General features: G+C 40.6%; 39 protein-coding genes. 15 read left to right on the forward strand and 24 right to left on the reverse strand.

All coding sequences use genetic code 11. The annotated features are described in order from the left end of the window. The 5 genes from VGE44_RS06400 to acs form a co-directional block, all read right to left on the reverse strand. Window positions 1-1,298, reverse strand: a 1,298-nt coding sequence (locus tag VGE44_RS06400; RefSeq protein ID WP_331077096.1) for a hypothetical protein, incomplete at its 3' end; no start/stop codon positions are given. Window positions 1,299-1,492: 194 nt separating this feature from the next. Next, window positions 1,493-2,602, reverse strand: coding sequence for a lipid-A-disaccharide synthase (gene lpxB / locus VGE44_RS06405; protein WP_331077098.1), 1,110 nt, complete (start codon window positions 2,600-2,602; stop codon window positions 1,493-1,495). A gap of 154 nt (window positions 2,603-2,756) precedes the next feature. Then, window positions 2,757-3,530, reverse strand: a complete 774-nt coding sequence (surE, locus tag VGE44_RS06410) for a 5'/3'-nucleotidase SurE (RefSeq protein WP_331077100.1) — start codon at window positions 3,528-3,530, stop codon at window positions 2,757-2,759. A 139-nt stretch (window positions 3,531-3,669) separates the two neighbouring features. Then, on the reverse strand, window positions 3,670-3,855 hold the full coding sequence (locus VGE44_RS06415) for a CsbD family protein (protein ID WP_331077102.1): 186 nt from the start codon (window positions 3,853-3,855) through the stop codon (window positions 3,670-3,672). Window positions 3,856-4,003: 148 nt separating this feature from the next. Continuing rightward, window positions 4,004-5,917: an acetate--CoA ligase gene (gene acs / locus VGE44_RS06420; RefSeq protein WP_331077104.1), complete on the reverse strand. Its 1,914-nt coding sequence runs from the start codon at window positions 5,915-5,917 to the stop codon at window positions 4,004-4,006. A 225-nt stretch (window positions 5,918-6,142) separates the two neighbouring features. Between acs and rpmB the strand changes: the two genes are divergently transcribed. The 8 genes from rpmB to VGE44_RS06460 all read left to right on the forward strand — a co-directional run bounded on the left by rpmB (window position 6,143) and on the right by VGE44_RS06460 (window position 14,891). Then, a complete protein-coding gene (gene rpmB, locus VGE44_RS06425) occupies window positions 6,143-6,376 on the forward strand; it encodes a 50S ribosomal protein L28 (RefSeq protein WP_079703650.1) in 234 nt (77 codons plus the stop codon). Window positions 6,377-6,471: 95 nt separating this feature from the next. After that, window positions 6,472-6,654 carry a 50S ribosomal protein L33 gene (gene rpmG / locus VGE44_RS06430; protein WP_079703649.1) on the forward strand — a complete coding sequence of 61 codons (183 nt, stop codon included), beginning with the start codon at window positions 6,472-6,474 and terminating at the stop codon, window positions 6,652-6,654. An 84-nt stretch (window positions 6,655-6,738) separates the two neighbouring features. After that, window positions 6,739-6,906, forward strand: coding sequence for a DUF4295 domain-containing protein (locus VGE44_RS06435; protein ID WP_331077112.1), 168 nt, complete (start codon window positions 6,739-6,741; stop codon window positions 6,904-6,906). Between the two features lie 103 nt (window positions 6,907-7,009). Next, on the forward strand, window positions 7,010-7,972 hold the full coding sequence (gene ftsY, locus VGE44_RS06440; RefSeq protein WP_331077114.1) for a signal recognition particle-docking protein FtsY: 963 nt from the start codon (window positions 7,010-7,012) through the stop codon (window positions 7,970-7,972). Window positions 7,973-7,987: 15 nt separating this feature from the next. Further along, complete coding sequence (gene rimO, locus VGE44_RS06445) at window positions 7,988-9,322, forward strand: 30S ribosomal protein S12 methylthiotransferase RimO (protein ID WP_331077116.1); 1,335 nt, start codon at window positions 7,988-7,990, stop codon at window positions 9,320-9,322. A gap of 44 nt (window positions 9,323-9,366) precedes the next feature. After that, window positions 9,367-10,959 (forward strand): bacillithiol biosynthesis cysteine-adding enzyme BshC, encoded by a 1,593-nt coding sequence (bshC, locus tag VGE44_RS06450; protein WP_331077118.1) that lies wholly within the window; start codon window positions 9,367-9,369, stop codon window positions 10,957-10,959. 9 nt (window positions 10,960-10,968) lie between these two features. After that, on the forward strand, window positions 10,969-12,054 hold the full coding sequence (locus VGE44_RS06455; RefSeq protein ID WP_331077121.1) for an Ldh family oxidoreductase: 1,086 nt from the start codon (window positions 10,969-10,971) through the stop codon (window positions 12,052-12,054). A gap of 101 nt (window positions 12,055-12,155) precedes the next feature. Beyond that, the gene (locus VGE44_RS06460) at window positions 12,156-14,891 is read left to right on the forward strand and encodes a carboxypeptidase regulatory-like domain-containing protein (RefSeq protein ID WP_331077123.1); all 2,736 of its coding nucleotides are present in this window, start codon (window positions 12,156-12,158) and stop codon (window positions 14,889-14,891) included. 213 nt (window positions 14,892-15,104) lie between these two features. Here VGE44_RS06460 and lepB read toward each other — a convergent pair whose 3' ends face one another. The 5 genes from lepB to VGE44_RS06485 are packed head-to-tail and all read right to left on the reverse strand — an operon-like array spanning window position 15,105 to window position 19,317. Next, window positions 15,105-16,211 (reverse strand): signal peptidase I, encoded by a 1,107-nt coding sequence (gene lepB / locus VGE44_RS06465; protein WP_331077125.1) that lies wholly within the window; start codon window positions 16,209-16,211, stop codon window positions 15,105-15,107. A gap of 17 nt (window positions 16,212-16,228) precedes the next feature. Next, window positions 16,229-16,972, reverse strand: a complete 744-nt coding sequence (gene dapB, locus VGE44_RS06470) for a 4-hydroxy-tetrahydrodipicolinate reductase (protein ID WP_331077127.1) — start codon at window positions 16,970-16,972, stop codon at window positions 16,229-16,231. A 23-nt stretch (window positions 16,973-16,995) separates the two neighbouring features. Then, entirely contained in the window at window positions 16,996-17,616 is a 621-nt protein-coding gene (locus tag VGE44_RS06475) for a DUF5683 domain-containing protein (RefSeq protein WP_331077129.1), read from the reverse strand. Further along, on the reverse strand, window positions 17,616-18,512 hold the full coding sequence (locus VGE44_RS06480) for a ParB/RepB/Spo0J family partition protein (RefSeq protein WP_331077131.1): 897 nt from the start codon (window positions 18,510-18,512) through the stop codon (window positions 17,616-17,618). The genes VGE44_RS06475 and VGE44_RS06480 overlap by 1 nt, the downstream gene beginning before the upstream one ends. A gap of 1 nt (window position 18,513) precedes the next feature. Beyond that, window positions 18,514-19,317, reverse strand: coding sequence for a ParA family protein (locus VGE44_RS06485; protein WP_324485899.1), 804 nt, complete (start codon window positions 19,315-19,317; stop codon window positions 18,514-18,516). Window positions 19,318-19,491: 174 nt separating this feature from the next. Between VGE44_RS06485 and VGE44_RS06490 the strand changes: the two genes are divergently transcribed. Then, entirely contained in the window at window positions 19,492-20,013 is a 522-nt protein-coding gene (locus tag VGE44_RS06490) for an NAD(P)H-dependent oxidoreductase (protein ID WP_331077136.1), read from the forward strand. A gap of 50 nt (window positions 20,014-20,063) precedes the next feature. Here VGE44_RS06490 and VGE44_RS06495 read toward each other — a convergent pair whose 3' ends face one another. From VGE44_RS06495 to leuS, 3 genes are all read right to left on the reverse strand, one after another. After that, window positions 20,064-20,993: a cobalamin-binding protein gene (locus tag VGE44_RS06495; RefSeq protein WP_331077138.1), complete on the reverse strand. Its 930-nt coding sequence runs from the start codon at window positions 20,991-20,993 to the stop codon at window positions 20,064-20,066. Between the two features lie 93 nt (window positions 20,994-21,086). Further along, the gene (locus VGE44_RS06500; RefSeq protein ID WP_331077140.1) at window positions 21,087-23,567 is read right to left on the reverse strand and encodes a TonB-dependent receptor domain-containing protein; all 2,481 of its coding nucleotides are present in this window, start codon (window positions 23,565-23,567) and stop codon (window positions 21,087-21,089) included. A 205-nt stretch (window positions 23,568-23,772) separates the two neighbouring features. Next, entirely contained in the window at window positions 23,773-26,565 is a 2,793-nt protein-coding gene (gene leuS, locus VGE44_RS06505) for a leucine--tRNA ligase (protein ID WP_331077143.1), read from the reverse strand. A 199-nt stretch (window positions 26,566-26,764) separates the two neighbouring features. On the opposite strand from leuS, the gene VGE44_RS06510 reads away from it, so the two are divergent. From VGE44_RS06510 to VGE44_RS06535, 6 genes are read left to right on the forward strand one after another with little or no spacing between them, the layout of a single operon-like run. Beyond that, on the forward strand, window positions 26,765-27,643 hold the full coding sequence (locus VGE44_RS06510) for a cell division protein FtsX (RefSeq protein ID WP_324485905.1): 879 nt from the start codon (window positions 26,765-26,767) through the stop codon (window positions 27,641-27,643). Further along, on the forward strand, window positions 27,643-27,864 hold the full coding sequence (locus VGE44_RS06515; RefSeq protein WP_331077146.1) for a DUF3098 domain-containing protein: 222 nt from the start codon (window positions 27,643-27,645) through the stop codon (window positions 27,862-27,864). Before VGE44_RS06510 ends, VGE44_RS06515 begins: the two co-directional genes overlap by 1 nt. Beyond that, window positions 27,864-28,658, forward strand: a complete 795-nt coding sequence (locus VGE44_RS06520) for an undecaprenyl-diphosphate phosphatase (RefSeq protein WP_331077148.1) — start codon at window positions 27,864-27,866, stop codon at window positions 28,656-28,658. Before VGE44_RS06515 ends, VGE44_RS06520 begins: the two co-directional genes overlap by 1 nt. Then, on the forward strand, window positions 28,658-29,383 hold the full coding sequence (gene truB, locus VGE44_RS06525; RefSeq protein WP_331077150.1) for a tRNA pseudouridine(55) synthase TruB: 726 nt from the start codon (window positions 28,658-28,660) through the stop codon (window positions 29,381-29,383). Before VGE44_RS06520 ends, truB begins: the two co-directional genes overlap by 1 nt. Before the next feature lie 34 nt (window positions 29,384-29,417). Next, on the forward strand, window positions 29,418-30,368 hold the full coding sequence (locus tag VGE44_RS06530) for a bifunctional riboflavin kinase/FAD synthetase (protein WP_331077152.1): 951 nt from the start codon (window positions 29,418-29,420) through the stop codon (window positions 30,366-30,368). A 26-nt stretch (window positions 30,369-30,394) separates the two neighbouring features. Continuing rightward, complete coding sequence (locus VGE44_RS06535; RefSeq protein WP_331077154.1) at window positions 30,395-31,441, forward strand: DUF2157 domain-containing protein; 1,047 nt, start codon at window positions 30,395-30,397, stop codon at window positions 31,439-31,441. Between the two features lie 49 nt (window positions 31,442-31,490). Here the strand turns inward: VGE44_RS06535 and VGE44_RS06540 are convergent, their stop codons facing one another. The 11 genes from VGE44_RS06540 to VGE44_RS06590 form a co-directional block, all read right to left on the reverse strand. Next, on the reverse strand, window positions 31,491-32,030 hold the full coding sequence (locus VGE44_RS06540; protein WP_331077156.1) for a YceI family protein: 540 nt from the start codon (window positions 32,028-32,030) through the stop codon (window positions 31,491-31,493). A 466-nt stretch (window positions 32,031-32,496) separates the two neighbouring features. Continuing rightward, entirely contained in the window at window positions 32,497-32,916 is a 420-nt protein-coding gene (locus VGE44_RS06545; protein WP_331077158.1) for an OsmC family protein, read from the reverse strand. A 153-nt stretch (window positions 32,917-33,069) separates the two neighbouring features. Next, entirely contained in the window at window positions 33,070-34,323 is a 1,254-nt protein-coding gene (locus VGE44_RS06550; protein ID WP_331077160.1) for a sulfate adenylyltransferase subunit 1, read from the reverse strand. A gap of 1 nt (window position 34,324) precedes the next feature. Then, window positions 34,325-35,230 carry a sulfate adenylyltransferase subunit CysD gene (cysD, locus tag VGE44_RS06555; RefSeq protein WP_331077162.1) on the reverse strand — a complete coding sequence of 302 codons (906 nt, stop codon included), beginning with the start codon at window positions 35,228-35,230 and terminating at the stop codon, window positions 34,325-34,327. A gap of 50 nt (window positions 35,231-35,280) precedes the next feature. Next, window positions 35,281-35,979 carry a phosphoadenylyl-sulfate reductase gene (locus tag VGE44_RS06560; RefSeq protein ID WP_331077164.1) on the reverse strand — a complete coding sequence of 233 codons (699 nt, stop codon included), beginning with the start codon at window positions 35,977-35,979 and terminating at the stop codon, window positions 35,281-35,283. Between the two features lie 6 nt (window positions 35,980-35,985). Continuing rightward, window positions 35,986-37,155, reverse strand: a complete 1,170-nt coding sequence (locus tag VGE44_RS06565) for a trans-sulfuration enzyme family protein (RefSeq protein WP_331077166.1) — start codon at window positions 37,153-37,155, stop codon at window positions 35,986-35,988. Between the two features lie 31 nt (window positions 37,156-37,186). Then, the gene (locus tag VGE44_RS06570; protein WP_331077168.1) at window positions 37,187-38,686 is read right to left on the reverse strand and encodes a TSUP family transporter; all 1,500 of its coding nucleotides are present in this window, start codon (window positions 38,684-38,686) and stop codon (window positions 37,187-37,189) included. Further along, window positions 38,664-39,449 carry a uroporphyrinogen-III C-methyltransferase gene (gene cobA, locus VGE44_RS06575; RefSeq protein WP_331077170.1) on the reverse strand — a complete coding sequence of 262 codons (786 nt, stop codon included), beginning with the start codon at window positions 39,447-39,449 and terminating at the stop codon, window positions 38,664-38,666. The genes VGE44_RS06570 and cobA overlap by 23 nt, the downstream gene beginning before the upstream one ends. Beyond that, window positions 39,446-41,548, reverse strand: coding sequence for a nitrite/sulfite reductase (locus tag VGE44_RS06580; protein ID WP_331077172.1), 2,103 nt, complete (start codon window positions 41,546-41,548; stop codon window positions 39,446-39,448). The genes cobA and VGE44_RS06580 overlap by 4 nt, the downstream gene beginning before the upstream one ends. A gap of 210 nt (window positions 41,549-41,758) precedes the next feature. Beyond that, a complete protein-coding gene (locus VGE44_RS06585; RefSeq protein WP_331077174.1) occupies window positions 41,759-42,202 on the reverse strand; it encodes an Rrf2 family transcriptional regulator in 444 nt (147 codons plus the stop codon). A gap of 212 nt (window positions 42,203-42,414) precedes the next feature. Continuing rightward, window positions 42,415-42,831 (reverse strand): MFS transporter (locus VGE44_RS06590; RefSeq protein WP_331077176.1); only part of this gene is annotated, 417 nt, incomplete at its 5' end.

The raw sequence follows: 42,831 nt of genomic DNA on the forward strand, positions 1-42,831 counted from the left end.
GTGGTTTCATTATCCATCCAATAGCTGTAGGTTAGATCGGGTGCCGGTGTATATGCTTTAGTCAGATCAATTGTTTCAGGATAATCTGCCTGTAATACGCGGTTTAATGTAACCTTCGGCACCTGTACAATGGTGACAAGGGTGGGTAATATTCTGACGCAGCCCGAAGAGCTCATACCTTTGACATAATACACCCCACTCACAGCAACTCTGCTGGGATTGGGCAATGGTATAGTCGCCTGACTGTTCCTCCAGTAGGAATAAGTCAGGTCGGAGCTGTTTCCCACCTTCAATGAGATATCTGTAAGGTCAACACTAATACATCTCGGGACCGGATCACGAATACTCATGTCCATTCCAGTTATTATTGTGTATAAGATCTGAGTACATCCCAGTCCCGGGTATGGAACAAGTTCAATACCTATTTTTGTACCCACTGCAGGAACGGGTGAGATCACCAGGCTATCGCTCTGACCCAGATCTTCCTTCGTTTCTGCATTAAACCAGCGATAGCCAAAAAAACCCGGAAGTGCTTTAAGTGTAATTGAATTGGTCTCAGGACAGGTAATATTACCCGTAACCGGAATGGAACAATTCTCATTAAAATCGATATAGGCATATCCAAAATGGCCTCCTCTTGAGCAGTCGTAGGAGGTGAATTCCAGGCGGATGGTACGACCAAGATAACTTGACAAATTAACAAGCACGGGTGCCCAATCCTTATATAATACTCTCGAATCCCGGTCTGAAGGCTGAAATCCAGGTAATCCACCTGAGGATACAAATTCAAAAGATCCGCAATCCGTTGAACTATCCGACATAGGGTCAAAAACCCGGGCCGTAAATTTAGGTTGCTCATCAGGCTCATGCCCGGGATTCTGAAATACCACCGCGTAACTGAATATGATCGAATAAGATTCTACATTCGCCGGAACATTGATCGTATAGCTGATCCGGTCTACTCCCCTGCCGGTAAGGTCATTTCCTAATTGGACCACATAATCACTGCCATTGGGAGCGTCCAGGGAAAACTCTCCATAACTATCCCTGCCTGAACCACTTCTAATTAGTGAGTGCTGCCCCCGAACCGGACCTGAAAAATTTAAAGATACTCTCGGGGGTCTGACCGCGTTAGGGAAACGATCACCTGTACCCGAAATTTCACCGATATAACAATCCCAGTTTTGAAAACTGCCATTCTCGAAACCAATGTTTTGGGGACATTCTGTAACTAACTGGGCATTACCGCGATAAGCAGCAAAGCCAAGTAAGAAAACTAAAAGCAGCCTCCGAAACATATTAAATCATTAAAAAATAATGACGAACAGATTACCGGTGTAGCACCGGGAATTAAACATTCAATTTAAGAAGATTATTTTATCCTTTACGATCTAATTATCAATATAATACATACTGAAAAAGGAGTGCTTTGGTTGTGTTCGGAAAATATTTTTTTTATTGGAACAGAAACGGAATAAAGATTAAGGATTGATCAGTTATTCAGATAGGCAAACATGAGTGCCGCTGCCCTGCCGGATGCCCCCGGCTCACCCATACGAATGGCAAGTTCATCGTAATTGATCAGCATTTCGGTGCGATAGAGTGGATCATTCAGCATCAGATCGAGTTCATTCCCGATCATCCTGCTGGTACAATCTTCCTGGATCAGTTCTTTAACAATAGTCTGATCCATAACCAGGTTGACCAGGGAGATATGCTTAATCTTAACCAGCATACGAGCAATCGCGATTGATACAGGATTACCTTTGTAAACGACCACCTGCGGGGTTTTCAGGAGAGCTGTTTCCAGAGTTGCTGTACCCGAAGTTACAATGGCTGCCTTTGAATTAAGCAACAGATTATAGGTCGCATTAAAAATGACAGCTATTTTTCTGCCTTCGAGATAGCCAGAATAGTCTTCTTCAGTGAAAGAAGGTGCTCCAGCGATTACAAACTGATATTCAGGAAAACGATCTGCCGTTCTGACCATTTCTGGCAAGACCCTTTCAAGTTCCTGCTTCCTGCTTCCCGGGAGGAGTGCAATAACTGGCCTGACATCCAGATTATGGGTAATCTTAAATAATTCGTCAGGAGGATTGGAAGCTATTGCATCCAATATCGGATTACCTACATAATCGACATCCATTCCCCATTTTTTATAGAATTCTACCTCAAAAGGCAGAATACAGAACATACGGTCGACGACCTTCTTAATCTTTAATACCCGTTTTTGGTTCCATGCCCAGACTTTCGGTGAGATATAGTAAAAGACTTTAAATCCTTTGTCCTTGGCAAAATCGGCAATCTTCAAATTGAAACCGGGAAAATCGACCAGAATGACAACCTCAGGCTGAAATTTAAGGATATCCTGTTTTGCCGTCTTAATGTTTTTGAGGATAGAATTCAGGTTTGCAATCACTTCGACAAATCCCATAAAAGCCATTTCTGAATAATGCTTGGCTAATCCGGGAGATACAGCCATCATCAGGTCGCCGCCAAAATACCTGAATTCCGCATTTGGATCTTTCAGTTTAAGCGCTTTCATCAGGTTTGATCCATGCAGATCACCCGAGGCTTCACCGGCAATTATGTAGTACTTCATGAATGGGTATCGTTCTAAATAAATAAACTTACCTGTATCAAACTTAGATAAATGTAGCTAGTTGATTTTGCTTTGGGCTATGGTCAAAGGGCTGTGTGCCGATTAAACTTATAAGCACAATCCCCGCTCTATCTCATTTCACGCAGCACATAGCTCACATCTCCAAATCCCATGTATTCAGAATCGGAATAGCATGATGTGCGGTCATGTCGAACTGTACCGGAACAACTGATACGAAACCATTATCAAGGGCCCAAACATCAGTATCTTCACCATGATCATTATTCTGGAACACTCCTGTCAGCCAGTAATAACTACGTCTGTTCGGGTCGGTACGCTCATCAAACTCTTCTGCCCATTTGGCATTTGCCTGCCTGCATATTTTAATTCCTTTAATGGCCGCCCCTCTTGGAAAATTAACATTCAGTAAAGTCCCTAAACCAAGGCCATTCTTCAAAACCTGATTGGTTATCTTCTCGATATATTTTTTGCAATGGCTGAAGTCAGCATCATGACCAAAATCGTCGAGTGAGAAACCGATGGAAGGTATACTTTCAATTGCACCTTCAACTGCTGCAGACATTGTCCCGGAATAAAGCACATTAATTGAGTTGTTCAATCCATGGTTTATACCGGATACACATAAATCAGGTTTTTTGCCTTTAAACACCTTATTTACTGCCAGTTTCACACAATCAACCGGAGTTCCTGAGCATTTATACATCTCAACACCTTCGTACAATTCTACCTTATCCAAACGCAAAGGCTTGGCTATGGTGATTGCATGGCCTGTACCAGACTGTGGTCCGTCAGGAGCAACAACAACAACATTTCCAATGCCCTGCATTACTTCAATCAGAGCCTTTATACCTGGAGCAGTAATTCCATCGTCGTTTACGACAAGAATGGTAGGTTTATTTTTTTTCATCGCAGCGAAATTACGAAATTTTCCTTTGCAGGGATGATTGTCTGCTTACTTACAATACCAAAAAAATGCCTGGTGATAACATCAAGCAAAGGTGGGGGAATTAAAAAAGCCCCTGTTCTAACAGGGGCTTGTCTCTATGTTATAAGCTTTTCAGCCAGTCAATAAGGTCTTCACGTGTCTTGCCTGTTTTTTGCTGGAGCCTTCCGTAAAGCTCTTCATCTTTACCTTCTTCGTATTTGAGATCATCATCAGTCATATCAGCATAAGCCTGTTTGACTTTGCCCTTCATCTCGGTCCATTTTCCTTTTAATTCTAACTTATCCATAGTTTTGTGTTTATGTTAAACTATTAAACGCAGTTAGACCGAAAATATTCCATGTGACTGGTGTCGCATATTTTCTGTGGCTGGTGTTATCACCAGCCACAGAAAATCCTAAACCTGATTTGTGCGAACACCAACCAGAAGAGGAAACTTACAAATTAGCAGCTCCGTTCCTGATTTCTTCTACAACGGAAGGATCAAGAAGTGTTGAAGTATCTCCAAGGTTTGAAGTTTCACCTTCAGCAATTTTTCTAAGGATTCTTCGCATGATCTTACCGGATCTTGTTTTCGGCAGACCTGATACAAACTGAACCTTATCAGGTTTAGCGATCGCTCCAATGATACGGGCAACAGTTTGAAGGATATCCCTTCTTGTCAGATCGTGATCGTGTGTAGAAGTTCCAAGGATAACATAGGCATAAATTCCCTGCCCTTTGATATCATGAGGATAACCCACAACAGCGCTTTCTACAACGTCTGCGTGCATATTAATTGCATTTTCAACCTCTGCGGTACCGATACGGTGACCGGATACATTGATTACATCATCAACCCTTCCGGTAATGCGGTAGTATCCGTCCTCATCTCTTAAACAGCCGTCACCAGTAAAATACATATTCTTGTAAGTAGAGAAATAAGTCAGACGGCAACGCTCATGATCTCCATAGGTTGTACGGATAATTCCCGGCCATGGGAACTTGATACATAAATTCCCGCTCACATCATTACCTGTTAATTCAACACCCTGCTCATCAACAAGGCAAGGCTGAACCCCCGGTAAAGGCAGTGTAGCATATCCAGGTTTTGTTGGAGTGATACCTGCAATTGCTGAGATCATAATTCCGCTATTTTCGGTCTGCCACCAGGTATCAACAATTGGACATTTTCCTTTTCCGATCTTATCATTATACCAGTGCCATGCTTCCTCATTTATAGGCTCGCCCACTGAACCAAGCTTGGTAAGCGAGCTCAGATCTTTCCCTTTTAAAGGTTCATCGCCAAAACTCATCAGAGAACGGATCGCTGTTGGAGCAGTGTAAAGGATATTTACCTTGTACTTATCTACTATTTCCCAGAAACGACCTGCATCAGGCCAGGTTGGTACACCTTCGAACATCAGGGTTGTTGCCCCCTGAGATAATGGTCCGTAAACAATATACGAGTGACCGGTAATCCAGCCAATATCTGCAGTACAGAAATGAACTTCACCAGGCTGGTACTGGAATACAGTTCTGAAGGTATATCCGGTATAAACCATATAACCTCCGCAGGTATGAACAACCCCTTTAGGCTTACCTGTAGAACCTGAAGTATACAATATAAATAAAGGATCTTCAGCATCCATCGGCTCAGCCGGACATGCAGGATTACCCTGAGTTTCTACTTTTTTAATCTCATCTTCCCACCATACATCGCGTCCTTTGATCATAGATACCGGAGTACGGGTACGGGTTAAAACGATTATTCTCTGAACCGATGTACACTGTACAATGGCATCATCAATTATATTTTTAAGCGGAATATCTTTATTCCCTCTAAAACCACCATCAGCAGTTATTACCAAATTACACTGGGCATCATTGATACGATCAGCAATCGACTGAGCAGAAAAGCCTCCGAAAACCACTGAGTGAATTGCACCAATACGTGCACAAGCCAGTACTGCAATTGCAAGTTCTGGAACCATAGGCATATAAATACAAATACGGTCGCCCTTTTTTGCACCATTATTCTTCAGTGCATTTGCAAACTGAACGACTTTAAAATGCAGTTCTTTATAGGTAAATGATCTGTAATGCTCTTCAGGATCATTCGGCTCCCAAAGCATTGCAATTTTATCTGCACTATTCTCAAGATGACGATCAAGGCAATTCTCCGTTATGTTTAACTTAGCACCACTAAACCATTTCACATTGGGCTCAGTGAAGTTCCAATCCAGAACTCTATCCCATTTTTTCTGCCAGTAAAAGGTATCGGCCACCTCAGCCCAGAAATTCTCTGGTTCTGCTACACTGTAGTCATAAACGCGTTTGTAATCGTCAAAGGAATTAATACGAAGATTCATTTTTTTATTGTTGTTCGGTAAATTAAATATAAGAGTACAATTATATCATATTCAGACCTGTTAGCCTAATATAGATGCAAAAAAATTACATTAATGCCGGATGCCCGGATGCTTTTAAAAGGAAAGTCTAAATTTATTGATAAAGTATTGCGTATCTGATTTTTTCTCCCGATATTTGCAAACTCTTTAAAGATTTGAATTTAAATAATAGATACACTTATAGTCATGTCGAGAATTTGTGATTTAACAGGAAAAATGGCGATGAACGGTTTCAACGTTTCTAACTCAAACGTAAAAACCAAACGTAAATTTTATCCTAACCTGCATGTAAAAAAGTTTTACATCCCAGAAGAAGACAGATGGATCACGTTGAAAGTTTCTACTTCAGCGATCAAAACCATCAGTAAAAATGGCATCACTGCTGTAATTAACAAATTCCTTAAAAAAGGATACATATAGAGAGTTATAAGTATTAAGTTATAGGTTATAAGTAATTAATTATACTGAAAACTTACAACTTAAAACCTACAACTTAAAACTAAAAAGATAATACAATGGCTAAGAAAGGCAACAGAGTTCAGGTTATTTTAGAATGTACCGAGCATAAGGAAAGTGGCATGGCTGGAATGTCTCGTTACGTAACCACCAAGAATAAAAAGAACACTACAGAGCGTTTGGAATTAAAGAAATTCAATCCTGTTCTGAGAAAAGTAACTGTTCACAAAGAAATTAAGTAATAAGTTATAAGTGGTATTTATAAGTATTGAAAACTTAAAATCTACAACTTAAAACCTACACTACAACTCAAATAACATACAGAAATGGCAAAGAAAGTAGTTGCAACCCTGAAGACAGGTGCTGGTAAAGAATATTCAAAAGTTATCACAATGAATAAGTCGCCAAAAACCGGTGCTTACTCATTCAAAGAAATTATCGTTCATAACGATCACGTGAAAGACGCTATTGCAGGAACTAATACCTCTAAGTAATTTTCACAATGTATTAACAGAAGCCGCCCGCGTATAATCGTCGGGTGGCTTTTTTCATTATATAATTGTTATCCGCCCCGGCAGATTTCTTAAATTTGGCACCATGGGATTATTTGATTTTTTCAAGAAAAAAGAAAACAACATACAGGAACAGGTAGAACTGGACAAAAGCCTCGAGAAGACCAAGGAAGGCCTTTTTACGAAGATTACCAAAGCTGTTGTCGGGAAATCGACCGTTGACGATGATGTGCTCGATGAACTTGAAGAAATTCTGGTTAACTCGGATGTGGGTGTTCAAACTACCTTAAAGATCATTGATCGGATCCAGGCTCGCGTAGCCCGTGATAAATACATCAATACTTCGGAGCTGAATGAACTTTTACGTTCTGAAATCCAAAGCCTTTTATCAGAGAACAACAGCAACGATTTTAGAAATTTTGAATACGGTGATCATAAACCATATGTCATCATGGTTGTTGGGGTAAATGGTGTTGGCAAGACCACAACTATTGGTAAACTGGCTCATAAATTGAAAATTGCCGGAAACAAGGTGGTTTTGGGTGCAGCAGATACTTTCAGGGCAGCCGCTGTAGATCAGCTAAAACTCTGGGCAGAACGGGTAAATGTACGAATCGTTGCCCAGCCAATGGGCTCTGACCCCGCATCTGTTGCCTTTGATACCCTGCAATCAGCTGTTGCCAATGGCGATGATGTGGCAATTATTGACACAGCCGGCCGCCTGCATAACAAAGTTGCTCTGATGAATGAGTTAACCAAGATCAAACAGGTGATGCAGAAAATCGTACCTGGAGCTCCACATGAGATCCTTCTTGTACTGGATGCCTCCACCGGACAAAATGCAATTGAGCAATGTAAGCAGTTTACGCAGGCAACTGAAGTAAACGCATTAGCGTTAACCAAATTAGACGGCACAGCAAAAGGCGGGGTCGTGATCGGGATATCTGATCAGTTTAAAATTCCGGTGAAATACATCGGTGTGGGTGAAGGAATAGATCATCTGCAATTATTTAATAAGAAAGAGTTTGTCGACTCCCTTTTTAAATAATCAGAGAAGCAAAGAATGAAGACTAAAATTAGCACAAAACCTACCCCGGTAAAACCGAGGGTCAATGTCATAACACTGGGTTGTTCAAAAAATATTCATGATTCTGAAGTCCTGATGGGCCAGTTAAGAGGTAACCAGATGGATGTTGTTCATGAAGCCGATTCACTTCGTAAGGATGACATCATCGTTATCAATACCTGCGGCTTTATTGATAATGCGAAACAGGAATCAATTGATACTATCCTGCAATACAGCGAGTTAAAAGACCAGGGGAAAATTTCTAAGCTTATCGTAACCGGATGCCTTTCTGAGCGGTACAAGCCAGAGCTTGAAGCCGAAATCAAAAATGTGGACTCCTATTTTGGAACAAACGATCTTCAAAAACTTTTGAGTTCGGTAGGCGCAGATTACAAGCATGAACTGCTAGGAGAACGTCTGCTGACTACCCCATCACATTTTGCCTATTTTAAAATTGCTGAAGGATGTAACAGGCCCTGCTCCTTTTGTGCAATTCCACTGATGAGGGGGAAACATGTTTCCAAACCTATTGAAGATTTAGTAAAAGAAGCTAAATTCCTCGCGAAGAATGGCACCAAAGAGCTGATCTTAATCGCTCAGGATCTGACTTATTACGGGCTTGACCTCTACAGCAAACGAAATCTTGCCGATTTGCTACGCAATCTGTCGGATGTTGATGGAATTGAATGGATCAGACTTCAGTATGCCTATCCTTCGGGTTTCCCAATGGATATTCTGGAAGTGATGAACGAACGTTCCAATATCTGCAATTACCTGGATATGCCTCTTCAGCACATCAGCGATTCGATGCTGAGCTCCATGAGACGTGGAATTACAAGACAAAAAACAATTGATCTGGTTAATTCCATTCGTGATAAAGTGCCTGATATCGCCTTACGTACAACTCTGATCTGCGGCTATCCCGGAGAAACAGAAAGAGATTTTGAAGAAATGAGGGATTGGGTTACTGAAACCCGTTTCGACCGTCTGGGATGTTTCACCTATTCTCATGAAGAAAAAACGCATGCCTACGAACTTATTGATGATGTTCCTGAGGAAGTAAAGCAGGAACGTGTGGAAACAATCATGGGTATTCAGCAGGAAATCTCATTCGATATCAATCAGGATAAAGTTGGTCGGACTTACAAGGTACTGATCGATAAAAAGGAGGGTAATTATTTAACAGGAAGAACAGAATATGATTCGCCAGAAGTAGATAATGAGGTTTTAATTGATGCCAGAATCAGCTATGCCACTCCAGGAAGCTTTGTTAAGGTAAAAATCGACCGTGCCGAAGATTTCGATCTGTATGGTCAGATTGTCAAAATTTAGATCAGCAAAGAGGAATTCATTAATTTCCGCTAATTTCGTTTCTGATGAAGGCAACTTATATTGATTACAGTGAAACCAGAAGCTTTTCGGAAGGCCTGATCCGCTATCTGAACAATGAAACGGACTTAAGTTCCTTCCAATCATATAGCCCCAACCTTCAGGGATTCAAGGACTTATTGGCCTCGAAAAAAAACAATTCGAACAGAGAAATTCTGGTCGAAGTTTTAAGGGAGCAATATTCCAAATTACCACAACCCTGTAATGAGCTGGTAAACTCAAACATCAGCCTGCTGCTTCAAAAGAATACTTTTACTGTTTGTACAGGCCATCAGCTCAATATTTTTACGGGTCCATTATATTTCATTTTTAAGATCGTCACTGCGATAAATCTGGCAAAGGAATTAAAATCCAACTTTCCGGATAAAAACTTTGTACCTGTGTACTGGATGGCAACAGAAGATCATGATTTTGCGGAAATCAATCATACTTACATCTCGGGAAAGAAGATCAGCTGGGAACTGGATGCGACAGGAGCCACTGGCAGATTAGCAACGAAAGGGATAGAAAAAGCAGTTCTGGAGTATCTTGCAGTTCTGGGAGTTTCAGAAAATGCTGATGAGTTGGGTAAACTGATTAGCTCTGCATATACAGGCACTACAAATCTGGCAGATGCGAGCAGGCAACTGGTCAACTCCCTTTTTGAAGAGTATGGATTGGTAATTCTGGACGCAGATGACAGAAGGTTAAAGAAGGAATTTTCAGAGATCATTGCAAAAGATATCACCGGCCAGCATAGCTTCAGAACCATCACTGATACCAATAAAAAGCTAGCAGAAAAAGGGATAGAAGCACAGGTAAATCCAAGGGAGATAAATTTTTTCTACCTGATGGATGGTTTGAGGGAACGAATCGTTTTTGAAGAAGATCTATACCGGGTATTAAATACAGAGATCAGTTTCAACGAGGAAGAATTATTAAAAGAGATCCAGGATTTTCCTGAACGCTTTAGTCCGAATGTTGTGATGCGCCCGCTTTATGAAGAAGTAATCCTTCCGAACCTGGCCTATATCGGAGGAGGGGCAGAAATTATTTACTGGCTGCAGCTAAAACAAAATTTCGACTATTTCGGTGTTGACTTCCCAATTTTGCTTCTTCGAAATTCTGCGATATTCGCTTCCCTGAATCTGGAAACGAAACTAAACCGGCTGGATCTTAATATAAAAGATATTTTTAAAAATTCTGAAGAGCTAAAAAAAGAATGGGTATTTAGCCATACTGAGCATAGCCTTAATTTACATGATGAGTGGCAGGAGCTCAGCTCCATTTTTGAAAAGATAAAATTGCGTACTTATAAGATCGACCCAAGTCTGGGGCCAAGTTCTGAGGCAGTAAAATCAAGATTACAAAAAGCTGTTAAAAATCTGGAAGCTAAATTAATTAAAGCCGAGAAAAGAAATTTTGGCGACGCACTTTCCCAGATCGATGTAATCAAATCAAAGCTTTTTCCAAATGGCGGATTACAGGAACGGTCTGAAAACTTTGGTTTGTTCTATGTGAAGTATGGTAAAGGTTTCATAAAAGCCCTTATCGGGAACTTCAAACCTCTTGATCTGAAATTTACGATATTAGAAGAGTAGATTAGATACATGACCTATCATACCTTTACCGAAACTAAGCTGCGGGATTTCACAAGATCCGTTTTCCTGAAAATGGGCTGCTCTTCAGAGCATGCTGATCTGGCCGCTGATGTACTCATTAAAGCAGATCTTCGCGGTATTGACTCGCATGGCGTGGCAAGGCTAACCGGCTATGTTCGCCTATGGGAAAAAGCCCGGATTAATCCCTCACCAGATATCAAAATAGTTCATGAAACTCCAACTACAGCCACTATTGACGGAGATGCAGGCCTGGGGCTCGTTGTAGCTCCTTTTGCAATGAAAGTGGCTATTGACAAAGCAGAAAAATATGGATCAGGCTGGGTATCTGTCAGGAATTCCAATCATTTTGGAATTGCAGCCTATCACACCATGATGGCTGTTGAGAGGGATATGATTGGATTTGCGATGACCAATGCAAGTCCGCTGGTAGCACCAACCTTTGCCAATGAACGAATGCTGGGGACTAACCCGATGTGCTATGCTTTCCCTGCCGGGAAATATCCTCCTGTCATTGTGGATATGGCAACCTCAGCCGCCGCCAATGGTAAACTGGAAATTGCACAGCGAACAGGCAAACCTGTTCCAGAAGGCTGGATACAGGATTCAAACGGGCAGCCGTCAATAGATCCACATGAATTAAAAAAAGGAGGCTCTCTGCTGCCTCTGGGAAGCGACAGGGACCACGGTAGCCATAAAGGCTTCGGACTAAGCGCAACGGTTGATATCCTCTCTGCAGTGCTCTCAGGTGCCAATTACGGCCCATGGGCACCTCCTTTTGTCGCATTCATGGAACCATCCAACGATCCCGTTGGTTTGGGATTAGGTCATTTTTTAGGTGCCTTGCGAGTTGATGGCTTCAGGCCGGTTGAGGAATTCAAAACTCATCTTGACAATTGGATAGAACGTTTCAGCTCAGCAAAACCAATCAGTGAAGACCTGAAAGTGATTATCCCCGGTGAACCTGAGTTAATCGCAGAAAAAGAGCGGCAGAGCAAAGGTATTCCTCTAATTAATGAGGTGTGCAATGATCTGAATGACCTTGCAGATAAATTGGGAATCAACAGACTCAGCTGATCATCGGCTGAATTTCTATATTCAAGCCTCTCAATCATTAAAATATGTTAAACATTAAGGGATGTATGGTTAAAAAGTTCATTTAATCTATATTCGCATATATGATTCAATTCAAGATGAAAGTTTACCGTTCATTAATTATTGCGCTGTTATTTCTTTTGCAGGCCGGTCAACTGTTCGCACAGGACACAATAAGTTTACAGACTATAGTAGACCGATCCCAAAAGCTTATTCAGGATTATCCTTCAGAAAAAGTTTATCTGCATTTCGACAAACCCTATTACGCTGTCGGAGATACCATCTGGTTTAAAGCTTATGTTGCTACAGGTCAGGATTTACCCTCCGACCTGAGTAAAGTTTTGTATGTGGATATTATTTCAGAAAATGACACCCTGGTCAGATCTATGAAGCTGCCGGTGGTTAATACTTCAGCATACGGCAGTATCACCCTTGACCCATCTGTCTACAAATCAAGCAACTATAGAATCAGAGCATACACCTATTGGATGTTGAATTTCAGTGATGAATATTTCTTTACTAAAAATATCAAAGTTGGAAATGCAATTAACAGGAATATCATTACTAATATTTCACTCAGTGGGCAGAATCCGGACAGTTCGCCAACAATAACAGCAAACATCTTATATAAAGACCCGGAAGGAAAGCCATTTGCGAATAAAAAGATAAGCTGGAGTCTTATTTCCAAATTTGAAACCATAGCACGGGGGAGGGAAACAACCAATGCAGATGGAATGGTTTCTTTAAAATTAAGTGCGGGTCAAAAAGCAGCTTTGGATACCGGAATACTTGAGACGGTACTTGAAGCAGAAACCGGAAAACTGATTACTTCTCAATTCTCGCTGAAAAATTCGTTTTCCGAAGCCGATTTTCAGTTTTTTCCTGAAGGAGGGGATTTAATTGAAAATGTAAGTAGGAAGGTAGCATTCAAAGCCGTTCAGGAAAAGGGCCTCGGGATTGATGTTAAGGGTGAAATAGTTGATAATACTGGTAAGGTAATCAGCAGCATTCAATCACAGCATCTGGGAATGGGATCATTTACGCTTTTACCCGAAAGTGGTAAAACCTATAAAGCCAACCTTAGCTTTTCAAACGGAATCAAGAAAACTATTCCCCTGCCACAGGCTAAATCATCCGGAATTGCAATATCTGTTGTTAGCTCAACAGCTTCGAATATCATTTTGCAGCTTTCAAGTAATCCGGCCTTTTTTGCCCAAAACCGGGATAAGAATTTCTACCTGATAGCCAGAAGTAAGGGTGTTATCTGTTTTGCGGCACAGACCAATTTAGCAACTATGAACATTGGGGCCTCTATAGCAAAAAACAAGTTTCCAACCGGAATTGTACAGATTACCCTGTTCACAAATAAAGGCGAACCTTTAACCGAACGTCTGGTATTTGTTAATCAAACAGATGTTTCAAGTCTGAGCATAAATTCCGATAAAAAGGTTTATGGCTCAAGACAGCCGGTGAAAATGAATATCACTGCTAAAACAAGAAATGCTCCCGTTGAAGGAAATTTTTCTCTATCAGTTATCAATGAATCCAAAGTTCCGCATTCCGAAGATGAAGAAACAACTATTCTTAGCTCCTTTCTGATTTCTTCAGAATTAAGAGGCTTTATTGAAAAGCCTAATTACTATTTCAATCAGACCAATGAAAAAAAACTCGCGGATCTTGATTTGCTGATGCTTACCCAGGGATACCGCAAATTCTCATATGAAGATATCATCAAAGGCAGGGAGCCTGTGATAAGTGTTCTTCCTGAGCAGGGAATTGAATTTACAGGGATTTTGCGTACATCGAACGGCATGCCGGTCTCCAAAGGCAGTTTGAAGCTGGTAGTTCCGGAAAGTAAGTTCTATGCCGAAACCACAACCAATCTGAAAGGGGAGTTCAAATTTGAAAAAGTGGTGATTACCGATTCAGCAGAAGCTACTATCAGTGCAAGAAGTTCAACTGCAGCACGCAACATGATGATCATGCTGAATGGTACTGCCTTCCCGACAATCAGCAAAAATGTCAATGTTCCGGATGAAGAACTTAACATTGACAGTGCTTTGGCAACTTATCTCGATAATAGTAAAAGGCAATATTTTTTGGCAACTCAAATGCTTCAGGAGGTCGTAGTTAAGGCTACAGCGATAAAAAAAGCAAGCCATTTGGATCATCCGGCTCTTTCAGGCCTTGGCGCTCAGCCCGATCATTTAATTGACAGCGAACGGTTTAAGGGATGTCCGATCTTACTTACCTGTCTGCAAACAGCAGCAACTGGACTTACTTTCAATGATAATAATTTTTATGTGACCAGGGTCTATAACTCCGGACTTAGGGTGCCCGTGCAGATCTTTTATAATGGGATGCCTGTTGATGCTAACTATCTGAACAATATTAACCCTGCTGATGTTGACAATATCGAGATCTTCCTGAAAGATGAGTTGGGAATGGTAAACCGGATGTATAATACAAATGGTGTATTAGTAATAAACTCTAAAACTGTACCTACAGGCAAGCCAGTGAGTGCTGAAGACCTGAAAAAATTATTTCCTCAGAATAACGTTTTGACTTTCAACCCTCAGGGATATATCAAAAAGAGAGAGTTCTACTCACCCAAATATTTGAGCCCTGAAAGCCGCACCACGGGATCTGACCTTCGCAGTACCATTTACTGGAATCCAAGAATCTTTACAGACAAGGCTGGGAATATGGCAGTTGAGTTTTATAATGGGGATAATAAAGGTACCTACAAAGCAATCGTAGAAGGCACTGATATTGATGGGAATCTATCCAGGTTTATTTACCGGTATAAGGTTGAGTAAAATTTAATTTTGAGCTATAAGCTTTTGGCGCTTTCCACCTGTCATCCAGAACGAAGTGAAGGAACTTTGTGCTCATGAAACAAAATTTGATCTATAATAGCAGAGTTTCCTCAGCTGCTGATGGGCAGCTTTCGGAATGACAGACGAGCTAAAAAAAAAGGAGGCCCTGGGACTAATCGCAGGGCCTCCTTTTTTGTTGAATGATTTTAGATTCTAATGAATCCCACCAAGCAATCTGCTCCATCGTATTTTATCGAAGAAGGTGCCTTTTGTATTCCAGCTCATCCACACGAATAAAGCCTTACCCACGATGTGGTCATCAGGTACAAAGCCCCAATAACGTGAATCCAGAGAATTGTCCCTGTTATCACCCATCATCCAGTAATAATTCATTTTAAAAGTATAGCTATTTGTCTTTTTGCCATTAATCAGGATATCATTTCCAACTCTTTCAATCTTATTTCCCTCATAAACTGAAATTGCACGTTCGTAAACTGAATAATTGCTGCTATCCAGTTTCACTGTCCAACCTTCTTTTGGTACGATAAGCGGCCCGAAATTATCGGCATTCCATTTAATTGAAGGATTATGCGGAAATATCTGAGAATCAAATTCGTTCAATGGTCTGATGTAAGGATTCACACTCTTTACATTTGCCCAGCCCTTAATAATTTCTGCATCGGCCGCAGTCATATTAAAAATATACTCATCTGCAGATGAGCGCTGTGCTTCAATATTCAGATCTTCTATTGCCTGAGGATTAAAATCAGTCCCATCAGACTTTACATAATAATATTTTTCGCCAAAAACAGGAACCTCAGCCGGCTTGTTATTCAGATATACACGGGCATCTTTGATCTGTATAGTATCTCCACCTATAGCCAGACAGCGTTTAATGTAGTTCTCACGTTTATCAACAGGTCTCGATAAGGGTGCATCTGCATCCATCGGGAAGTTAAAAACAACAACATCATTCCGTTTAACCTCTCCTAGTCCCGGGAGACGGCGGTAATCCCACTGAATGCCTTCCCAATATGCCTTTGTTCCGGTTATTGGCATGGTGTGATGAGCAAAAGGAAAAGATACCGGTGTGATGGGCATCCTTGCTCCATAGTTCACTTTACTGACGAAAAGATAATCACCGACAAGCAGTGTTTTCTCCATAGAACCCGTTGGAATAACATAGGCCTCAATAAAAAGTCCCCTGATTAAAGTAGCAGCCACCACAGCAAACAGAATAGCGTCAAACCACTCTCTTCCGGCACTTTTCTTAGTCCGAACTTTCTTATCCTTCGATTTACCCTTATTTGTTAAACTCATGCTCTATTGTAATCAATTTAAATGCTAAAATCAAACATATCTGTGATATTAAAAAATCCGGTCTTGTCTTCCAGCCACTCTGCTGCCATTACAGCGCCAAGGGCAAAACCGGCACGACTATGAGCCTTATGCTTAAATTCAATATCATCTACTTCCGAACTATAAATGACCGTATGAGTGCCCGGAACATCCTCTATACGATGTGATTCGATCAGTAACTGATCTGGCTTAGGTATTAATTCTTCACCAGAACCTATCAGCTCATTCGCCCACTCATTCTTGCGGTCAAGTTCAGAAATAATACCTTCAGCAATAGTCATAGCAGTACCGCTTGGGGAATCAAGTTTCTGTGTATGATGAATCTCTTCAACCTGAACCTCGTATTGGGGATACCTGTTCATGATCTTAGCAAGCACTTTATTCACAAAAAAGAATACATTCACTCCAATACTAAAATTAGATGCGTATAAAAGTGTATTGTTACTCTCCTCACATTTATTCTTTACTGCCTGTAAATGGCCATACCATCCTGTAGTACCCACCACAATCGGAACATGTGCTGCAAAGCAAATCTCGATATTGCCCAGGGCAGAATCAGGGGTACTAAAATCAATGGCTACATCTGCCTTTTCTAAATTCGGGATACTCAGATCCTCCAAATTATCAACATTGACCTTCAGAACAACTTCGTGGCCTCTTTCAATTGCAAATTGTTCAATGATACGGCCCATTTTACCATATCCAAGAATAGCTATCTTCATTATTTTAAATTATATACACATCTTCATAAACTCAGCTTCAGTTTTAGCCCTACAGCAGGGGAAAAAGCTGAAGCGTAAACAGGCAACTGGCTTACAGATGGCTGTACTTTTATCGACAATTCATCAGAAATATCAAACCTGAAAAACTTTGCATCAACATAAGCATCAATGATTGTAATCGCATAAAATCCTAGTCCGGCTAATACTGAAAGATCCCGATCTCGTCTGTAAGCATCCTTAATCTGAATAATTCCTTCATTAGTATATCCTGAGTACAGTGGATTTTCTGTTTTTTCGGGATTAAGTTCACGAAATTGGGCTTCCTTCAGAAAGACTTTATAATTCCGCTGATTAAACTCAAAAACGAGGCCAATTCCAATAAAACCACCATAAACTAACGGAACTTTCCACCAGCGTTTGTTGTAGATCTGTCCGAGGCCCGGCAGCATCAGGGATCTCATTGCTGCACGACGAGGCATCGCTTCGATTGCAAGACGGGCAGAATCTTTCAGAACGGGCTCTTTTTTTACTTTCACTTTACTGCTGTCTGATTTAGCAGGAGGAGTCCCTGTAACCTGGGAAAGCGCATCTGTTTGCGTTAAAAAACACATAAAGATGAAACCCAATAGGATTTTCAATTTCATTACCAGTCTAACATTTCCAGAATCCGGTTCAGATCATCATCAGACATGAACCCAATTTCAATAGAGCCCTTACCTTTTTCATCCAGCTTTAGCTTAACCTTAGTGCTAAACTTAGAGGCAAGATCATCCTGAATCTTCATGTACTGAAAAGACATTCCGCTTGCCTTTACAGGTTTTTTTCCTTTTCCAATATTCTGCAGCTGTCTTACTAAATCTTCTACCTTACGTACCGAAAGTCCGCGATTTATGATCTCCTGAAAAAGATAAAGTTGTTTATCGACATCCTCTACTGAAATCAGAGCACGTGCATGCCCCATAGAGATCTCTTTATCTCGTATAGAAGCCTGAATAGCAGGGGGAAGTTTTAGCAAACGAAGGTAATTGGTTACAGTAGAGCGGTTCTTGCTCACACGCTCCCCAAGTTGCTCCTGCTTCAAATTACATTCGTCAATCATCCGCTGAAAGCTAAGGGCTACTTCTATTGCATTCAGATTTTCACGCTGAATATTTTCAATCAGCGCCATTTCCAGCATTTGTTGGTCATTTGCTGTACGAACATAAGCCGGAATCTCGGTTAAGCCCGCCAGTTTGGATGCCCTTAACCTGCGTTCACCTGAAATAAGCTGATAAGAATTCTGTCCCGACTGTCTGACAGTGATTGGTTGAATCAAGCCCTGCAGTTTGATCGACTCCGCGAGTTCATGGAGTGCTTCAGGATCAAAATCAGTACGGGGTTGAAATGGATTAACCTGAACCTGACTGATCTTTACGGAGCTGATAGAACCCAGTGAGGAGCTTTCATTACTAACCTGTTGTCTGTCATTTTCCGGCAAATCCGAATCGTCCAAAAGAGCTCTTAATCCCCTTCCTAATCCGGTTTTCTTTTGGTAGATCATATTATACTAAAGCTTGTTTTACAGCCTCCTCATTCGAAACCAGTCCGTTTTTACGAATGATCTCACGGGCTAAATTAAGGTAATTGATTGCTCCTTTACAATTTGCATCGTGCATAATAACCGAGATACCATAACTTGGGGCCTCACTTAAGCGGGTATTCCGTTGAATGATTGTGTCAAAGACCAGATCCTGGAAATGAGTCTTCACTTCTTCAACAACCTGATTTGACAGTCTCAGTCTGACATCATACATAGTCAGCAATATACCTTCAATCTGAAGATTCGGATTTAACCGACTCTGAACAATCTTTATAGTGTTCAGCAATTTACCCAGACCTTCAAGTGCAAAGTACTCACACTGAACAGGAATAATTACTGAATCTGCTGCTGTAAGAGCATTGATTGTGATCAGGCCCAAAGAGGGAGAGCAGTCAATGATAATGAAATCATAATTATCACGGATCTTATCCAGAACCGCTTTCATCTTATATTCCCTGTTTGTTAAATTGATCATCTCAATTTCTGCACCTACCAGATCAATATGGGCAGGAAGCAGATCAAGGTTTGGAGTGTCCGTATTTTGAATAGCCTCTAAAGGATCTATCTCATTAATTATACACTCGTATATACTGGCCTTAATCGTACGCGGGTCAAAACCTATTCCTGATGTTGAATTTGCCTGTGGATCTGCATCAACCAAAAGGGTACGGTACTCAAGAACAGCCAAACTCGCTGCAAGATTTATGGCGGAAGTAGTTTTTCCAACGCCCCCTTTTTGATTTGCTAATGCGATAATTTTGCTCATTTTAAAAAAATAATTACAAATACGTGATATTAAAAAGTCTAAACAATAAATTCTAAGCGGTTCAAAACACTACTTTTGACTGATTAAATAGGATTTTTTAATAAATTCTAAGATACAAACTTAAAACTAATTACACCGCGGGGCGATTTTCGTTTTGCACATCTTATCCACAAAATGACGACAATAATTTCCGGCACTAATCGTGAGGGAAGCAATACTCTGAAACTCGCCGAATATTATCACCGGCAATTGTCAGAAAGAGGTTTCGACTCAGAAATTCTCTCGCTCTGTGAACTTCCCGGCGACCTTATCAAGTCAGACCTTTATGGGAAACGCAGCGAAGCCTTTCAAAGTATTCAGGAAAAAATTTCTGCAAGCAGCAAATTCATTTTCGTAATCCCTGAGTATAATGGAAGCTTCCCCGGAGTCTTAAAAACTTTTATTGATGCCTGTTCCTTTCCGGAAAGCTTTTTTGGAAAAAAGGCGGCGCTGGTCGGACTCTCAAGCGGCAAATACGGTAATATTCGGGGTATAGACCATTTTACAGGAATCTGCCATTATATCAATATGCATGTCTTGCCATTACGCATACATATTCCTAACATCAGGAAAGAATTTGATGAAAACGGGAACCTTTTTAATGAAGATACAGTGAAATTTACCAATCAGCAGATTGAACGATTTATAGAATTTTAAAGGCTAACGCAGACAGGGTTTAAGAAACGCTGACAGGGTTTTGAATCCTGTCAGCGTTGCATGAACCTAATCCATCCTTCTCCTTCATACCCAAAAATAAACTGCTTCGGGTTAATGATCTCAGCCATGATCTCAATGCTATCAGTTATCCTCGGCCCTGATCTGTTAAAATATTGATTCCCATCAGCTATATAAATTCTATTATCCTGAATGGCCTTTAATTCTCTCCATCCCGGCAGTTCCAGCATAATATTAATCTCTTTTAAGGTTCTCTCCACCGAAAATCCGCAAGGCATCAGTACGATGATATCGGGATCCTCTTTCTGAATATCCTCAAAACTAACATATCCCGAATGCTTTCCTTTCTCAGTCAGCACCGGAATACCACCAGCAATCTCAATGATTTCAGGTGTCCAGTTTCCGGCGATCATCAGGGGTGAAAGCCATTCTATACAGGCTACTTTAGGCTTCTCAGTGATGAATTTGAGTTTATGACGAATAATATCATTACGTTCTTCCGATAATTCAAGTAAATCTTTTCCTGCTGCTCCCACACCAAGCTGATCTGCAAGGTTTCGGATATCCCGGTAAATATCAGATAATTCATGTGGCTCCAGAGAAATGACCTGACAGCCTTTTTCAAGCAGGTCATTCATCGCAAACTCCACATCTTTAAGGCTCACAGCACAAACTTCACATTGGGCCTGGGTAATAATAACATCGGGCGCCAGACTTTTTATCAGTTCTTTGTCAACAGTATAAATTGAAAGTGAATCAGAGAGTATTTCTTTCACTTGTCTGTCTATTTCTGCACTATTGGAGCCAGGAAGGAATTTTGCTGAAGAACATACCGGCAGATTCTTGACACTTTCAGGATAATCACATTCATGAGAACGGCCAACCAGCTGCTGCTCCAAACCCAGCGCACAAATAATTTCTGTGGCTGCCGGCAACAGAGAAATAATTTTTCTATCCTGCATCTCTTTTCATTTTTGGCAAATGTACAATTATTAAAAAAAAATGCCCCGGTCCTGAGACCGGGGCATTAATATAATTCTATGATCTGATTGAGATTATTGAGTTCCGTTATTTTGCTCTCCCTGTTTAAGATCATCATTCGTTACACCACGTTTTTTTCGTGGAGCCTGCATTGATAATTTTCCAAACCGATAGCTGAAACTTGTTCCGAAAGAGCGGAATGGAACAGAAAAATTACTGTTTTGAACAAAATCTGCTCCGGTAATATTCTGACGGAAATTCTTATTCTCATTGAATGGATCAATGATTGTCAAACCGATACTTCCTTTCTTCTTCATAATCTCTTTCTTCAAACCGAGATTCCACATATTGAAAGATGGATTTTTACCCTGTGAAGTACGGCGCGGAGAATTGGTAATCAGGAATGTCTCGAAAGTAAGTCCCTTTGGAAAAACATAAGAACCCATCAGGAAGGCATTATAAATCAACTGTGTATTTGTATTGGTCACTGTAAACCCGCTGTTGGCGTTGATATCATATGTAAACACATTGAAATTGCCTCTTAAAGTCAGCGGTTTGACAGGATTTATCTGTCCGAAGAAATTAAACCCAACCGAATTATTGCTTCCAACGTTTCTGAAAGTAGTTCTTGAACCGGTTGCTGGATTTCCGGTGGCCGGATCAGTAACCGAAACAGGTATCACAAAGCTTTCTATGATATCATTGGTGCGGCGGTAATAAACTGAAGCATTCAGTACTGAGGTTTTGACAAACATAGAATAATTGAACTCAATGTTATGTGAAAGTTCAGGCTTCAGTGCCGGGTTTCCCTGCGACTGATTGAAAATATCTGCACTGTTCAGGAATGGATTCAGATAAAACAAACTTGGTCTTTGCAAACGCTGGTTATAACTTAATTTAACCGTTGAAAAATTCTTGAATGTTCTTGAAACGACAAAACTTGGAACCAGATTAGAATAACTGCTGCTGAAAGGAGACGCCGCCGCACCAACCGATCTGGCATCACCCTTGATCTCTGTACCTTCATACCGCGCACCTGCCCTGATACCGAATTTCTTAGCCAGGATAAATGCAAAAGTTGCATATGCCGAGTATACATCCTGATTATAATCATAGATATAGGTACGGGCCGAGATTGGTGTGAATGTGCTGGTTGTTGAATTAAAATTGCGGGTTTGGTTATCACTCACAATATCCCTCAGAATACCCTTCAGTCCTGTTTCGAAAGTAACTTTCTTAAAAGGATGGGTATAATCCAGCTGAATCGTATTTTCTGTATTATCAGCATTATTATCACCGTATTCATCAATAACTGTATTTGAAAAATCGGTGGTATAATCACTATTCTGATTACTGTTTGTAAACTGATAAGCTAAGGAGATTTGCTGATCCTTCTTCTTAAACTTGTGAAGATAGTCACTACTCCAGTCAATACCATTCATTTTCATCTGGTTATCACTCAAACGGGTGAAATTATTCATTATCCCATTGAAACTATTCTGGTTCAGATTACTGCCGTTAGCACTATTACTGAATCCATTCAAACGTACATTTGAACTGATCGAATTGAAACTATTGAAATCGTAATCAGCTCCGATTGAACCATTCATTGCCAAACGGTCTGTTTTACTCTGACCCGCCTGGCTGATAATTTGTGTACCTGCCGTATTGGTACGGTTAAATGAGATATTAGAGGTCTGAGGCCAGGAGTAGAATCCTCCTCCATTAGCAGTTAAAGCTAAACGGCCTGTTTTTGCGTTCAGATTAACATTTCCACTGTTCTGCCTTGTTCCTACGCCTCCGTTTACTGAGCCGCTTACCCCAGCCAGATTATTCTTTTTTGTGATGATATTGATAATCCCCGAGGTTCCTTCCGCATCATATTTTGCAGATGGTGAAGTAATTACCTCAACATTCTTGATCTGATCAGCCGGTATCGCCTTCAGTGCATCAGCCATATTATTGGCCATAGAACCCGATGGCTTACCGTTGATAAGTACCCTGACATTCTGGCTCCCTCTCAGGGAAACATTTCCCTCAAAATCGACTGAAAGCAAAGGCACTTTACGAAGCACATCGGTTGCATTTCCTCCAGCTATGGCCACATCCTGTTCTGCATTGTAAACCAGCTTGTCGATTTTATTTTCAACAATCGGTGTAGTACCTGTAACCACAACTTCATTTAGCATGGTCTTATTTGGCGCAAGCATAATACGGCCCAGATTTAAATCCGGTTTGGCCAGGGTAGTCCTTACTGAATCAATAACCTTTGTCTGATAACCCAGAAAAGCAATGGTTACGCGGTAAACTCCTGCAGAAATATTCTCTATTTTGAAAGAACCCTTCTCGTCTGTTAATGCACCGTTGGTTGATTTTGTAGAACCTGCCCGTCCTAAAGCAACGGTAGCATAGTCAATTGGGGTAAGCGAAACAGAGTCGAGAATAACACCCGAAATTCTGCCTGTTACAGCGGGAGCCGCTGCCCCACCCATTCCCTGTGCATAAACTCCGGAGATCCCGGAAAGTAATAATAGTATCGTAAATAAACGTTTCATTTAATTGGTTTTGGAATTAGTCGCGAAAGTACACCTAATGTTACAGGAACATATGTGAGAATTGTTTTGATTAAGTAAAATCTGAGATACAAAAGAAATTTACGGCATGAGGCTGCCAGAAATATTTCTCTGTAAAGAAGTGGCATTTAAAAATCAACCATGATAGAGCAGGTTAAAACCGCATCTCCATCATGGTTGTTAAAACTCATATAACAAGATTAATTATTTTCCCCTTCACGAAAATAACTTTCTTTGGAATCTTGCCATCAAGATATTTTTTCAAATCTTCATTGGCAAGTATAAGTTCTTCAACCTCTGCCTGTGAAAAGCTCAGTGAGATATTGAGGTTCATCCGGGTTTTACCATTTACTGAAACCGGATAAGAGAATTCATTCTCAACCAGGTATTCAGGATTGAACTGGGGGTAAGCAGCAACAGATAAGGTCCCGGCAGTATTACCCAGCAAACTCCATAACTCTTCGGTTATATGGGGTGCATAAGGAGCAAGTACGACCACCAGTTCCTGAAGGATCTTCCTTTTATTGCATTTCAGATCAGTCAGTTCATTCACACAGATCATGAAGCTGGATACGGAGGTATTAAATGAAAAGCGTTCTATATCCTCCTCTACCTTGCGAATGATCTTATGTAGCGCTTTGTATTCGGCTTTTGATGGTTCCTCATCAGAAACTTTAAAATTAAACTCATCATCATGGAAAAGCTTCCAGAATTTACGAAGGAATTTAAAAACACCCTCAATTCCGTTTGTGTTCCACGGCTTACTTTGTTCCAGCGGACCAAGGAACATTTCATACATTCTCAGGGTATCGGCTCCAAAACGTTCAATGATATCATCCGGGCTAACCACGTTGAACTTGGATTTAGACATCTTTTCGACCTCAACACCGCAGATATACTTTCCGTTTTCAAGAATGAACTCGGCATTGGCAAACTCAGGCCTGAATGCTTTGAATTTTTCAAGATCCAGAATCTCATTCACTACAATGTTCACATCCACGTGAAGTGCTGAGGTAGTGTATTGAGATTTTAACCCGTTTGAAACGAATTTATTCGTTCCGCGACCTTCTTCATCAATAATGCGGTAAACAAAATTAGACCGTCCCTGAATCATCCCCTGGTTGATCAGCTTCTTGAAAGGCTCCTCTTCAACCACATAGCCAAGATCTTTCAAAAATTTATTCCAGAAGCGGCTGTAAAGTAAGTGTCCGGTTGCATGTTCTGAACCGCCAATATATAAATCAACATCCTTCCAGTAAGAGATCGCTTCAGCCGGAGCAAATACATCCTGCTTACGATCCTCCTGCGAGGCCATATAGCGGTACCAGTACCAGCTCGAACCTGCCCAACCAGGCATAGTGCTCAGCTCATATTCAAGTTCATCTTTATATTTCCAGTTCTCTGCTCTTCCCAATGGCGGTTCACCGCTTTCTGTCGGCAGGTATTTATCAACTTCCGGTAAAACCAACGGAAGATCTTCTCTGTCGATCAGGTAAGGGAGTCCTTCTTTGAAATAAACGGGTACAGGTTCTCCCCAATAACGCTGGCGACCAAATATCGCATCGCGGAGGCGGTAATTTACCTTGGCTTTACCTGCACCTAATTCTTCAAGCTTCGCAATCAGGGTATTAGTTGCTTCTTTATATTTCAATCCGTTGATTATTCCTGAATTAATATAATGACCTTCCTTAGTTGGATCAGCCTCTTTGTCAAGATTAGTCTGTGCATCGGATATTGCAACTATTGGCAATCCAAATTTAGTAGCAAACAGCCAGTCGCGCTGATCACCTGAAGGCACCGCCATTACCGCGCCGGTTCCATATCCTGCCAATACATAATCAGCGATCCAAATCGGAATTGGCTCATTTGTTATGGGATGTTTTGCATAGCTGCCTGTAAATGCACCTGATACAGTTTTTGTATCGGCCATACGATCAAGCTCGGTTTTCTTTTTAGTCTGATCTATATAATTTTGGATTTCCATTTCCTGTTCAGGAGTGGTTAATCCGGCAACGAATTCATGTTCAGGCGCAAGTACCAGGAAGGTTGTTCCATAAATGGTGTCAACACGGGTTGTAAATACTTCTATCGCGTTACCTGAGTTAAGCGGAAATTTCACAAGAGCACCTACACTCTTTCCAATCCAGTTACGCTGCATTTCCTTTAAAGGATCCGGCCAGTCAATTCCATCGAGGCCCTGCAGCAAACGATCAGCATAAGCAGTGATACGCATACTCCATTGCATCATTTTCTTCTGCTCAACAGGATATCCCCCACGTTCAGAATAACCATCTTTCACCTCATCATTAGCTAAAACAGTCCCCAAGGCAGGGCACCAGTTCACTGTACTTTCACGGAGATAAGTAAGACGATACTTCAGAAGCTCAGTTTGTTTTTCTGTATCAGGCATTCCCTTCCACTCGTCTGCAGAAAAGGTGCTGACATCGTCATCACATACAGCTTTTAAACCTGTAGTACCTGAATTTTCGAATCTTCGGATCAGTTCATCAATGCTTTCTGCCTTATCACTTTCAAGGTTATACCATGAATTAAAAAGCTGCATAAAGATCCACTGGGTCCATTTATAATAATCCGGATCGCTGGTACGAACCTCACGACTCCAGTCAAACGAAAAACCAAGATTATCAAGCTGTTCCCGATAGCGGTTTATATTTGTTTCTGTTGTAATTGCAGGATGTTGTCCGGTTTGAATAGCATATTGCTCTGCAGGTAAACCAAAGGAATCATATCCCATTGGGTGCAAAACATTAAAGCCTTTTAAACGTTTGTATCTCGCAAAGATATCGGAGGCAATATATCCGAGGGGGTGCCCTACATGCAATCCCGCACCCGATGGGTATGGAAACATATCCAAAACATAATATTTTGGCTTTGCAGAACTATTATCGACTTTAAAAGTCTGATTTTCGGCCCAGAATTTTTGCCACCTCTTCTCTATATCTCTGAATTGATAATCCATTGTTAAAACTGATAAGCTGCGAAAATACTAAAATCTACGATTTTTTGAACCAGAAGCTGCCTATAAAACCTCAATTAACTTGCATAAAGGCCTTCTCATAAAATTTTAACAAAGTTTAACTTCAAATCAGGGCATTTCAGCGCTTATTATTTAGGTTTATGAACTGAATTCTTTATTTTCGCATCATATCATTTCGCTCATGGAAGAATTTGAAAAAAGTACATCATCCGGAAAAACTAAAACTATTTATGTTTCTACTGTGATCAGTATTGCTTTAGTTCTGTTAATGACAGGACTGCTTGGCCTGATTCTGGTACATGCGAAAAACCTCTCAAAATATGTCAAGGAGAATATCGTACTCAATATTATTGTTAACGATGGTGCCAAAGAAGTAGACATTACTGCATTACAAAAACAATTGGATGCAAATCCTTATGTCTTAAAAACCCAGTATGTAAGCAAAGAACTTGCTGCCAGAAATTTAACTAAAGATCTTGGGGAAGATTTTGTTGACTTCCTTGGTTATAATCCGTTATTATCCTCAATAGATTTGTATATGAAGGCTGATTATGCGAATAATGAGAGCATTGAAGCTTTTACAGCCCAATTGAGCAAAAACCCACTGGTGAAGGAAGTAATTTATCAGAAGTCGCTGATAGACATGGTCAATCAGAATATCAGGGGAATTGGCCTGGTTATTTTAGCCTTTGCAACAATCCTGCTGATCATAGCCGTTGCACTGATCAATAATACAATCCGGCTTGCTATCTATTCACAACGCTTTCTGATTAAGAGTATGCAACTTGTAGGCGCAACTCAAAACTTTATCCGTAAACCTTTCCTTACATATGGAATTCTTCACGGATTATTCGCCGGACTTATTGCAGTAATTCTCTTATTGCTTACACTATATTTAGCGCAGCAGCAGGTACCCGAAATGATTATTCTGCGTAACTGGTTTGAATTTGGAATTGTTTTCCTGGCTGTTATCGGGATTGGTATTCTGATCTCAGGACTCAGTACCTACTTTGCAGTGAGCAAGTTTCTCCGTTTAAAAATTTACGAACTTTATAGATAATGGCACAGAAAAACACCCCTATTAAGGAAAGCCCGCAAGAGGGTTTTGTGTTCGGTAAGAACAATTACAGATTAATGTTACTCAGTATCATTGTCGTAGTATTTGGCTTTATGCTTATGATCGGAGATACTGATATTTATGAATTCAGAAAGATTATTCTTGCCCCAATTGTTGTTCTTGCAGGCTTTGCCATCGGTTTTATTGCAATTCTTAAAAAATAATGACCGTATATCAGGCAATTCTACTGGCTGTTATTGAAGGCCTGACAGAATTTTTACCGGTTTCCTCCACAGGCCATATGATCCTTGGATCTTCTCTGATGGGTATTCAGTCAGACAATTTTGTTAAGTTATTTACTGTAGCAATTCAGCTTGGTGCGATACTTTCGGTTATAGTACTTTACTTCAAGCGATTCTTCCAGACCATTGGATTTTATTTTAAACTGCTCGTCGCATTCCTTCCAGCCGTGTTTTTCGGATTATTACTCAGTGATAAAATCGATCAACTGCTTGAAAGTCCTTTGGGTGTAGCTATTGCCTTACTTATTGGTGGTATTGTTTTGCTTTTTGTAGATAATTGGTTCAAAAATGGTAACATCGATAATACCGATGATATCAGCTATGCAACAGCATTTAAGATCGGATTATTTCAATGTATTTCGATGATTCCCGGAGTTTCAAGATCTGCATCAACAATCGTAGGTGGAATGTCCCAGAAATTATCCCGAAAAGCCGCTGCTGAGTTTTCATTCTTTCTGGCGGTACCAACTATGTTTGGTGCAACTGCAAAGAAACTGTTTGACTTCTATCAGGATGGATTTGTGATCAGTCAGGAACAGGTAAACTTATTGCTTATCGGTAATATTGTTGCTTTTATAGTAGCCATGCTGGCTATCCGATATTTCATAACTTTTCTGCAAACCAGGGGATTCAGGATCTTCGGTTGGTACCGCATCATTGTAGGCGGTATTATTTTGATCCTGCTTCTTTCAGGCTATGATCTTCAAGTGATCTGATGAGCGAAAAAACAGATAAAATATTCCCGGACTTCAATTTTGCTGAAGGCGAATTACTTCTCATTAACAAGCCCTATAAATGGACCAGTTTTGATGTTGTAGGCAAGATTCGCAATTCATTTAAACCCTTAAAGTTAAAAGTTGGCCATGCTGGCACGCTTGATCCTCTTGCAACCGGATTACTGATCATCTGTACCGGTAAGATGACCAAGAAGATTGACGAATTTCAGGCTCAACAAAAGGAATATACAGGAACAATGATCCTTGGAGCAAACACTCCTTCCTACGACCTTGAAACTGAAATCGACGAAACTTTCGATATCAGCCAGCTTAACGAAGAAAAGATCAGGGCAAATACCCAACAATTTACCGGTGAATTGGATCAATACCCCCCAGCCCATTCGGCAGTGAAAGTAGATGGGGAACGACTTTATATGAAAGCCCGGCGAGGAGAAACTGTAGAATTAAAAACTCGTAAAGTCAGTATCAGCCAATTCGAGATTACAAGAATTGAGCTACCAGAAGTCGATTTCAGGGTAATTTGCAGTAAAGGAACTTATATCCGTTCTCTGGTGCATGATTTTGGGAGATCCCTGAATAATGCAGCACACTTAAAATCGCTTCGACGCACTAAAAGCGGAGAATATGATGTCGAAAATTCATTTGAAGTAATGGAGCTGGTTAACCATATCAGGCAGCTTAAAGAACAGACTAAGTTAAAATAATAATTATTCTTAGTTTTGCCCTCTCTCCCAAAAGATGAAGATTTACAATCACATTGACGAATTCAAAAAAATCCATAATGCCGTAGTTACTATCGGCACTTTTGACGGGGTGCATATAGGGCATCAGAAGATCATCAGCCGTTTACAGGAAGTCGCAAAGAAGAGTGGAGGGGAAACAGTAATTCTGACCTTCTTCCCGCATCCACGGATGATTCTTCATCCAGACGACCTTAACATTAAACTGATCAGTACAATGGATGAAAAAGCTGAAAAGCTTGAAGCACTGGGAATAGACCATCTGATCATCACTCCTTTTACGCGGGATTTTTCAAACCTTACACCACAGGAGTATATCAAAGAAATACTGGTTGAGAAGATTGGTACCCGGCATATTATTATTGGTTATGACCACCGTTTTGGGAAGGATCGCAAGGGAGGGCTGAAAGAACTTCAATCCTTTGCTTCTGACTTTGGTTTTGATGTTGAAGAAATTCCTGAACAGGACATCAATGATGTAGCGGTAAGTTCAACCAAAATCAGAAATGCTATTTTAAGCGGAGACACTAAAACAGCAAGTGAATTTCTGGGCTATGCCTTTCAACTGACCGGCAAAGTAATTAAAGGCGATCAGTTAGGCCGTGTTCTTGGATTTCCAACTGCAAATTTATTTATTGAAGAGAACTACAAACTTATCCCTTCTGATGGTATTTATGCGGTTAGTATTGAGTTCAATAATGAGGAAACAAATCCAAAAACAGCGATGGGCATGGCTTACATCGGTCACCGGCCAACCATCAATGGAATGAGCCGCAATATCGAGGTAAACATCTTTGATTTCGATGAGGATATCTATGGACAGACTATTCAGATTAATTTTTTGGCTTACCTGCGGGAAGATGAGAAATTCAATTCGCTCGAAGATCTAAGAAAACAACTGACAAAAGACGAAAAAGCAGCCCGAAAAATACTTCTACGATCAGAATAATAATTTATCTTGTCGAAAAAATCGTCTTGGCAAAATTAAATCTTGATAAACAGGAAGCAGAATTTCTTGGGAAGACCATACGTACCTGGGAGACCGAAGGTTTAGTTGACAAGGAAACTGCTGAAAAACTACAATCCACCTATGAGGTCAAAGGATTCGACTGGCGACGACTTGCCCAGTATTCCTTTTGGGTTGCGCTAGCGAGTGGTATGGTTGCAATTGCCTCACTGATTATTGATGATGCAGTACTCAATTGGCTCGAGAAACTTTACGATACTCCTGATATTATTATTAGCATCATTTCTGCTATCCTGGCTTCATTACTCTTTCTTGAAGGCAATAAACGAAAGAAGAAATACCCGGAGCGCGTTTTCAGTAATGAATCCATCATCTTTTTCGGCATTCTATTAACAGCAAGTTCAATTGCTTTCCTTGGAAAAACCTTTGATAACGGGAAAGGACACTTTTCAATTTTATTTCTTTTATCTGTACTCGTTTATGCTGCCCTCGCATGGAAGTTCAGTTCTCGTCTGATCTGGGCATTCGCCCTGGTTTCATTGGGGAGTTGGTTTGGGACTGAAACGGGATATCAAACCGATTGGAGTTTTTATTTTCTTGGGATGAACTATCCTCTGCGCTTTGTACTCTTTGGAATTTCACTGGTGCTTTTCAGCTTCCTGATGCTTCGCTTTAGCGTGCTGAATTTATTCAGGGAACTAACTTATATCATCGGACTCCTTTACCTCTTCATTTCACTATGGTTGCTATCCATATTTGGGAACTTTGGAAGTCTGGAGGACTGGCTGCGAATAAAACAGATCGAACTGTTTTATTGGGGTATAATATCTCTTTTGTTTGCCCTTGCCTTTACTATTTACGGTATTCGCTTCAGGGACCATATCGCCCGCGAATTCGGAATCAGCTTCCTGCTAATCAATCTCTATAGCCGCTACTTCGAATACCTTTGGGATATTACTGACAAAACAATATTCTTTGGAATCATGGCACTTTCCTTCTGGCTCATCGGTCGAAAAGCAGAAAAAATCTGGAATCTGGAGTTTCTAAAGAAATAAAAAAGGCCGTCCACCGGACGGGGACAGCCTTTAACAGATATATATTTGGTTAAGCTTGTTTTGCAAATTGTACATTAATCTGCAGCTTGATTTCATCACCTACAACAATCGCTCCAGCTTCTGTAATACCGTCCCATGTTAATCCAAATTCTTTACGGCTGATCTTACCAGAAACTTCAAACCCTGCTTTATCATTACCATAGAAATCAGTAGCTCTGCCACCATACTCTACGTTTAATTTTACCGGTTTGCTTACATTTTTGACAGTCAGGTCACCAGATAATTCATAATCGTCACCAACTTTTTTAAATGAAGTTGATTTGAATAAAATTTTTGGGAATTGCTCTGCATCGAAAAAATCAGCTGATTTAAGGTGCCCATCACGCTGCTCCTGATTGGTATCAATGCTGTCTACATCCAGTGTAAATTCAATTGCTGCGTCCTGAAAATCTTCATTTTCTGATTCCATGCTACCTGCAAAAGATTTAAATGTACCTGTAACTGTTGAAATTACAAGATGCTTTACCTTAAAATGCACTTCTGAGTGCGTTGGATCTATGATCCATTTAGTTTTTACTGCTGCTTCCATATTTTATATTTTTAGTTTTTTCGAGTTTATTTAACAAAGATAAAATATTAGATGTTTAAACATGTAATTTAAAAGTCATAAGATGAAAAGGGAGTAATAAGTTGTAGGTTCTAAGTAATAAGTTATGAGGATAAAGAAGAAGAAATTTGATCTTTAACTCACAATCAACAAATTAACTCATCGACAAATCTATTTGCTAATTACTTGGCTTTGGGGAATGGGAAATAGGGAATGGGAAGAAGAAATTTGTTCTGTAACTCATATTACAATTGACAAATCGACAAATTCATTTGCTAATTTGCTAATTATAATCTCTGGGAATGGGGAATAGGAAATAGGAAGAAGAAATATATTCTTCAGCTCATATCACAATTGACAAATAGACAACCCGATAGCTATCGGGTCTCTCATCGACAAATCAATTTGCTAATTTGCTAATTCTCTAAACCCGATAGCTATCGGGTTGCTAATTATTTATCTCCAGGGAATAGCTAATCTCCACTCCCCCGGCAACCAGCATATCATGAACAGAACAGTACTTTTTTACCGCAAGCTCTGCGGCTCTTTCTGCTTTGGCAGGATCGATATCCCCTTTCAGGTGAAAAAGTAAGTGGATCTTTGTAAAAATATTAGGGATTTGTTCCCTTCTTTCTGCTTCAGCATCAACCGAAAAATCTTCGATTACTTGTTTTTGCTTTTTAAGAATTGTAACCAGATCCAGAGAACTGCAGGAAGCCAATGCCATAAGCACCATTTCCATAGGTCGTACACCCAGAGCCTGGCCACCAATATCCGGAGAACCATCAATATGTACTTTTACTGTTGAGGAAGGGGCTGTTGCTTCGAAATGAACCGCATCATTTACTCTTTTTAAGGCTACTTTCACTGCTTTCTATTTTTAACAAAGTTAGGAATTTTGCAAGGCATATCCAATCAGCTAAGAGCGGTCAGATATCAGCAATACTTAAATAATTATTCAAGCTGATTACTCATATCTGATAGCCCATAGCCATTAAGATCATTTCATTGCTAACATACATTAATATCCTGCGTTAGCCCGGAACATCAAAGCTCCAACGGTCAGGTTTGTACGCGGATCAATCAGAATTGCACCTCCATTCAGCTTATTATCCTGATAAAGATCAAAAGCAAGGGATTCTGCAGTTTTAAGTATAATACGACCGATATCATTTAACTGAAAAGTATCAGTTTCTATCCTTTCAAGAGTATTTATATTAACCTTATGAAGGATTTCCCTGATCTTACATTTAGTAACCTTACTGTTATGCTGAATCAGGTACATGATAGACGGATCCAGCGGACGAGTATCCATCCAGCACAGATCAGCTTCAATCTCCTGAGAAACCAGTGGCTCATGAGAAGTATTCACCAAAATATCGCCGCGGCCAATATCAATATTATCTTTAAGGTGGAGGGTCACAGACATTCCTGACTGAGCTTCCTCCTGTTCAGTAAAATTAGTTTCAATTTTACTGATCTCAGAACGGATGCCGGATGGAAGAACTGTGATCTTATCATTCACATGAAAACTTCCACTTAAAATACGACCGGCATACCCGCGATAATCATGAAGTTCATCAGTCTGTGGCCTGATTACCCACTGCACAGGCATACGAGCCTGATGTGAAAGCACGGCTTCATTTACCTCGATGGTTTCGAGATGATCAAGCAGGCTTTTCCCATTATACCAGGACATTTTATCTGATTTATTTACAATATTATCTCCCTTCAACGCACTTACCGGAATATAGGTTACCTCCTTCAGACTAAGTTTTTCTGCAATGGCAGCATAAGCCTCCCTTATCGAATTGAAAACATCCTCACTGTAAGCCACCATATCCATCTTATTAATACAGACAACCACGTGTTTAAGCTCAAGAAGGGAAACCAGGAAAGAATGTCTTATTGTTTGTTCTACGACACCATTACGGGCATCCACCAGAATAATCGCCAGATCAGAATTAGATGCTCCGGTAACCATATTACGGGTATACTGAATATGTCCGGGAGTATCAGCTATGATAAACTTCCTTCTGTCTGTCTGAAAATATTTATAGGCCACATCAATAGTTATCCCCTGCTCACGCTCAGCCTTCAAACCATCTGTTAAAATTGCAAGGTCAATTGTCCCGTCATCATTCTTACGGTTCGACTGCTGCAATGCCTCAAGCTGATCGGCGAGGATTGACTCACTATCATAAAGAAGACGGCCAATTAATGTACTCTTTCCGTCGTCAACACTTCCGGCTGTAAAAAATTTTAGTAAATCCATATTAAAAATATCCCCCCTTCTTACGGTCTTCCATAGCAGCCTCGGATACTTTATCGTCCATTCTGGCGCCTCGTTCACTAATTTTTGAAAATTTGATCTCTTCAATAATATCATCGATCTGATCTGCATGTGATTCCACAGCTGCAGTACAGGTCATATCCCCTACCGTTCTGAAACGGACATTCTTACGTTCTATATGATCCTCATGATCCATATTCAGGAACTCTGCTGCAGCCATTAACTGTCCATTTCGGGTAATAACCTCACGTTCATGTGCAAAATAGATCGATGGCAATTCGATTTTTTCCCTGCGGATATAATTCCAGACATCCAGTTCAGTCCAGTTACTGATCGGGAATACCCTGACATTTTCTCCTTTATGGATTCTGCCATTATAAATATTCCATAATTCAGGCCGCTGACGCTTTGGATCCCATTGTCCGAATTCATCACGAACCGAAAATATTCTCTCTTTGGCGCGGGCCTTTTCCTCATCCCTGCGGGCACCCCCAATACAGGCATCAAACTTATTTTCGGCAATGGTGTCAAGCAAAGTGACGGTTTGCAGGGCATTTCTGCTCGCATTTTTCCCTGTCTGTTCAATTACCTTTCCCTGATCAATTGAATCCTGAACATACCCTACAATCAGTTTCTCTCCGATCCTTGAGATCATATTATCACGGTAAGTAATTGTCTCCGGGAAGTTATGTCCGGTATCTATATGCACCAGAGGAAAGGGAAACTTTCCGGGTCTGAATGCCTTTTCGGCAAGTCTGACAAGAGTTATAGAGTCCTTTCCGCCAGAAAATAACAAAGCGGGTTTTTCAAACTGGCCGGCAACCTCCCGCAATATATATATTGCTTCGGCTTCCAGCTGGTCTAAATAAGTTGTGTCCTGTTTATTCATGTTATATTATAAAATCGCATTATGATGCGTAAAAATTTAATTCATCTTGTTCAGGAAGAATGTAAACCACATTCCTTTTTATCCTGATCTTCCCACCACCAGCGACCGGCCCTGAAATCTTCCCCTTCTTTAACCGCCCTGGTACAAGGTGCACATCCAATACTCGGGAAACCCTTGTCGTGCAATGGGTTATAAGGTATATTATTCTCTCGGATGTATGCTTTAACCTGATCCAGTGTCCAATCGAAAATAGGATGGAATTTAAGGATCTGATTTGCTTCATCCCATTCAACAGGATCCATATGCTCCCTGTTCAGCGATTGCTCGGCCCGTATGCCGGTGATCCAGCAGGAATTTCCGGCAAGGGCACGCTTCAAAGGTTCAATCTTCCTTATCCCGCAACATTCTTTACGGTTTTCAACAGATTCATAAAAACTGCTGGGTCCTTTTAAACTAACCAGTTTTTCTACTGCTGCTGTATCGGGATAATATGCATGAATAGGCTTCTCATACATCTCAAGTGTCCGGTTCCAGACATAATAAGTCTCAGGGAATAACCTTCCTGTTTCGAGGGTAAATACTTTAATCGGGAGATTATTCTTAAATATTATGTGCGAAATCACCTGATCTTCCCATCCAAAACTAGTAGAAAAAACCACTTCTCCAGGAAAAGCATTCACCAGATATTCCAGTGATTGTTCAATCCCTAAACCTTTGATCTCCTGAAGTATTTTTTCCGAACTGTTCATTATATTTTAATTTTTCGAGTTATCGAGCGCCTGTGTCAGATCTTCCAGGATATCATCAATATCCTCCAAACCGACAGATATCCTGATACTGCCGGGGAAAATTCCAATCTGTGCACGTTCTGCATCACTTAATTTAGAATGGGTTGTTGAGGCCGGATGGGTCGCAATTGAACGGGTATCTCCAAGATTGGGTGATAACAGAATCATCTTCAATGCATCCATAAACCGTTTCCCTCGCTCAAAACCTCCTTTAACTATAAAGGTAACAATACCTCCACCCTGCTTCATCTGACGTTTTGCCAATTCATATTGCGGGTGGGATGGCAGGTGTGGATATCTGACAACTTCCACTTCAGGATGCTGTTCAAGAGTTTCTGCAACTTTCAATGCATTACTGCAATGCCTGTCCATCCTTACCGGAAGAGTTTCAAGACTTTTTGAAATAGTCCATGCGTTAAAAGCCGACATTGCAGGACCAGTATGGCGGATAAAGAACATCAGCTCTTTCAATAAATCTTTACGGCCAACAACCACACCTCCAAGTACTCGTCCCTGTCCATCCATATATTTGGTCGCCGAATGGCTTACCAGATCAGCTCCGTACTCAATGGGCTTTTGCAGATAAGGTGTCGCAAAACAATTATCCACGTTTAAGATGAAATTATGCTTTTGTTTTAGCTTCCCGAGCCATTCCAGATCAACCAGTTCAAGTCCGGGGTTAGACGGTGTTTCAAGAAATACCATTTTTGTTTCAGGACGCAGAGCTAGCTCAAAATCTTCGGGTTTAGATGCATCAACATAGGTTGTGGTAATTCCCCAGCGAGGCAGTAACTGAGTGAATAACTGATGGGTTGAACCAAATATTGAACGAAACGCAACGATATGATCTCCACTGCGCAGTAAACCTGCTATTGATGCAAATACAGCCGCCATTCCGGATGAAAAAGCCAATCCGGCCTCAGCACCTTCAAAATCACGCACTTTGTCTATGAATTCTGTTGTATTTGGGTTAGAATAACGTGAATAAATATTTCCTTCTACTTCATCAGCAAACATTGCCCTTCCATGCTCTGCATTATCGAACACAAAACTCGAGGTCAGATAGAGCGGCACTGAATGCTCTTTGTTTTGGGTACGTGCTGCCTGGGTTCGTATGAGCTTGGATTTTTCTTTCATTGTTCTATAGGATTTCGGCAAAAATACTTAATTAAATAAAATTAATCAGGGTGGTGATAATTGTTTTAAGACTCACTACAATAACAATTATACTTACCGCAATCATGATTGCTTTGACCGAAATTTTATTAGACAATCGGGCAGCAATAGGCGATGCAATTGCACTGCCAATAACCAGACCCAAAACAGCATCCCAGTATACATTATTCAGCATCGTAATAAATGTCAGAGAACTCATTAATGCGATGAAAAATCTCGAAAGTTTTACCGTTCCCAGGGCATATCGGGCATTACGTCCCCCAGCAATTAAGGAAGACAAAACAATTGACCCCCATCCACCACCACCAACCGCATCGATAAAACCACCTCCAAAACCCAGAAAACGAATATTCTTAATTTTAGATCCGATTCTTTTACGATTTATCTTAACTGCTTTAAGCAAAATTACCAGTCCGAGAATTAAAGTGTATAAAGAAACAATTGGCTTGGTTATATAACTATAATGTTCAAGGGATGAAAGCAAAACCGCGCCGAGTACTGCGCCGATCACGCCAGGAATAAGCAATAACCAGAATAAACGCATATTCACATTTTTCATCCTGAAATGCATCCAACCGGCAATGCCATTGCTCAGGATCTCTGAAACATGCACTGCGGTACTTGCTGATGCCGGTGGAATACCCATTGACAAAGAGAAAGTTGTGGAAGTAACACCATAGGACATTCCTATTGCTCCGTCGATCATTGCAAAAATAAATCCCGCAATCAGAAAATAATAAAAAGTGGGATGAATACCTTCCACATAATTGCGGAATGCAGGATCATTAAACCAGAAAAGTCCGAAAATCAACAGAATGCTAAAAAAACCTGCCCCCCATATTGCCCAACGCATTCTACGGCTGGCCACCTGCTCAGCTGCTGGAGTGACCAATATTGCAGTTGCCTTGTTCAGTTCTTTAACCTTGTGTGCAAAATCACCATTGAGTGTATTTCTTAAGGCATTCATCTGTTGCAGGGAAAGATCCAGTTCCTCAGGCAGGTTTTCCTGAAATAGTTCTTTAAGTCGTTTGGCAATAGTTGGCGATTTTCCATTCGTTGAAATCCCAATTTTGAGATCGCCCTTTTTTACGATTGAACCCAGGTAAAAATCGCAGAGCTCAGGTTTATCAGCCACGTTAATGAGTAAATTCAGCTCACGTGCCAAGCTTCTGATCTCAGCATTTAAGGTATTATCCCCGGTTGCAAGAATAACAAGATCGTGCCCGATAAGGTCATTTGATTCGAACTTCCTGTGAAAAAGTTTTACTTCAGGATAAGCTGCAACAAAATCCAAAAGTGCTGGCAGAAAGGTGTCAGAAACAATATTGATCTTAGCTTCTGGGCTATTTAATAATACGGCCTGCAATTTTTCAAGTCCGATATTTCCACCTCCAACCAGTAAAACCTTAAGCTGATTAAGCTTAAGGAATACCGGAAAAAGTTCATTTCCCCCCTTTTTAACTTCAATGCTATTCTTGCTCTGAAAGCTCATAGAATGCCTTAATTGGCTGAAATTTTGAATGCAAGCCTACAACCTCACCGAAGATAATTAAAGCCGGAGAGTCAATTTTATGATCCTGAGCAGTTTCATAGATTGTTGCAGCAGTAGCCACAACAACTTTCTCATTTTCCATTGATCCGTTCTGAATAACCGCAGCAGGAAGTCTGCTTTTTCCTTCTGCAATAAATATTTCAGCGATCTCCTTCAATTTTTTAACTCCCATCAGAACGACAATTGTTGCATCTGTTTTAGCCGCGGTGTAAAGGTCTTTTGAAATTTCTCCTGAACTGGTTGTTCCGGTAACTACCCAAAAACTTTCACTTGCACCACGATGAGTAACCGGTATTCCCTGAAGTGCCGGGACAGATATACTGCTTGAAATTCCGGGTACAACTTCTGCTTGAATGCTGTAGGATGCTGCCATTTCCAATTCCTCAAAACCACGTCCGAAAACGAATGGATCTCCGCCTTTCAGACGGACTACATGACCATAATTTAATGCATAATCAATCATCAGTTTATTCACCGCTTCCTGCGAATAGGAATGATCGCCTGAGCGTTTACCGACATACACTTTTATTGCACTTTCAGGGGCAAAATCAAGCAATTCACTATTCACCAGCGCATCATATAATACTACATCTGCAGATTTCAGAATACGCACACCTTTCAGACTGATCAATTCTGCATCACCCGGACCTGCGCCAACCAGAGTAATTCTTGGCTCTTTTACTATTTTTTCTGTAACTATCATGATTGAAGAAGCGCCTCTCTGTTCGCTCTAACTTGTTTAACAAAATTTACTGCGGCTTCCCTATAGGTCCTGGCAAACTCTTCACCCGGCTCATTTTTATTGATCTGTAATACCAGATCCTGGAAACTGCTGTAATTATATAACTCTTTATTTTCTCCGTAATTTGCGTCAAAATCGCGCAATATGCCGATCTGGCTATTACAATTTACACCTTTATCAAGCAGCAATGCTTTAGCAGCGCTGATAAATACACTATAAGTATGGGAAATGGCATCAGCATAAGCCCCTGCTGCAAACGACTCATCAGCCCATGACATCTTTTCATCTGTTTCCAGTAAAAGTGTCGCAACAAGGTCTATCATTACACCCGCACATTCTCCTACTCCGATGGCAGTATGATAAGTTTCAATATGCCCCCAATCAACAAATTCCTCAGGAACAAGTGTATTAAGGTCAGCAATCGGCTTCAGCATTTGATAGAAGTAATCCTTTCCCTGACGATCATAATACTCGTGGAAGCTTTCCTCCTCTTCTGAATTGCCTTCATAATTATCAAGCACCGCACGTAAAACAGCAGTTGCTCTTTTTGACGGCACTTTAATAACCTTATCAGCAACCCTTCCAAGGCCATTCCCAACCGTTCCGCCGCCCAGTAATACCTGAACTGATGGAAGAACTTTACCCTGTGCTTTTAAAGAGGCCCCATGAAAGCCAATATGAGCTAAACCATGTTGCCCGCACGAATTCATACATCCGCTTATCTTTATATTAATCTCACGATTATAGATAAGATGGTGGTACTCGGTTTTAATCATTTCCCCAAGCACCCTGGCCAGCTCCATGCTATTGGAGATCCCCAGATTACAAGTATCTGTACCCGGGCAAGTTGTAACATCAGAAACGCTATCGAAACCGGGGTCAGCCATTCCAAGCTTATTGAGGTTATTGAAAAGCAATGGTAAAGCTTCCTTACGGACGAACTTTAATAATAAGCCCTGATTTTGGGTAATCCTGATCTCATCGGCAACCAGATCCTTAACAGCAGCAACAAATTCCCTTGTTTTATCTGAAGGTATATCTCCTACCGGGACTTTAATATACACCCCATAAAAACCTGCCTGTCTTTGTTCAAACACATTTGTCTGTATCCATTCATCATATTGCACCTGGTTATCCGGCTGAATACCTGAAAAGTCTCCTGGTTCAGGAATATTAGGCAGTGGAATTGTATCCCGGTTAACAACGAAGCTTTTTGATTTGTTGGCAGTTCTCTCTTCTTCAATTAAACGAATGATATTTTCTAATCCCTCTTTCTGAATAAGGAATTTAAATCTGGCTTTGTTTCTATTATTCCTTTCTCCGTATCTGTCAAATACGCGAAGTACTGATTCGGCATAAGGAATCATCTGATCCTCAGGAAGAAACTCATGCACTACAAATCCAAGCATTGGCTGAGCGCCAAGGCTGCCTCCCAGCATAACCTTAAAGCCCCGCTGCTCTTCACCATCTATAACTTTAACTTTTGGAACAAAGCCTATATCATGAATATATGTAAAAGCAGTATCCTCATCACTTGATGAAAAGGCCATTTTAAATTTCCTGCCCATCTCCTGACAGATTGGGTTTCTTAAGAAATACTCGAAAGTAGCCTGGGCGTAGGGTGATACATCAAAAGGCTCTTTAGGGTCAATGCCAGCTGTTGGTGAAGCCGTCACGTTTCTAACTGTGTTTCCACATGCCTCCCGTGTAGTAATGCTATCTTCTGAAAGTTTTGCCCAAAGTTCCGGTGTTTTATCCAGGCTAACAAAATGGATCTGTATATCCTGACGGGTAGTTAAATGCAGGTTACTGCTCGCGTACTCATCCGAGATATCAGCTATACGCAGCAATTGTTTAAACGTAACCTTTCCAAAAGGTAACTTAATACGAATCATTTGAACGCCTGGCTGCCGTTGTCCGTAGATCCCCCTTGCAAGACGAAGGCTCCTGAATTTATCTTCATGGATCTCACCATCGCGATAGGCTCTGATCTTCTTTTCAAGATATATAATATCTCTTTCGACAATAGGATTTTCTAATTCTGTTCTAAAACTTTGCATATATCAAGCCAATTATTATAAAAAAACCCCTTCCATTTATGCTGAAGAGGTTTATGTATATTATTTATTCTATATCTATCTTCTTCGCAATTTATAAATGCCCATATAACAACAATTCATTGTTATTTCATTACCAGGACATCCTAAATCTTTCATAAGGCAAATATAATACAAAGCATATAGATTTAGTAGACTTTTGTGAAAAAAAAATTATTGCGTGTAATTTTCTATTAAATTCTTCTCCCTGCTAATCACATCAGCAATACTTGTTTCGCTTAAAATCTTGACTGTAGCATCCCTCACATCTACAAAAACATCTCTTACTCCGCAGGTTACTTCATTATCACATTCATCGCATTTCTGGTAAAAATTCAGGCTGACACAGGGAAGAAGGGCAACGGGTCCACCTGTAAGACGCAAGATTTGAACTACTGAAATCTCTGCAGGATCTTTTACAAGGCCATATCCACCGCCCGAACCTTTTTTACTGTATAAGAGGCCGGCATTCCTGAGATCTAGAAGAATTTGCTCCAGAAACTTCTTAGGAATATGCTCCTCAGAGGCAATTTTAGAAATTTGAATAGGTACACCGCCAAAATTCTTCCCCAAAACTACGAGGGCTTTTAAAGCATAACGGGTCTTTTTAGAAAGCATAAATTTTGAAGGTTCTTTTGGTCATGCAAATAAACACAATTTCTTTTTTAATTCATCTCCAAATTCTGCCATGATTTAGAGCTTGAACATGATCAAGTTACGAAATAAGTTTTAAGATGCGAGAAATGATGTCTGTGATACGAGATATGAAAGTCTTGTCCTTAGTCCTTAGTCCTTGATCCTGGTTCTTGGTTCTTGATTCTTGGCTCTAATCAATCGTTATTCTTTATAATTCTGCTAACTCTCAAAAGTAAAAAAACAGAAATTATAGAAAGCAAGACAACTACGTAAACAAGTGTGTCATAATGTTCAAGGGGACTTAATTTATCATTCTGAACAACAATCATCCCGCCCAGGGCTGCGGCAATACCACCGGCGATCTGCTGAAGGGATGAATTTATTCCCATAAATGCTCCACGGTCCTTTTTTTGAGGCAAGGCTGAGGTGAGTGCAATGGAAGGAACCATCCGGCTCATGAAGCCCACCTGCAGACCAAGGTTCATGACCAGGACAATCCAGAATGAAACAGGTCCGAGATTCGCATAAATGGTGATTACAACGACCAGAATCATTGATGCGATGGTAAACAGATGAAATTTATCGAAACGATCACTTAATTTCCCAACTAT

The sequence above is a fragment of the Daejeonella sp. genome, from assembly GCF_036405355.1.
In the GTDB taxonomy this organism is placed as follows: domain Bacteria; phylum Bacteroidota; class Bacteroidia; order Sphingobacteriales; family Sphingobacteriaceae; genus Daejeonella.

Bases quoted from the DNA above. Each gene is read 5' to 3' on its own strand.
- truB (WP_331077150.1), top strand. From the start codon at position 28,658: ATGAGCGAAAAAACAGATAAAATATTCCCGGACTTCAATTTTGCTGAA.
- VGE44_RS06485 (WP_324485899.1), bottom strand. From the start codon at position 19,317: ATGAGCAAAATTATCGCATTAGCAAATCAAAAAGGGGGCGTTGGAAAA.
- cobA (WP_331077170.1), bottom strand. From the start codon at position 39,449: ATGATAGTTACAGAAAAAATAGTAAAAGAGCCAAGAATTACTCTGGTT.
- VGE44_RS06510 (WP_324485905.1), top strand. From the start codon at position 26,765: ATGGAAGAATTTGAAAAAAGTACATCATCCGGAAAAACTAAAACTATT.
- VGE44_RS06435 (WP_331077112.1), top strand. From the start codon at position 6,739: ATGGCAAAGAAAGTAGTTGCAACCCTGAAGACAGGTGCTGGTAAAGAA.
- VGE44_RS06530 (WP_331077152.1), top strand. From the start codon at position 29,418: ATGAAGATTTACAATCACATTGACGAATTCAAAAAAATCCATAATGCC.
- VGE44_RS06585 (WP_331077174.1), bottom strand. From the start codon at position 42,202: ATGCTTTCTAAAAAGACCCGTTATGCTTTAAAAGCCCTCGTAGTTTTG.
- VGE44_RS06490 (WP_331077136.1), top strand. From the start codon at position 19,492: ATGACGACAATAATTTCCGGCACTAATCGTGAGGGAAGCAATACTCTG.
- surE (WP_331077100.1), bottom strand. From the start codon at position 3,530: ATGAAAAAAAATAAACCTACCATTCTTGTCGTAAACGACGATGGAATT.
- VGE44_RS06520 (WP_331077148.1), top strand. From the start codon at position 27,864: ATGACCGTATATCAGGCAATTCTACTGGCTGTTATTGAAGGCCTGACA.
- VGE44_RS06415 (WP_331077102.1), bottom strand. From the start codon at position 3,855: ATGGATAAGTTAGAATTAAAAGGAAAATGGACCGAGATGAAGGGCAAA.
- VGE44_RS06500 (WP_331077140.1), bottom strand. From the start codon at position 23,567: ATGAAACGTTTATTTACGATACTATTATTACTTTCCGGGATCTCCGGA.
- VGE44_RS06565 (WP_331077166.1), bottom strand. From the start codon at position 37,155: ATGAAAGAAAAATCCAAGCTCATACGAACCCAGGCAGCACGTACCCAA.
- VGE44_RS06540 (WP_331077156.1), bottom strand. From the start codon at position 32,030: ATGGAAGCAGCAGTAAAAACTAAATGGATCATAGATCCAACGCACTCA.
- VGE44_RS06455 (WP_331077121.1), top strand. From the start codon at position 10,969: ATGACCTATCATACCTTTACCGAAACTAAGCTGCGGGATTTCACAAGA.
- VGE44_RS06580 (WP_331077172.1), bottom strand. From the start codon at position 41,548: ATGCAAAGTTTTAGAACAGAATTAGAAAATCCTATTGTCGAAAGAGAT.
- bshC (WP_331077118.1), top strand. From the start codon at position 9,367: ATGAAGGCAACTTATATTGATTACAGTGAAACCAGAAGCTTTTCGGAA.
- VGE44_RS06550 (WP_331077160.1), bottom strand. From the start codon at position 34,323: ATGGATTTACTAAAATTTTTTACAGCCGGAAGTGTTGACGACGGAAAG.
- lpxB (WP_331077098.1), bottom strand. From the start codon at position 2,602: ATGAAGTACTACATAATTGCCGGTGAAGCCTCGGGTGATCTGCATGGA.
- VGE44_RS06515 (WP_331077146.1), top strand. From the start codon at position 27,643: ATGGCACAGAAAAACACCCCTATTAAGGAAAGCCCGCAAGAGGGTTTT.
- ftsY (WP_331077114.1), top strand. From the start codon at position 7,010: ATGGGATTATTTGATTTTTTCAAGAAAAAAGAAAACAACATACAGGAA.
- rpmB (WP_079703650.1), top strand. From the start codon at position 6,143: ATGTCGAGAATTTGTGATTTAACAGGAAAAATGGCGATGAACGGTTTC.
- cysD (WP_331077162.1), bottom strand. From the start codon at position 35,230: ATGAATAAACAGGACACAACTTATTTAGACCAGCTGGAAGCCGAAGCA.
- leuS (WP_331077143.1), bottom strand. From the start codon at position 26,565: ATGGATTATCAATTCAGAGATATAGAGAAGAGGTGGCAAAAATTCTGG.
- dapB (WP_331077127.1), bottom strand. From the start codon at position 16,972: ATGAAGATAGCTATTCTTGGATATGGTAAAATGGGCCGTATCATTGAA.
- VGE44_RS06495 (WP_331077138.1), bottom strand. From the start codon at position 20,993: ATGCAGGATAGAAAAATTATTTCTCTGTTGCCGGCAGCCACAGAAATT.
- rimO (WP_331077116.1), top strand. From the start codon at position 7,988: ATGAAGACTAAAATTAGCACAAAACCTACCCCGGTAAAACCGAGGGTC.
- VGE44_RS06560 (WP_331077164.1), bottom strand. From the start codon at position 35,979: ATGAACAGTTCGGAAAAAATACTTCAGGAGATCAAAGGTTTAGGGATT.
- rpmG (WP_079703649.1), top strand. From the start codon at position 6,472: ATGGCTAAGAAAGGCAACAGAGTTCAGGTTATTTTAGAATGTACCGAG.
- VGE44_RS06570 (WP_331077168.1), bottom strand. From the start codon at position 38,686: ATGAGCTTTCAGAGCAAGAATAGCATTGAAGTTAAAAAGGGGGGAAAT.
- VGE44_RS06475 (WP_331077129.1), bottom strand. From the start codon at position 17,616: ATGAAATTGAAAATCCTATTGGGTTTCATCTTTATGTGTTTTTTAACG.
- VGE44_RS06460 (WP_331077123.1), top strand. From the start codon at position 12,156: ATGATTCAATTCAAGATGAAAGTTTACCGTTCATTAATTATTGCGCTG.
- acs (WP_331077104.1), bottom strand. From the start codon at position 5,917: ATGAATCTTCGTATTAATTCCTTTGACGATTACAAACGCGTTTATGAC.
- VGE44_RS06480 (WP_331077131.1), bottom strand. From the start codon at position 18,512: ATGATCTACCAAAAGAAAACCGGATTAGGAAGGGGATTAAGAGCTCTT.
- lepB (WP_331077125.1), bottom strand. From the start codon at position 16,211: ATGAGTTTAACAAATAAGGGTAAATCGAAGGATAAGAAAGTTCGGACT.